The sequence below is a fragment of the Thermostichus sp. OS-CIW-26 genome (assembly GCF_054058395.1).
On the sequence record NZ_JBSSAG010000016.1, the window covers coordinates 1 to 56482 of the forward strand.

The window sequence follows — 56482 nt, forward strand, 5'->3', positions numbered from 1 at the left end:
ACTTGGCTCATAAGTTCATTGTACTTCATCAAAGCGCATTCCTTCCGGCAGTGACCCTACGGGTACAGTGCGGGGCTCCTGCGATTTCTAGCTGAACATGTCTAAGACATCCCCCGCCGCCTTGCCCTGCTAGCCTCTCTCCCACTTTGTTTGGGAAGCTGCAAGCTTTTTTGCTCGAATTCTACCGAGTTTGTACCCCAGACTACAGCGCTGCTCAATCCAATTGTGACCTCAAGGTTTGCACTCCCCGCCGCGACCAGCTTACCGCTCCAGACCGATCGGCTACGTAGAGGGGTCGTTGTTTCTGCCGGAACCAGGTGACCACCGTCTCGCCGACAGAGCCAGAGCTAATGCCCGCCTGCACCTGAAAGCGCTCCAACAGATCCAAAATCAGGGATCCCCCGTCCCACCACAGCCAGTCGATCTGGGCCGGCATCAGCGGGGATCCGGTTAGCTCGGCTTGCACATGGGTGCCGGCAGAGCCCAGCAGCAGCCAATGGGATCTCTCTGTTTCTAAAGTCAACACCAGGGGGTTGGTGTGGATGGCCTGTAGGCTCAACCGCTGCGACACCGGGATCCGGTCGGCAGGCTGCAACACTCGATAGGGGATCCCGGCAGCTTGCACAGCACTGAGGGAGCGCAGGTAACTTTCGGAAGCCGCATTAGCCCCTCCCCCATCCCAGAATTGCCCAATCGCGTTGGCGGGACGTACTCCTTTGGAGAAAGCCGACAGCAGGATCTCCCAGCCGCCATTGGCAGAGCCGGCGGAGGTCATGGCCACCGCCCCGTCCAGACGGCGCAAGCCCTGCTGCCGCAAAAAGGGCAACACCGTGCGTTCTGCCAAACGGGGATCCCCGCTGTTGAGCAAGAGGTGGCGCCCTTCCGCTTGAATGGCCAGGATGGGAATTCGTCCACTGGCCAAGGCGGTAATTTGGACCGGCGGCCCCGGCCACATCCTTGGACCCAGGAGGATGGCGGCCATGATCAGGGCTGTGCCCTGCCAGCGGAAGGCCTGTCGCCACCGCGGCCAAAAGGTTAGGGCCACCAGCGCCCCGTAGAGGAGCAGGCACTGGAGCAGGGAGACCCGGCCGGTGTAGTAGGAACTCAGAGGCCAGCTGGCTATCCAGCTCACCCAGTTGATTAAAGGCGTGATCAAAAACGTCAAGGGCCGGGCCAGCAGGGATCCCAGCCCTGGCCAGAGCAAAGCCCCAAACGCCACCCCGAACCCCGCCACCAGCAGCGGCAGCAACAGGATCATCAGCAGGGGATTGGCCAGCAGTGAATAGGTGGGGATGCGGCCAAAGATGGCCACCTGCAGCGGCAAAGTCCAGATCTGGGCTGCCAGCGGAACGGCCAAGGCGGTGGCCACTGCCGGGGGCAAAAAGTCCAAGCGGGAAACGATGGGAGCTGTCCCCACCAGCAGGCCCAGGGTGGCGGCGAAGCTGAGCTGAAACTCCAGGTCTGTAATCCACAGCGGCTCGTAGATTAAGAGCAAAACTGCCGCCACCAGTAGCGTCCCCAGGGGATTGAGCTTCACCTTTCCTTCCAGGCGCGGCTCCGTCAGCACCACCATGGCTGCTGCCCCCATCAGTGCTGCCCGCAACACCGAAGGGCTGAACCCCGTCAGGGCAATGTAAAGCCCCAGCACTGCCAGAATGATCCCCTGCTGCAGGCGCACCGCCAGCCGGCGCGTCAGGACAAACACCACCCCCACCAACAGCGACACATGGAACCCAGAGGCGGCCAGCGCATGGGCCATGCCGATTTCCCGGAAGGCATCCTGCAAGTCGAAATCCAATTGGGCGGCCCGGGATCCCAGCACCAAGGAAGCCAACAGATTCCCCTGCCGCTCCCCCAATCCAGCAACGAACGCCTCTCGCACCCGCCGCCGCAACACCCAGCCCCCCCAACCTCTTCCCCCCGGCTGCAGGATCACCTCACGGGCGCTGAAGCCGGCAAAAGCCCCCTGGCGCTGCAGGTAGGCTTGAAAATCAAAGCTGCCCGGGTTCAAGGCCGGACTGGGAAGGTACAGGGATCCCGTCAGGCGCACCCGTTGGTTGGGGTGGAGATCCTTGTCCTGGAGGACCTCAGGGCCGGTGGTGACGTAGAGCTTGCCGCTGACCTGGCGGGCCGTGGAGTCGGCGTTGAGCACCTGCTCTGCTCTCAGCCAAAATTGCCGCCGTTCGCTGCGGGTGGGACGAGGTTCCGAGAGGACGGTGCCCACCAAGTTCATCTGCTGCTGGGGGGCCAACAGGCTGATATCCGTCGGCCCGGGAAAAGGCTGCCGCCAACCCAGGTAACCCCAAGCCAGACACCCCACCAGCCCCATCGCCAGCCAAGTGCGGGCCAAACGCAGTCGCCGCCGACACAGCAGGGATCCCGCCAGCCCCAATCCCAGCAGGATCCCCCAGCCCCACCCGGCAGCCTGGGGCCAAGCCCGCACCAGCAGGCCCAAGATCCAGCCCAACCCCAGCAGATAGGTTCTTTCCATGTGCCGCAGACCCGTCTGCCCCCCACTGTACCGATGTGGTCAAGCGGGATCCATTGCGTTGTCTTAACCTTGCTCGCCTGCCGAAAGAATTGTACCGAAAGAATTGTATTAAAGGATACTCTTTCTCGACCTTGGCAAAGGGAGTGTAGATTAGGGCTGGTCGCGCCAGCGGGATGTAGTCCTTGGCAGTTTCCTGCGCCGGCATCCTGAAAACGACCCTAAAACGACCCTAAGTTATCTGTCCCCTTCCCCGCTGTTTCCCCTAGACCCTATGCGCATCCGATCCATCCGCGTTCTCAGTGGCCCCAACTACTGGAGCATCCGTCGTCATAAGCTGATTCAAATGCGGCTTGATCTGGAAGACTTGCAGGAGCGACCCACCAACACCATCCCGGGTTTCAAAGAAAGGTTGGAGGCCCTGTTGCCGGGACTGTGGGAACACCAGTGCTCCCGCGGCTGCTATGGGGGATTCTTGCAACGGGTGGAAGAGGGCACCCTCATGGGCCATGTGGTGGAGCATGTGGCCTTGGAACTGCAGACCCTGGCCGGCATGAAAGTGGATTTTGGCCGCACCCGCGAAACCTCCACCCCCGGCACCTACAACGTCGTGTTCGAGTATCAAGAGGCAGAGGCCGGGCGCTTTGCGGCCAAAGCTGCAGTCTACCTCTGTCAGGCTTTGGTGGATGGAGAAGACTACCGCCGCGACCTAGAACTGGACATTCAAGAGTTGCGAGAGATCCGAGAGAACGTCCGCTTCGGCCCCAGCACCCAAGCTTTGCTGGACGAGGCCGCCCTGCGCGGGATCCCCTATCTGCGCCTCAACAAGGGATCCCTGGTGCAACTGGGGTACGGCGTCTACCAAAAGCGCATCGAAGCCACCACCACTGAAAAAACCAGCATCATTGCCGCCGACCTGGCCGCCGACAAGCAGGCCACCAAAGAACTGCTGCAGGACATGGGGATCCCGGTGCCCAAGGGCTATACGGTGCGTCGCCGCAGCGAGTTGGCAGCCACCATCGAGGATGTCGGGGGCTTTCCGGTGGTGATCAAGCCCCTTAACGCCAACCACGGCAAGGGCATCACCGTCAACATCACCAGCCTGGAAGCCGCTGAGATCGCCTACGATGCCGCCAGCCAATACTCCGATGTGGTGTTGGTGGAAAAGCACCTGGTGGGGGATGACTACCGACTGCTGGTGATCAACAACAAGCTGGTGGCTGTGGCCAAACGGATCCCGGCCTATGTGGTGGGAGATGGCCGTTCCACCATTCAAGAGCTGATCGACGAAGTCAACAGGGATCCGCGACGGGGGTTTGGCCATGAAAACGTGCTGACCCAAATTAGCGTTGATGACATGACCCTGCGTGTCCTCGAAAGCAAAGGCTACACCCTGGATACGGTGCTGCCCAAAGGAGAACATTGCACCCTCAAATCCACCGCCAACCTGAGCACCGGAGGCATCGCCGTCGATTGCACCGATATCATCCATCCCTACAACGCCTTCATTGCCGAACGGGCAGCTCAGATCATCGGCCTGGATGTGGCGGGCATCGACCTCATCTGCCCGGACATTGCCCAGCCCGTCAACGAAACCGGTGGCGGCATTGTCGAGGTGAACGCTTCTCCGGGTTTGCGCATGCACCTGGCCCCCAGCGAAGGGATCCCGCGCAATGTGGCTGAGCCCATCATCGACATGCTCTTCCCCCCCGGCAGCCACACCCGCATCCCCATCCTGGCCGTCACCGGCACCAACGGCAAAACCACCACCACCCGCCTGATCGCCCACATCCTCAAAGGCATCGGCAAGCGGGTCGGCTTCACCACCACCGACGGCGTTTACATCCAAAACCATCAAATTGCCAAGGGAGACATGACCGGCCCCCACAGCGCCCGCCTGGTGCTCAGGGATCCCACCGTAGAAGTGGCGGTGCTGGAAACGGCGCGGGGCGGCATTTTGCGAGAGGGTCTGGGGTTCCCGGAATGCGATATCGGCGTGGTGCTCAACGTAACCTCAGATCACTTGGGGTTAGGGGATATCGAAACCCTGGAAGACATGGCCCGCGTCAAATCCGTCTTGGTGGAAGCGGTACACGAGCGGGGCTACGCTGTCTTGAATGCCGATGATGGTCTGGTGGCCGCCATGGCCGCCAATGTCAAGGCGACAGTGGCCTATTTCAGCATGAACCCGGAAAATCCCCTCATTCAAAAGCACATTGCTTCCGGGGGCATAGCAGCTGTCTATGAAGAGGGCCACATCTCAATTTTGAAACGGGGCTGGAAACTGCGCATAGAAGATGTAACCAAAATTCCCCTCACCCTCTCTGGCAAGGCCAGCTTCATGATCCAAAATGTGCTGGCCGCTACTTTGGCAGCCTTCCTGCACGGGGTTTCCATCGACGACATCCGCATGGCGCTGGGCACCTTCACCAGTTCTGTAGCCCAGACCCCCGGTCGCCTCAACTTGTTTGATGTAGGGGGCTACCAGGTGTTGGTGGACTATGCCCACAACCCAGCAGGTTACGAAGCCATTCAAAGTACCCTGGAGCGCTGGGATTGCCAACGAAAAATTGGGGTTATCGGCGGGCCTGGGGATCGGCGCAACAGCGACCTACGAGAGCTGGGAGTCTTGGCAGCGCGCATGTTCGACCGAGCCATTGTCAAAGAAGATGATGACCGGCGAGGACGGGAACCAGGCGAGGTGGCCGCCCTAATCCGGCAGGGTTGGGAACAGGAAAAGGCAGGGGATCGTCTGCAGGAAATCTTGGATGAGGCAACTGCTATCGAAACCGCTCTGGAGAAAGCCGAACCCGGAGACCTGGTGGTGATCTTTCCGGCGGATGTACAGCGCACCATCCAGATCATCACCCGCTTTCAAGACAAGCTCAACCCCAAACCCAGTTACCGCGGCTCTTCCTACAGCATTGGCCCAGACTTGATCTCCCCCAGCCCCGACGGCAAGCCATCTTAGGACGGCTGTCGACAACTCCCCAGTACTCCATCAGTTGCTTCCGTTCTTCGGACAGGTATTGCGATATTGAGTGGGTGGAGATGACCCATGAGTTCTCGGCAGCGATATCCTAGGTTTAGGCTTGGCGGGGGCAGGGCAGTTTGTCTCTTCTCTTAGAAAGAAGCAGGTGTTCGGCTTGAGGGATCCCCGGCTTTTCAGAAGCCTTAACCGTTCTAAAAAAGTCTGAGGGATGGCAGATAGAACTTTGGGGATCCCAAAAGGTCTAAAGACTCCGTCCCGCCGACGCGATGGGAATGTCGTTAGGGTAGTTGTGAATTTGGCAAGGAAAACAGCTCATGGACAGCGCTCTGCTTCAAGCGGCTCGCCAGATTTATCAATTTCATCTGCAGCATCGACCGGAAGTGCTGGAGCAACCTCCGCGGGGGGTAGTTATTCACCGCCGTACCCTGCGAGGGGATCTGATCTTTTCCGAGTTCCCCATCCTGCTGCCCCAGGAAACTTTTATTCCGCTGCAGCAATTGGAGCCGCTGCGGTGAGGCACAAGGAGCTACGCTGACAGAGCAGATCCTTCCTTTTTCTGCCTTTAGGGACTCCGTCCTGCCGACGCGATGGGAATGGCTGCCATGCTCGAGATTCTCCCCTACTGCACAACGCTCACATGATGTGGCTGAGCATGATGTGGCTGAGCAGCGCCGACGCCAACAGAATCTGGGAGCTGCGCCTGTTGGCCTGGGTGCTGGTACTGGTGCTGGGGGCCTGTGTGGGCAGCTTCTTGAACGTGGTGGTCTATCGCCTGCCGCAGGGTCTTTCTCTGCTCCATCCCGGATCCCATTGTCCAAGCTGCAAGACGCCGCTGGGCCCCACGGAGAACATTCCCATCCTAGGCTGGTTGTTGCTGCGCGGTCGCTGCCGCCATTGTGGAGCGCAGATTAGCTGGCGCTACCCTGCCGTTGAGGCGTTGACAATGGGCCTGTTTGCCCTCAGCATCGGCGCTTTGGGGTTTTCTGCCCAAGGGATCCTCACCTGCGTTTTGTTGAGCTGGCTGTTGGCCCTGGCACTCATCGATCTGGATACCTTTTTGCTGCCGGAGGAGCTGACCCGTTCAGGGCTGGTGGCAGGGTTTTTGGCCCGCCTGGCCTTGCCGTGGCTACAGGGATCCGGATCCCTGGCCGCTACAGGCCTGTCACTGGTGGAAGGGATTGCAGGAGCTGTGCTGGGCCTCTGGCTGCTGGAGGGCATTGGCCTCTTGGCCCGTTGGGTCTTGGGGCGGGAGGCTATGGGCGGGGGAGATGGCAAGCTGTTGGCCCTGATCGGCATGTGGTTGGGCTGGCAGGGGGTGGTGGTGGCCCTTCTTTTGGGTTCCGGGTTTGGCCTGCTGGCTAGCTTGCTGGCCATGACCAAGGGGCGGGCCCGCCTGGGAAAGCCCATCCCCTTCGGCCCCTACTTGGCTATGGGCGGAGGGGTAGCCGCTCTAGCCGGATCCCAACTGGTGGAGGGCTACCTACGCTGGGCCGGATTGGTGGGGTAGAGGGAACGTCCATTCAACATTGGATACTTCATGTTTCGGGATCTATGACTTCAAACTGATCGGGAAAAAGAATGAGATTAAAATATCGAAAACCTCCTACCAAGCTCAAATCCGGAACCGCTAAATCAACCGCATAGCCTTCAGTGGGATCTGAGTAACATTCCACAATGGATCCCTGAGTTCCAGCAGGAATAGTGGTCTCGCTGAAATACTCCTTGACATCTGCCACAGTTTTGACTCTACTGTATGGCTTGATTCTAGAAGTGGTTTTACTCATCATTGTGTACCTCTAGCCAATTGGTGACCAAACGAGGGATTAAACTTTCCTTATCAACCTGCCACACGGTCACTAAAGTGCCTTTTTTCTGATTGAGGCCCAAAATTTCAATCTTGACTCGATAGCGGCTTCCATAGGGTGTTGGAAACGGATCCCCGGCTAAGGCGCAAGGCAGAGCAGCAGTAACCTGTTGCAGAATGTGAGCAAATCTCACCCTTCTTCCCTCTGGTGTACTGACATCATAGCCAAGCTCTGCAAAGGCAATCCACTTGCCTTGATTTCCAGGATTAGCTGGATTCATAGAGTAATCAACGAACTTGGCAGGATCCACTGCTGCTTCAGAAGCCCTGGGCAAGGATCCGGCCATGGTTGCAGCTTTTGCCGACTTCACGTAAGGTCTAAGGACTCCGTCCCGCTGGCGCGAACAGTAGCCCAGACGTCTCACGCTAACCTGAAACAACCATATTAATTACTCCACCCCTTCGATTCTGTCCTCGATCTCCTGATACAGCTCCTGCAGACGCTCGATATTGGCCTGGGAAGTCTGCCAATAGCCGCGCCCATGCACCTCCAGCAGGGATCCGACAATGCGCCGGAAGGAGTGGGGGTTGAGGTTCATCAAGCGCTGCCGCATGGCCTCATCCTTGATGAAGGTCTCGTTGGTTTCTTCGTAGATCCAGTTGTCCACCGCGCCTGCCGTAGCTGACCAGCCGGAGGTGTTGACCAGCCGCTTGGCGATCTCCCGTACCCCTTCGTAGCCGTGTTTGAGCATCCCCTCATACCACTTGGGGTTGAGGAGCTTGGTGCGGGCGTCCAGACGGATGGTTTCGCTCAGGGTGCGGATCTGGGCGTTGGGCGTGGTGGTATCTGCCATGTAGGCTGAGGGGGCCTTGCCGTCGGGGCGCAGGCTCTGCACCAGCTTGGTGGGATCCGCGTCAAAGTAGTGGCTGACATCCGTCAAGCTGATCTCCGAGGAGTCCAGGTTCTGGAAGGTCACATCCACCGTCTTCAAGCTGGCTTCAAAAAGCTGCCGCATCTGCTGGTTAGGCAGATTCGAGCCAAAGGCAAAGGACTTGCGGGATAGGTACATCTCCCGCAGCTCCCTCTCGTCCTCCCAGGAGCTGTTTTCCACCGCCAGGTTGATGTTGGCGGAGTAGGAGCCAGACGCATTGGAAAAGACCCGCGTTGCCGCCTGCTCCAACGTCAGCCCCAGTTCTTCTGCCTGCTGCAAGGCGTGCTTGCGCACAAAGTTCAGCTCCGGTGGCTCCACCGCTGCGGCCGCCAGCTTCACCGCCCGGTCGATCAGGTCCATCTGGTTGACAAACAGATCCCGGAATACCCCAGAGCAGTTCACCACCACATCAATGCGGGGCCGGCCCAGTTCCTCTAAGGGGATTAACTCCACCTTGTTCACCCGCCCCAGGGCATCGGGTTTGGGTCGCACCCCCAGCAAACACAGCACCTGCGCCAGCGACTCCCCGTAGGTCTTGATGTTGTCGGTGCCCCAGAGCACCACCGAGATGGTTTCCGGGTACCGGCCACCGTTACTGCTCATCTCGCGAGCCAGCAGCCGTTCCACCACCATCTCCGCCGACTGGATGGCGGCTGCCGTGGGGATGGACTGGGGATCCAAAGCGTGGATGTTGCGCCCTGTCGGCAACACATTGGGGTTGCGGATGGGATCCCCTCCTGGCCCCGGCAAAATGTACTCCCCTTCCAAGGCCCGCAGCAGGGATCCCAGCTCATAATCTGCCGTAATTTGCTTGAGGCACTCCTCCAGAAATTCAAACAAGGGCTTCAAAAGATCCGGATCCACCTGGGGGTAGCCCGCTTCTTTTAGGACTGCCAACCAGGGGGCTTGCCGGCCCATGTTGAAAAAGTTGAGCTTGGCCACCCGCGCGACCCGGCCCTGGGCGTCGGTCTGCTCCTGCACCAGCGCCGCCACCGCCTTCTGGCAGGCCTTGTTGATGCGATCCAGCAGCTCCGTATCCGCCAGGTGCCCCCGATCTCGGTTGCGGTAGATCTCGTCGATGTCCCGGCCCAGGCTTTGGGCGAGAATGCGGGGCAGGCCGAGGATCCCTTCTTCGGGGCGGTCAATGCTGGCAATGCTCACCAGGGTGGCAATCGCCTCCTCTGCCGTGGGGGACGCTCCAATGACGTGCAGACCACAGGGCAACAGCCGCGACTCAATCTCCATCAGCTGGGCGTAGAGCTTGCCCACCACCCTGTCCCGCTCTTCCAAGCTCAACTGGGCGGCGTCCCCCTGGGGCAACTCCACATCCTTGTCCAGGTTCACCAGCCGCGCCTTGTCGCAGATGGCGTTGACGATAGCGATGCCCCGCGCCCCCTCCCGCAGGGTTTGGTAGGAGCCGATCATCTCCCGCAACTCCTGCAGCCCCTTGTAGAGGCCGGCGTTTTCTGCCGGCGGCGTCAGGTAGCTGATGGTGCAGGCGTAGCCCCGCCGCTTGGCAATAGTGGCCTCACTGGGGTTGTTGGCGGCGTAGTAGTACAGGTTGGGCAGGGATCCAATTAGATTATCCGGATAGCACTCGCCCGACATGCCGATCTGCTTGCCCGGCATAAACTCCAGGGATCCATGGGTGCCAAAGTGCAACACCGCATCCGCCCCCCAAACTTTCTCCAGGTAGGTGTAGTAGGCAGCAAAGCCGTGGTGGGGGCTGGCTGACCTGGAAAAAAGCAGCCGCATGGGATCCCCTTCATAGCCGAAGGTGGGCTGCACCCCGATGAACACATTGCCAAAGTGCTTGCCGTAGATCAACAGATTTTGCCCGTCGGTGTTCAGGTGCCCCGGCGCTGGCCCCCAGTATTGCTCGATGGCTTTCACGTAGGGTGTCAGCGCCTCGTATTCCCGCACCGACAGTTTGGCGGCCACATTCAGCTCCGGGCTGGCGTACTGGGCCTGGGGATCGTGCAGGATGGACTCCATCAGCTCCTGCGGGGTTTTGGGCAGCTCGGGGCCGAGGTCATAGCCGTTGTGGGCCAGGGCCTGCATCACTCGGTGAATAGAGGCAAATACATCCAAGTAGGCTGCTGTCCCCACATTGCCTTTGTCCGGTGGGAAGCTGAAGACGGTGATGGCGATCTTCTTCTCCAGCTTGGGCTTGCGCCGCAAATTGGCCCATTTAATGGCCCGCGCCGCGATCAGCTCGATCCGATCCTGCATTGCGTGAGCTTTGCCGGTGGCCGCGTCCCGCCCTGAGAGGATGATGGGATCAATGGCCCCGTCCAGCTCGGGAATGGCAATCTGCAGAGCCACCTGCACCGGGTGCAGCCCCAGGTCGCTGGCAGCCCATTCCTCCGTCGATTGAAACACCAAGGGCAGCGCCACCATGTAGGGGCGATTCAGCCGTTGCAGCGCTTCCACCGCCTTGGGGTGATCCTGCCGCGCCGGCCCTCCCACCAGGGCAAACCCGGTTAGCGACACGACCACATCCACAATGGGCGCTGTCTTCTGCGCGTTCCAGAAAAACTCGTTCACTGGCTTGGAGAAATCTAGACCCCCGGCAAACACCGGCACCACTCGCGCCCCGCGCGACTCCAGCTCTTGCACCATGGCCACGTAGTGGGCATCATCCCCCGTCACCAGGTGGGTGCGCTGCAACACCAACCCCACGCAGGGAGCCAAGGGATCCTTCACGTCCTGCGGCAGATCCTCGCGGGCGTTGTACCAATCCAAATACTCCGCCAGACTGGCAAACATCTGCGGCGCCAAGGGGTGCCAGATGCCCATCTCCAAGTAGGTGACCGGCTCGGCAAAGGAGAGCTGCCCCCGCATCCCCGGCAGGTAGCGATCCGCCAGCATCAGCAAAAAGTTCTCCAGGTTCTCGCGGGATCCCCCCAGCCAATACTGAAAGCTGAGCATGAAGTTGCGGGCATCCTGCGCCTTGTCGAAGGGCAGATACTTCAGCACCTTGGGCAGGGTCTGCAGCAGCTTCAACATCCCCTCCTGGAAGTTGGATCCCTGCTGGCGCTTGCGCATAAACTGGGCGATGGCGCTCTTGGACTGGCCTAGCTGCGCCATGGAAAAGGATCCCATCTTGTTCAGGCGCATCACCTCCGGCATGGAGGGAAACACCACCACCGCATCCAGCCGTTCCCGCAGGGGTTCTACCGCCTGCACCACCTTCTGGGCAATGTCCTCGATGAAGATCAAGGATCCAATAAAGACATTGGCCGTCTCCAGATCCCGCTGGAAAGCCTCATACCCCGAGGGATCCCGCAGCTCCTCCACCAAGTACCCCGACAGCTCCACCGCCAGCTTAGGGTTGTGGGCATTGATGCGCTGCACCGCCGCCGTCAGGGCGCTCTGATACTGCGGCTCCAACACCACGTACACCACCTTCATCAAGCGGCGATCCCCCACCTCAGCAGGGGCAACGTGGCGGGTGATGGGCTTAACCAGAGTAAACATGCGGTCGCTCTCCGTCCGGTGATGCAAACAGCCTACGGGTAAGCATTATCCCTTATGACCTGTTTCCCGTTCTACCCGAGAAACGGATCCCTGCTGGGGGCACGGAGGCAAGGCTGTAACAATTCGAAATAACCTTTGAGCCTCTGTAAGGGCAGAGGGATCTGATCACTCTGTGGGAGCCTTTCACGTTACCCTTAGCAAGGGAGCAGTGCAGTACGTTGTCTACGTTAAGGCTGCAGAGGATTGTTGAAGCAGAAGAGAATCGGCCAGGGTGAGTGAAGCGGAGTTAGCAGAACTTGTTTTGACTAAGCTTAAAGAAGCTGGGTTCGTAGTAACAGATGAAGGTAAGCTATGCCCTTCTGTCCTTGGTAAGGAGAGCTTGCGGCGGGTACACAGGCCTGCTCTTCAGTTAGAAATCGCTAACCGGCAAGATTGGCTTCGCCAATATCTTCCTAAATACCTCACCTTCTTCGCAGACGGTAACGAGATTATACCTGAGCGCATTGATCCGGTTTTAGTTGAGGTTACCAAACAGCAGCACCATGACCTCTTCCGCATAGCTCGGCTACTCTGGTCTATCCCGTTCTCCAAGGGATATGGGCGCCGCTCCCGGTTTCTAATCATAGACAAAGCTAATGACAAGCTGATCGGTCTGTTAGCTCTGCAGTCCCCGCCTCTTAGTTTTCCAGCTCGCGATCGTCTGTTTTGCTACCCCCCTGGCAAAAAAACGGAGATGGTTAACCAGACAATGGATATTCAAACTTTGGGCGCTGTGCCACCATATAACCGTCTCCTAGGTGGAAAACTGGTAGCGTTGGCAGCAGCGTCAAATGAGGTTCGACAAGCCTACTGGCACAAATACCTGGGTCGTGTGACTGAAATCGAACAGCGCATCCTAAAACCTCACCTAGTTGCACTTACAACCACAAGTGCTTTTGGAAGAAGTAGCCTGTATAACCGCCTGAGTTACAAAGGAATTCTTGTAGCTAAGTCTATTGGCTATACCGAAGGATACGGAGCTTTTCACCTAGCGGAACTTTACCCACTATTCCGAGAGTTTTTAGAAAACCAAGGCATTTCGACTCGCGGTGGCTTTGGTAGTGGGCCAAGGCGGAAATGGCAAATAATAGTGAAAGCCCTCAGACGGCTAGGTCTTTCAGATCAGCTCCTCTACCATGGCGTAAAGCGGGAAGTGTTTCTGTTTCGCCTGGTGGACAATCTGGAAGCATACATGGAAGGCCGTGACACTGAACCAATCTATCGCAATTTGCCATTCTCGGAACTGGTCGCCTGGTGGCGGGAGCGCTGGCTGCTGCCGCGAGCAGGGCGAGTGGATGGATGGCGGGCTTGGCGCAAAGAGGAAATCAAGAATATACTTCTGATGGAACAGAATAAGGCCACAGAGTAAAGATGGAGTAATTTGTAATGGAATCTGGAGAGCGTCCCTTTGGCGAACTTCCTGCTGCTTTAGTTGATGAGGTTCTCAAACGCACAGCGGATCTTGGTCAGAAACTGCTGGATAATTTTGAGCAAGTACGCACTCGTCGCGAGGAATGGCGAGAGGGCCTCAAGAGAGCAGGCTTGCTTCATCGCGATGCCGAGGTTCCCTATACGTCTGTTCCAACAACCTGCGGTGTAGATGGTTCCTATGCTGTTGAGCGATTGTTAGCCAGCGACCTGATTGCAGCAGCTGCTGTGGCTGTCGAAGGCTTGACGCCACCTTCAGAAACGCGCTACTGGCCCGAACCTCGCCACCGAATTTGGATAGAGACGGAGGCGCACGAAGCCGAAACGGGCACCATCCTGCGTGCTCTGATGATCGGTATGGAGTTAGAACTGGCAGCACAAGCGCCGCACGAGGTTGTCTTTATAGATGGCTCTCTCACGACCCCTCTCATTTACTTTAATCAGGCGCTGAACAAGAGTCAGGATGCTTTACATTTGCATACGACGGCCCGCTTTCTTGGGGGCGTGCTCTCGTTCCTGGAAGCTTACCGAACAGTATTGGCCTCAGCTCGAAGCGACCGTTGCTGGGTAGCGATACCCAAATATACGACAAGACGGGAAATTGGCCAGAAAATGGGCTGGCCTGATACCCACGACGATCGCGGACTTCTAAGTTTTGTGCTGGAGCCGGGTGAATACACAGGCCCTATGGTTCTCCAACAGCCTTCTCAACCCTGGCACTTGAATCTGGATCCACTCGCATCTAATCTCAAGCAAGAAGCAGAAGGCGTAACAAGGGAGATTGTTGCTCTACTGGGTGAAATCCGGGTCGTTTATTATCGTCCTTATCCCTGGCTTCCCGCTCTTCGAGTGGAGATGAACCCGAAGGTATCTGAAAATCGGGCGCGCCTGGCCACAGTGCTCCATGGCATTCGTCATCAATGCGGTACACCGGCGGTCATGGAGCCCTACCCCCTCTACATGGCGGATCGTATGGTCAAGCACTTGCCCAAGGCCATCCCTACGTTTCGGCAGGTTACCAGCCAGCATATCGCTGAGACGTATTTGGGGGACGTTAGTGAGGTTTTTCTAGGCCTGCATGGTTATCGCACCGAGTCAGGAGTCTGATCCTATGCCAACGAATAATCTTGATCAGCTTGTGGATGCAGCGGAACGGATTGGCGTGGTGGGGTCACCATCCTCTACCAGTGAATTGGCGCTGGACATCTTGGCCGGAGCCGTCAGCAAGAAGCTTGTGGGGGAACTGGCCCTGTTTCGCTATTACCAGGATGGGCTTTCTCATTATGCTTTGGGACAGATTACTGAGGTGAAACTGCGCAATGTCTGGCACGAAGACCCCACCATGCGCAGCCTGATTCGTCAGCGTGGGCGGGTGGATACAGTCAGCGAACGCCAGGATACCCATACAGGGGAGATGACGATCAGCGCCGTCTTCTCTGCTGAATCCAATGGCTACCGTCCCAGTATCCTGGGCACTGTCCCGGCTACAGGCACGCCCATTCATCTTGTCAATGATGCCGTTTTATCCGAATTGCTCTCGCCCTATCGTGACCAGCTTTTCTACCTGGGGCATGTCTATGGCTCAAAACCGCTTTTGCCCCTTTGGTTCAAACATTTCGACACTGGTCCCCAGGGTGCTGGCGAAGCCTACCATCTGGGCATTTTTGGCAAAACCGGTTCTGGAAAGTCGGTGCTGGCTAAGATGATCCTGCTGGCCTATGCCCGCTATCCCGGGATGGCACTCCTGGTCATTGATCCGCAGGGTGAATTTGCTAAAGAGGCGAGAGGTGAGGCAGTTCCAGGCGCATTCCAGTTGCGAATGAAAGAAGTCCTGGACAGGCTTGGAAAGCCGACCAATGTGCATAGCGTGAGGAATTTGGTGCTGGACCGGTGGAACTTGTTTGAACAGATCCTCTTGGAGTCAGGATTCTTTCAGCGGCTTGGCGTTAAAGCAGTCGAAAACCAGCGTCAGGCCGCAGAGGCCATAAGTGAGCAGTTGCAGAAAGACAGTGTACATCTTGCCGAGTTACACAAACGTGAGAGTTTCGATAAAGCGTGGGGATATTTGCAGGAAGAGCGTATTCAGGTGCGATTTTATGGTTCGAAGGAGGCTAGGGAACGAGTCCGTCAGCAGATGGCTGGTGCCAATCAGAATGACCTATATCAGACAATTTGGCTTCCTGTTACGCAACTGTTTCGTGAAGATCGATCAGGAGCACAGAAAGTAGAGCAGCTGTTGGCCAGCCTGTTTAACTCTGATCGAAATCAGCGGCCTCTCGTCGTGATAGACTTGTCTATAGAACAGGCAACTCAAACTGCTGCGAGTTGGAATACGCTCCCCCTTTTTGGTGGAGATCAATCCCAGCCGCAGAGTACTCCCTTGTTCTGGAATGAGACGATACAAGCGCTGGTGATCAAACGGCTATTGGAAGGTATTCGCACAGCGGCAGAATATGCCTATCGGCAAAGCCAAGGTCTCAACACACTGGTGCTGATAGATGAAGCTCACCGCCTTGCACCCCGTGAAGAACCTGAGAGTGAAGAGAAGAAAGCTGTACGGGGCATCTTGATTGATGCGGCACGCACCACTCGTAAGTACGGAGTAGGCTGGCTATTCATTAGCCAGACCCTATCCAGTCTGCACCGAGAGATTTTGGAGCAGCTGCGCATCCTTTTCTTTGGCTTCGGCTTAGGTATGGGAGCTGAATTCAAGACATTGAGTGAGCTAGTAGGTGGGCGTAGCAAAGCCCTTGATCTCTATCAGCTATTCCGTGACCCACACTCGTCCTTTGACACTGAAAGCCGAGAGTACTCATTTATGACCATTGGCCCAGTTTCTCCTCTCTCGTTTGCGGGTACACCGTTGTTCTTCAACGCTTTTAGCAATGCCGACGAGTTTTTAAGGGTCAACTTTAGTAGTGTAAAGAGCACGATGAAGTTAAGGGGATCCATCAACTACCTCCAAGTACACTAAGAAATCCAGCCCCCGGAAACGTGACTGCCTGATTCTAGAAGCAGTGACAGCGAGGCAGCCTGGCAAGCCACGGGGGCTATGCTAGGCCGGGAGGTTAGTCTTGAAGCTGAGATGCGCGCTCACTACCTGCAACATGTGCCGTTTGAGGGTCTTGGCTACATAGAGTCTTGGCTTGGAGCCAAGGGATACCCTGTAACAGGCACAAGGTTCTTTGAATCGACGAGATTGCCGAGCCTGGATGAATTTGACATGCTCATCGTCATGGGTGGCCCTATGAGTGCCAATGACGAAAGCACGTTTCCTTGGCTGGTCCAGGAGAAAGAGTTCATCCGCAATGCTATCGAGGCTGGCAAGTCTATTTTGGGCATCTGCCTGGGGGCGCAACTGATTGCCAGCGCAATGGGGGCTCGGGTGTTTCCAAATCCCGTTAAGGAAATAGGCTGGTGGCCGGTGCAAGGGATCCAACCGGCTAACGAGCTGGCCTTTCGCTTCCCGCCTTCGATTGAGGTTTTTCACTGGCACGGGGAAACCTTCGAGCTGCCCCCTGGTGCAATTCACCTTGCCAAGAGCGAAGGCTGTGAGAACCAGGCCTTTCAGCTTGGACGCTCAGTGATCGGCCTCCAGTTTCACTTGGAAACCACGCCAGAATTGGTGCAAGGGCTTGTCTCCCACTGCCGCAACGAACTGTTGCCATCTACCTATGTGCAGTCGGAAGCAGAGATCCTCTCAGCCTCCCCTGAGAAGTACCAAGCCATAAACCGTCTAATGGGCGAGGTTCTCTCCTTTCTCTGTCGCTCCGATCCCTAGGCCCCGCGCTGCGCTCTAGAGAGCGGCCAAAGCCGTAAGATGCAGATCTGCAAGCCAAAGTTCCAAGAGGATAGACGTGGGCCATCAGGTTTTGGGACTGGGGATCGCGGGTTGGTCGGCTGCACGGCTGCTGCGGGCCCAGGGAAAAGAGGTGTGGGTCTGGGACGAGCAGGATTCGGAGCTCTTGCGGCAACGGCAGGCGGAGCTGGAACGGGAAGGGATCCCTGTCCTCTGCAAGGTGTGCCTCGGCTCAACTGTGCCTGCGACCTGCAAAGCGTTATGAATCTTTGTTTGAGTCGTAATTGAGAGGAAATAGGTGAGCTATAATTCCTAATGGACTTTTCTTTTCATTGCAGGTTGGGTAATGCAAAAACAGGAAGTCCTTACATTACTGGCAAATCACCAGAACACTCTGAAGGACTTTGGCGTAAAGTCTCTAATGCTCTTTGGTTCAGTAGCAAGGGATGAAGCGCAAACAGACAGTGATATCGATCTGCTAGTAGAGTTTGACCGTCCAGTTGGATTGTTCACTTTTGCACGCTTGAAACGATATCTAGAGGAAATTTTAGAGAGTCCGGTTGATCTAGGTACGCCTGACTCCCTCAAGCCCTATCTGCAAGAATCCGTTCTCCGGGAGGTGGTTCGTGCCTTCTAGAGATTGGCAGAACAGAGTAAGATCGGAAATAGAGGCAATTAAGTTAGATGAGGATCCCTCTGGGCCAGGATATATGGTTGTTTCAGACTGCAGGAAAGCAACTTGGGGATCCCAGGTTCCCCTAGTCTGCTTTGGGAGACAGATAAGGGGTATGTTTGTGTTGGCCGGTTAGAGATCGAAGGCAGGGCAAATGTCCCAGACTTATTCGGAATGACTATCGCAAACGGAGCTATTGTACTGGCTACCGTCTCATCGCCATTTGAATTAACTTTAAATAAACACACAAGCTCTCAAGCACGGGGGGGCAACGGTGGGCATTGGATCCCGGGAACCAGGGATTCCAGCAAGCCGCTACAGGCATCCCAGAGCAGCTCGATCACGTAATGGAATCCAGCCTCACCCCCGTAGTAGGGATCCGGAACTTCTTCGTCAGAATGAGAGCGGCAATAGCTGCACATCAGGCGCACTTTCTCGGCATATTTTCCCTGGGGATCCAAGCTGAGAATGTCGCGGTAATTTTGTCGATCCATAGCCAGGATCAGGTCAAACTCGCGCAGGTCGGCAGGTCGAATCTGGCGGGCCTTGCCTTGTAGCTCTAGGCCATAGCATCGGGCTGCTTGTTGCATGCGCCTATCTGGGGGGCTGCCGATGTGATAGGCTGCCGTACCTGCTGAGTCGCAGATAATTGCTTCCTTATGGCCGCTGCTGCGCAAAAGGTGATTGGTGATGCCCTCAGCAGTGGGAGAGCGACAGATGTTACCCAGACAGACAAACAGAAGCTTTTGGCTCATGGCAACCTCCCCATCGGATCCCATGTGTGGGCCCACCACAGGATGTATCCGCCTGCAACAGCGGGACGGATTCCCTTTCTATTTTCCACCAAGAGCCGCTGCAATGTTTTGCCGGCGGCTATCGTAACATTGCAGATTTAATTGAACCGACAAGGGATCCCCAGGCACTGCTGCAATAGCTTCAGGTACTCTTGTCCATCCATGAGAAAAGCACCAAAACGGGCCAGGTGCGGGTTCATCAACTGAGCGTCGAAGAGGCGAAAGCCCCGCTCCCGTAAGTGCTCCACCAACTTCACCAAGGCCACCTTCGAGCCGTTGGGGATGCGGTAGAACATCGACTCGCCGATAAACGCCGCTCCAAGGGCAATACCCAGGATCCCGCCTGCCAAGGTCTCTCCCTGCCAGGTTTCAAAGCTGTGGGCAAAGCCAGACCGGTGCAGAGCTGCGTAAATCTGCTTCAGCTCGGGGCTAATCCAGGTTTGGGGACGAGCGGCACAGCCCTCTACCACCTGCTCAAAAGCGCAGTTCAGCCGCACCTGAAAGCGACCGCTGCGCACCAAGGGCCGCAACGAACGGGGGCAGTGAAATCGCTCATCGAGGGGGATCACCGCGTGCCGGTCGGTGCCGTACCAGGCCAGGGATCCCGTCTCTTCGTCGGCCATCAGAAAGTAGCCTTGGGCATAGCCTGACAAAATGGTGGCCAGATCCACCTGCATTGCCTCAGTTGCGCTCCTCAAGATTGCCATTCTGCAGAGAGGCTGGCAAAATCCCCCCCATTGGCCCTGGGGTGACAATCCACACAGCCGCTCACCCGCACAGGAGTGGGAAACTCCACTTGCAGATGCAGGGCACGGAAATAGCGAGAATCTGCCAAGCGATAGGGCACCTGTTCCCCCTGTCGCAGGGGCCGGGAGTTGGGCCGCAAATAGCCCCAGGCCAGTTGTAAAGCCACGCCGCTCAGGGGCTGGATCTGCTGGCCATAGTGGTTGGGATCCTGCAGCAGCCGTCGCCAGGTTTCAGTGGGCAACACTTGGGCGGGCAACGCCACATGGCAACTGCCACAACTGCGCACATATTGAGCTTGCTCCAGTTGGGCTTGAGTCAGGCCCTGCTGCGCTTGTGCTCCCAGGTTCTGCGCTGATCCCGCCAGCAGGGATCCCATAAACCCGGCCAGGATGACTACCATGCTGCAAATCCAAAACCGCCGGCGTCGTCCTTGCAAAGGAGCCATGCTCTCACACCCACTGCCCATGCTTTCCCACTCTAGATCAGGTGGCCGCTCGCCACAGTGGGACGGAGTCCATAAGATCCGGCCTCAATTGTTGGGATCGGCTGGGTCTACGCTCAATGGCGCGGGTGCGCTCGTCAAAGCGGTCTAGGGCTTCTCGAAAATACTGGCCCAGCATTGCTTGACCTTCTCGAATTTCGGCAATCAACACCTCGTGATTCTGAACAACTCGGTTCAAAGCTTCCAAACCTTGGGACAGGCTGGCTGCGGTTTGAATCGACAAGCTTTCCTGCTCAGGGGTCATCTTGCTCTTGCTCCTGGGGATCGCCCTTGCGGTGGGATAGTTCATAATAGCGGGGCTGCAGACTTTCCCACCAAACGCTCATGAACTCGCCCAGCTTACTCTGGCCGGATCCCGACGGGATCCCAGCGCCCTCTCAACCGGGGATCCTTGGCATTTTGGCTTCCGGCAATGGCAGCAATTTCGAAGCTATTGCCCAAGCCATTGAGGCTGGGGAACTGCAGGCCCAGATTGCTGTGGTCATCACCAACAATCCCAAAGCTTATGTGCGGCAGCGGGCCCAAAAGCGAGGGATCCCTTGCGTCTTGCTCGACCACCGAGACTACCCCCGTCGCGAAGACCTGGATGCAGCTATCCTCCAAGTGCTCTGGCAGCATCACGTGGAATGGGTGATCATGGCCGGGTGGATGCGCCTGGTTACCCAGGTGTTGTTGTCTGCCTACCCGGATCGCGTCCTGAACCTGCATCCCAGCCTGCTGCCCAGTTTCAAGGGCCTGCGTGCCGTTGAACAAGCCCTGAAGTGCGGCGTGAAAATTGCCGGCTGCACCGTTCATCGGGTCACCCTGGAAATGGACAGTGGCCCCATCGTGGCCCAAGCAGCCGTGCCGGTTCTGCCCGAAGATACCGTGGAATCCCTTTACCGGCGCATCCAGGCCCAGGAGCACCGCCTCTACCCGCTGGCCATCCGCCTCTGCCTGGCAGAGGGATCCCTGCTACCCAAGTCTTCGGGGAAGCTGCACAATTGAGGTTAAGTCCAGCGCTGGCATGTTCTATGGCCGAGATCCCGCCTCTCCTCGTCTTCGATAGCCCGGTGATCCTGGCCGGTCGTCTGGCTCTATGGCAGGAGTGGGCACGGTTTGGGGTGTGTGTGCTGCCACAGGCAGTGATGGCCGAGCTAGAACGCCTGAGCCGGCAGGCTATTGATCCCCAAGAAGAATCGACAGCCCGCGAGTTTTTGCGCCACTGGCCCAGCCTGGGGTTTGCCGTCTCAGAAGCCCGTGCCTTGGTGGGTGGCGCCGGTGCCGGCGATCAGTCCATGAGGGTACGTTTGGAAGAAGCGATTGCCGAATGCGCCTATGCCCTGGCCCAGCAGCAGCCGGGAACGCTGGTGGTTTTGGTCAGCAACGACCGGCCTTTGGTGGGGCGAATTCAGGGTCTGGGTCTCAACAACCTCTGTGCCATCTCTCTGGCAGAGCTGAACCGGTGGATGCGTCAGCAGCAGCGCCCTCAGGCTGTGGTTATGGCTTTGAATCGGTTACCAGGGCCACCCATTCCTGCCGCCCAGTTGACGTCCTCTACCCTCGCTCCACCTGCCCGTCCCTTGAGTTCCTCTCCAGCTTCCGGGAACCCCCCCGCCCAGGCGCGGCAGCGGTCTGGAGCTGCTCAGGTGGGGCCGAGCACAGCCCGCCTCTGGCCCTTTTTGAAAAGCCTACAGAATGCCCTTGCGTTGTTGCTGGCCCTGGTTTTCCTCTCGGCAACCGGGTTGCTGGCCTGGCGCCTGCTCGATCCAGAAGGAAGTGAAGGGATCTGGCAGCGGCTACCTCTCTCTTGGATCCCTTGGATTCGGGATCTATAGCCAGTTATTCCGAACCAACTTAAGACCCTTTCCGGTCTTCAGCCGGCCGCAGTCATTTTATAGTCGTTTCAGTTATTTCAGGTTAGGGTGAGACTCCTGGGCTGCTGATCGCGCCAGCGGGACGGAGTCCTTGAAAAGCCCTCTGGCCCTGTGCATTTAACGTTTGTTTTAGTGTTGTTTTAGGTGTGAGTGCAGTGTCCTAGTTGGAATGAAACGACCGTAATGAGGAATGAAACTGTTCCGTCGCATTGCCTAGGGGTGGTCGCGGAAGCGGCGTGGAAGGCTTGGGCGGCACCGCTGAGCAGTTGGGAAGCGTCTTAACCTAACTTGAAATGACTACAATGGGATCGACTCCAGCTCTTCTCCCAAGATGGGATCCCTGAAATACAAAGTTTGCTGCCAACCAGGATGAATTGGGTTTTGGCGCAGGTCAGCAGTGACGGGATGGCCAAAGTTACTGCTCAGCAATTGTAACGTTAAAGCCCTTATTTTTCAGGGTTTCCGCATGATAGCGGGCATACTCCAGTTGCTTAAATGCTGCCAACTGCACAAACTTCTGGCCATTCACATCTTTGACAAAGGCCCCATCAGAAACTTCTCGAGCACGTGCCAAGCTCTCATCTCCCGAGTAGGTAGTGAGCACCAAGAAGGTTCCCTCGCCGCGGTTCGGCCCCAGAGAGTCTACGCTGTTGTCGCTTAGGGGCACCACGTTCTGGGATCCCGCAGAAGTAGGCGATGAAGGTTGGGACGGGCGCTCCAGGCTGGCTGCCAACTGCTCCACCGTTTGCAAGCTGGGGGGAGAGGGTTCCTTGGAAGCCAAGGCCAAGTCGGTCTGCAGGCTGTCCAGCAGGTTAGGAACGCCTTGAAGAGGATCCACCTGTACGTCCTTCAAGTCCGGGGTGGCCGTCAAGCCCAGCGCCAGCCGATCCGGATCCAAGCCACCGGAATAGAACTCCTCTCCCACCTGCCCTTCCACCGGTTCCAGTGGGATCAGGGGCAACTGGGCCAAATCCAGCTGGGCAGGGATCCCTTCTTCCGCCCTGCTGGCAGCACTTTGGGGCAGGGACAGTTCTTCCGGCCAGATCAGCCAGCGCACCCCAAAGCCGATCCCCGCGCAGGAAAGCACCCACAGCAGCAAGACCCAGAGGGGCGAAAAGGCCCCGGAGGGCCGCGGCATCTCTTCCTCTTCCAAGTCTTCCACCACCTCTTGAATGAGCACAGGTGAAGGGCGCTGTACAGAGCTGGTATTCCCAAGCTGACCTGCTCGTGGGGGCGGGACAGAGTCCATGCGCTGCAAACGCTGCCAGAGGCGGAATCGCTCCAGTTCTTTCAGCACATCCAAATGCAGATGGCTCAGCGCCTCCTGAAGAGCAAGTTGAGGAACTGGATGTGAATGGGACTGCTGTGCCGGAGACAGGGGTTGGGTAGGGTCTGGGGGAAGCGGAGAAGGACTCATAGACAGCCCACACTCAACTTGATGTAAAGTCGGAGAGCAAACAATGCCGATCCACTGTTACAGCCGGAAACAGCCTAACAGGAGAACCCACCTTGGGAACAAGGATTGCCAGCGCCCCATACCTTGCCATAAACCACCATGCCACAGGGCTATGGCAGTCTTCTAGGGCTTTGCCTCCAGATAGAGGGCACGCACATCTGTCGGTAGGTTCTGAAGCAAGATCTGGCGGGCAGAGGCAACGATGGCATCCACGTCTTCTGGGGCGAGGTAATATCCGTCAGCCTTGAGTTGGTCGGCAATGCGAACCGGTGGCCAGCCAAAGCGATCCCGCAGCAGCAGAATGAAGCGCAGATCCCCCGGCAAGGTATCCAAACCAGCAGTCAAATAACAGGCCAGTGCCGGTGAAAGAGAGGACTTTGCCCCGCCTCTGGTGGAGTCGAGACTGCAAGAAGCTTGAGGGCGGGTGGGGATCCCGTCAAGGGATTGAATCAGCTCACGGGTTTGCTCCGCCAGCCAGGGTCGCAGCACAGGATCCCCTTCGCCAGCCGCTTCTTCCACAAGGCTGTGGACATCTAGGCGCTGTAGGCGCAGGTAAAGCCGCAACCAAACCTGCTCTCGATAGGCAGCCCATTGCTCTGGCGGCAGATGCTCGGCAAGGATCCCGTCCACCCACTGGCAGTAGCGGCAAAACAGGCTGATGAAGTAGCGGGCCACCTCCGGCTGCCGTTGAAAGGCCCGCAGCAACTCCAGATCGCTGTAATGGGCCACCCCCCGCACGATAGGGGCGTTGCATTCCGGCCAAAAGGCGGTAGCTTCGGGCATGAGAATTTCTCCCGCAGAAAAATCCCTAGCTATTCTCCAGGATCTCCCGGCAGGCCGATAACAACTGCTCCTGCTCCGCCAAGGTGCGCAGGCCAATGCGCAGGTAGCGATCTCCCAGCTCGGGAAAACTCAGGCAATCCCGCACCAGAATCCGGTGCCGCTGCAGCAGCGCCCGCTGAATTTGCGTGGCAGAGCCAGGGCAGCGCACCAACACAAAATTGGCTTGACCAGGCCAGGGATCCCAGCCGGGCAGCGCTTGCAAACCCCTGAGCAAATGCTCTCGGGCCACGGGTAGCCAGGCCAAGGTGCGCCGGCGAAAGTCTTCATCGGCCAAAGCTGCCGCCACTGCCACTCCCGCCAATCCGTTGACGCTCCAGGGATCCCGCCACTGTCGCCAGCGCTGCCAGTGATCCGGGTGCCCCACCGCAAAGCCAATGCGCAAGCCGGGCAGGGTGAAAAACTTGGTGAGGGAACGGATGACGATGGTGTTGGGGTGAGCCGCCAGGTGGGGGATCAAGGTTTGGCTGCGGGGCATTGCCGACGGGCTGGAGTTTAAGCTCAGGGTGGGCTCCCCCGGCAAAAAGTCCATAAAAGCCTCGTCCACCACCACCCGGTCGAACTGGGGCAGGAGAGGCAGGATATCTTGCTGCGGGATCAGCCAGCCCGTCGGGTTATGAGGGTTGTTCAGCCAGAGCACCCGGTTTCCCTTGCCTGCCACCGGAAGGGGTTCCTGCAGAAGGGTAAAACCGGCGGATCCCTGGCCGGGGAAAAAAGGCAGCGGCTTGATGGTTACCCCTGCTGCCCGCAGAGCCCGCGCATACTCCCCAAAAGCAGGCTGGGGCAGCCATACCTCCCGCCCTTGCGCATCCCGGGCTGCCCAGGTGAGCAACTCCGCTGCCCCATTGCCCACAAAGATCCACTCAGGATCGACGGCCCAATGGTTGGCCAAACAGATGCGCAAGTCCCGATAGTCGGGATCCGGGTAGCGGCTGATTACAACCGGGTCTGCTGCAGACAGCGCCTGAGTCAGAGCTTGCAAGACCGATTCCGGTGGGCCCAGCGGATTCAAGCTGGCCGAAAAATCCAGAATCTCCTGGGGAGAGCAGCCAGCGATTGCTGCTCCCCAAGCCCAATTGCCACCATGTCGAGGCTGCTCCACGCCCTACCCAGCAGCCGAGTCCCAACCCGGCGAAATTAAGATTTCCCCCCTGCTACTGCTTCGCGGAATGACTTGCCCACCCTAAAAGTGGGGACGATGCTCTCTGGGATCACCATTTTTTGGTTGGTTTTCGGGTTGCGACCTTCTCGCTCTTTGCGCTTGCGAGCCTCAAAGGAGCCGAAGCCCACCAGGGTCACCTTCCCCTTGGGTTCACCGTTTTCATCGCGGGATGCGACCTCTTCGACAATGATCTCCAGTGCGGCGGAAATGACAGCCTCCGCTTCTTTTTTGGTTACATTGGCGCGATGAGCGACGGCATCAACAAGTTCTGCCTTGTTCATCCTGATCTCCTTTTGAGTTAGGCAATAAAGTTAGAGCGTTCCCTGGATCGCGGATTTGCTCAGGCGTTGCAGAGCGGCCACGGCCCAGAGTGTTCTCAGTGTGTGGGAGCGGGGCTTGCCCTGCAATGCGCCAAGGCACCACTGGCGCGAATGGCAGGATTGTGGCAGTTGAGCTCCAAATCACTGACATATTCTACAGCTAAGTTAGGGCAGAAGCCTGCTGGGCAAGGGGTTTTAGGGGATCTTAACGCAATTTTCTGGGAGACAAGAGACTGCATATACCCAGTTGGCTCGGATCCGACAGAAAGCTAGGGCTCACGACTCGGGTCGGAAGTAGGCCCGCATCACCTCTCGAAAGATGGGAGCGGCCCGTGATCCACCCCCACCGCCGCTGTTTTCCAGAAAGACCACGACCACCAATTCGGGCCGGTCGTAGGGAGCATAGCCAACATACCAAGCGTGGGATCGCCGCGGCGGATCCTCTGCAGTGCCGGTTTTACCAGCCGTTGGGGGAAATCCTGGCCCCAGGTTGGCGTTGCCGCCAGTGCCGTAAACCACGACATCTCGCAGCCCCTGCTGCAGGATCTCCAGGGTGGCAGGGGAAAGACCTACCTTTTGGCGCAGCGGCACAGGGCTTTCCGGGATCACCTGGTGCGAGAGCAAGGGGCGCACCCGCCAGCCCCCATTGGCCACTGCCGCCGTTACCACCGCCATTTGCAGCGGCGTAGCGGTAATAAATCCCTGGCCGATGGACATGTTGACCGTGTCGCCCACATACCAGGGCTCGCGCCAGTGGCGCTGCTTCCACTCAGCATCTGGCACCAGACCCGCGGCTTCCCCTTTGAGGCCAATCCCGGTCAGTTGTCCCAACCCAAAGCGGCGCGACCATTCTTGCAAAGGGGCAGCCTTGGTGCCGAGGGCGATTTGGTAGAAAAAGGTGTCGCTGCTGTAGGCCATCGCCTGCCGGTAGTTCAGCCGCCCGAAGCCGGCCCGGTTCCAGTCCCAAAAGCGCCACCCTCCCACCTGGATGTAGGGGCCGGTCTGCAGCACCGTATTCGGGGGAAAGGCACCCGACTCGATCCCGGCAGCGGTGGTGATGATTTTGTAGGTGCTGGCGGGGGGATAGGGCCGCAGGCCGCGGTTGAGGAAGGGAAAATCCTGCTGCTGCAGGCTCTCCCACTGGGCTTGGGTGATGCGGCTGGAAAAGAGGTTGGGATCAAAGGTGGGATAGCTGGCCATGGCCAGGATCGAGCCATCGCTGGGATCCATGGCGATCACCGCTCCTTTTTGCTGGCCGAGGGCTCGCTCTGCCGCCTGCTGCAGCCGCACATCCAAAGTGAGCTGCAGGGTGTTGCCCGGTTGGGGCGCTTGTTCCCCCAGCACCCGCAGCACCTCTCCCATGGCGTCCACCTCCACCTGTCGCCCGCCCCATTGGCCGCGCAGATGGTTCTCGAACAATTCCTCCACTCCCATCAGGCCGACAATATCCCCCAGGCGATAGCTGGGATCCGCCCGCAGTTGTTCCTGCGAGATCTCGCCGGTATAGCCCAGCAGATGAGCGGCCAAGTCGCCGTGGGGATAAAACCGCACCGTCTCCGCCTCCACCATCACTCCCGGCAGCTCGCGGCTCATCTCCTCCAGTTGAATGACCACCTGGGGGCTGGCGTTGCGCAGGATGCGCAGGGGAAAAGGGGAACGATATCCAGCCTGTTCTAGCTTTTGGGCGATCTCCTCAGGGGCGATGTTCAAGTAGTCTGCCAACTTGGGGATCATCTCCTGCCAGCGCTGCCGCGACTGCACCAGAGGCCAGAGGAAGACCGAGTGGGACAATCGGCTGCCCGCCAGCAATACACCGTTGCGATCCACAATGCGCCCGCGTTCTGGCGGCTGGGGCAGCAGGCGAATGCGGTTGGTATCGGCCAACTGGCGGTAATACTGGGTGCGCGCCAACTGCAGGTAGGCCAGACGGGATCCTAGCCCTCCGAACAGCAGCAGGCTGGCCAGCAAGAGCAAGACAACGGCCCGATAGCCCTGCCCCACCGTTTTGGTCGGCAGGGATCCCAGCCAACGAGGACTACCGCCGTCCGGCGGGGGTGGGGGAAGCACCCGGCGGGGGGCAGGCGGTCTGGAATGGGGGGAGAACAGGGCTTGCGGATCCCGTCCGGTCAAGGTGTGGGGGCTTCGCGCGGCGTTGCTGACGGGGTAGAGTTTGGCCATGAAATTGCCAGAAGAATTGCAACCGATACACCCAAAATCGAGAGGAGATGCCCGCTCTCGGGCAGGCAGTCTCAGCATCCATCCAGTATCCCTGGCTCTGGCAAGCCTCGTCCAGGAGTGGCAGCGTGGATAGAGCAGAACAACAGCGGCTACGCCAGGCTGCCTGGCTGATGGTGGGCAATGGCCTGCGCCTGGGGTTGTCCGGGGCCTATTTCATCCTGTTGGCCCGTCTGTTGGGGCCGGAAGCCTTCGGGGTTTTCTCCGCCATCTTGGCCTGCAGCAACCTGGCCGCCCCGTTTGGCTATTTGGGCCAATCGGAACTGCTGATCCAGCGCCTCAGCCGGCAGGGATCCCTGACTTGCACCCAGGGGATTGGCCCCAGCTTATGGCTGGCGGGATTGGGCTGTGGGGGGATGGCGCTGGTGTTGTGGCCCCTCTTGAGCGTTTGGCTGGCCGGGACGCCGGCAGCGGTGGTGGGGGTATTGCTTTTGAGCGATCTGCTGTTCGTCGCGGTGCCAGAGGTGTACAGGGGGATCCTGATCGGGAGAGAGCAGGCTGCTGGGGTAGCCCTCATCGACACGGGCATGGCGCTGGGGCGATTGGGGGCAGTATTGCTGGCGGTGGCCTTAGGCTGGGGATCCCTGGCACAATGGGCCATTCTGTACAGCCTGATGGTGTTGGTCGTGCTGCTGCTGATCGCGAGGGGGATGGGGCGGTGGAGCGAGCCTTCTCCCCCCTTGGCCCTGAGCTGGAGAGATCTGCGGGAACGGCTGACAGCGGGCTGGGACTTTGCGGTGGGGCTGGCCGCGGTGAAAACCTTCACCGATTTGGACAAGCTGCTCTTGCCCCGTTTGGCCTCAGCAGCGGCGGGGGGTCTTTACAGCGCTGCCTATCGGGTGATCAACTTCTCGCAAACGCCGATGATTGCTCTGCTCACCAGCCATTTTGCCGAGCTGTGCCGCCAAGGGCAGAAGGGCCTTCCGCAAGGCTGGCGCTACGCCTGGCAGCTTTTCCCTTGGGTGGTGGGCTACGGCAGTTTGGCCGCTCTGGGGCTGGCCCTGGGATCCTACGGGATCCCCTGGGTGCTGGGATCGGCTTACCGGGAAACGGCCCTCATCCTGCGCTGGCTCAGCCCGGTCATTTTGCTAGAGGGGATCCACCTTTTGCTATCTCACCTGCTCACTGGAGCAGGGTTGCAAAGGCCCCGCAGCCGTCTGCAACTGCTGGCTCTGGGGCTGAATGGGCTTTTGAATGCGGTTTGGATCCCAAGGTGGGGTTGGCAGGGGGCGGCGCTGGCAACCTTGCTGTCAGAGGTGGCCTTGGTGCTGGCCTTGCTGCTGTTGATTGGGGGGCGATTGCACGCTCTGCAGAGATCTGGGCCTAGGGAGCCTTAACAATTTTGTAGGTGGCTTTGGCATCGGGGCCAAAGGTGATCACATCCCCCGACTTGAGCTGGTGGGTGGTCAATTTCTGGCCGTTGATCAACAAGCCATTGGTGCTGGGGCGACCTTCCAGATCCCCATCCAAAATGCGGTAGCAATATTCTCCCTCTCGCTCGGCGGGAATCCGCAGCAGCATGGCGTGGTAGCGGGAGGCATACTGAGAGTTGAGACAGATGTCGTTCGCCAAGTCCCGACCGATGAAGTATTTGGCGGATCCCAGCACCTGGGTACGGCGGCCATCTCGGTCTTCCACGATCAAGATGTGCTGGTGGGTACCGGAAGGAGAAGGCACAGATTCAACCATACTTCCGCTGTCAATACCAGTGTTTAACCGTACCTCAAACTATACCGAAGTTTAGCCTTCTTCCTGCTATCGCTGGGTCTGCAGAATCGCTCATCCAGCGCCCCAGAACTCTCGACCGATCCAGTGGGCTAGCGAGGAACATTCTGGAGCAATGAGCCGACCCATCCGGGGAAGAGGGTGTAAGCTCCTACCGCCCATTGGGCCATGCCCACCACCACCTCTGACTTGGACTGGCGAGCGGCGTCCCAAATGGCTTCGGCAACTTCTTCCGGCTGGCTGGCCCAGAAACTCTCCAGCGCCTGCTGCATTTGCTCGCGGGCTTTGCCACCTGAGGTTTGGGAGTGGCCATCGGGAGAGGACTCTGGCCCCACCTCATCCAGAAAAATGGCTCGCTTGAGGAAATTGCTGCTGACGATGCCCGGATGGACGCCGATCACCTGAATCCCTTGGGGTTGCAGTTCCAGACGCAGCGCCTCCGTCAGCCCACTGACCGCGTACTTGCTGGCACAATAGGCGCTCATCTGGGGCAGGGGCATTTTGCCGCCAATGGATCCCACGTTGATGATCTGGCCTTTTTTGCGCTTCAACATGTCGGGGAGCACGGCTCGGATGGTGTGGAGGTAGCCCCAAAAGTTGACCGCCATCAAAGCCTGCCAGTGCTCCGGGGTGGTTTGCAAAAAAGGGCCACTCATGCAGATGCCGGCGTTGTTGATCAGGCAGTCGATGCGGCCATAGCGTTCCAGAGTTCTCTCCACCAGGTTTTGCACCTGTTCTGGCTGCGTGACATCGGTGGGAACGGCCAAGACCTCGGCGTTGAGGCTTTGCTCCAGGTCGATGGCCGTTTGCTTCAGGGTTTCGGCAGTGCGGGCAGCCAGCGCCAATCGGTAACCCCCACGGGCAAAGGTAAAGGCAGTAGCTCTGCCGATGCCTTCAGAGGCGCCTGTAATTAAAACAACATCGGCCATCCTGCTTCTCCGTAAATCTGGACTGGGATCCCTCTACCTGTTGTAGCTTCTCCGAGAGTTAGGGATCCCTGCTTGGCTGAGGGCTTAAGATACTGAACGATAGCGAAGATAAGGTTTATGGCCTCTACCTACTCATTTGATATCGTCAGCGATTTCGATCGGCAGGAACTGGTGAACGCTGTGGATCAAGCCCGACGGGAGATCAAACAGCGCTACGACCTCAAGGATACTCAGACGGAAATTGAGCTGGAGGAGGGATCCCTGACCATCACCACCGCCAACGACATGGCCCTCAACTCCATTCGGGATCTGCTTCTTACCAAAGCGGCCAAGCGGGGTCTATCCCTGAAGATCTTCGACTTCCAACCCCCGGAGAGCGCCGGCGGCAACCGAGTGCGCCAGGTGGTTCACCTGAAAAAGGGCATTGATGCCACGCTGGCCAAACAGATCGCCAAGCAAATCCGCGACAACTTTAAGAAGGTGCAGCCCGCCATTCAAGGGGATCTGGTGCGCGTTTCCGGCAAGGATAAAGACGAGCTACAGGCGGTCATTCAAATGCTTAGGCAGCAGGACTACCCGGTGGCGCTGCAATTTGTCAACTATCGATAGGGATCCTCTGGGCTTCCGTATCTTTCCCCTCAACCCCTCTTGCAAGATTAGAGATCTCAGGATCTGTGAAATGTTGGGTTTAATGGCTGCTGGAAATGGTGATGGCCTACGCTCCTCAAAGCTTGAGTTTTCGGCCAATTGGGATAGGGGGCTCTGGTGAGAAATCTTGTGAAAGTAACCGTCGGAATCAAGCCAGCAAGTCTCTGAGAATCTCATTGGAAAATAGCCAGCCATCGGGCGGAATCAGCCGTAGCCGGCCTGCCTCACAACTGGCCCATCCCTTCTCAAAATAGGGATCCAGCCTCTCCAAAGCTTGCTCGACCTTTGCCCGGCCAAAACGCTCTTGCAAATGGCACAAATCCAGACCTTCCTGTAAACGCAGCCCCAACATCAAAGTATCCATCCAAACTTCCTCTGGGGATGCTTCAGGAGGGAGGGGGTAGACTCCAGCTTTCACCTGCTCAAAGTAGTGGTAAAGGGTTTTGGGTTGCTGAATGCGCCGTCCACCCTCGTAGCCGACGGATCCCATGCCAAAGCCAAAGTAAGGGCGATTTTCCCAGTACACTCGGTTGTGGCGACAGGCGTAGCCGGGGCGGGCAAAATTGGAGATTTCGTAGTGGATGTAGCCCGCTTCGGTGAGCAGCTCCCGCGCCATTAGGTACATGGCAACTGTGGTTTCCTCGGTGGGCAAAGGCGCATCTCCCGGTCGGTACATCCGACCAAAGCGGGTTCCCGGTTCAATCGTCAGATCATAGACGGAGACATGGGTGGGGTTAATCTCAAGAACAGCTCGTAGAGACTGCTGCCAGTGTTCCAAAGTCTGGTAGGGCAGCCCAAAGATCAAATCCAGGTTGAAATTCTCAAAGCCCGCCGCCTGCAAGTCGGCCACGGCTTCGTAAACTTCCTCCACTCCATGCAGGCGACCACAAGCGGCCAGCAGCTCTGGCTGAAATGCCTGTACCCCTAGGCTGATGCGGTTGACCCCCAGCTCCCGGTAGCCCGCCAACTGCTCCCGCGTCAGGGTGCCGGGGTTGGCCTCCAGAGAAATCTCGCAGTCGGGATGAAACGGGATCCTCTCCCTCAATTGAGTCAAGATCCGCCCTAGTTGCTCCACCGTCAGCAGAGAAGGGGTGCCACCCCCGAAAAAAATGCTGGTCAACGGTCTGGGATCCCCGGCCAGATGGCGGTAGCGGTAGGAGCTGCCGATCTCTCGGCAGAGCATTTGCACGTAAGTTTCTATCAACTCTCGGGTGCCCAAGCCGGTGGCAAAATCACAGTAGTGGCAGCGCTGCCGACAAAAAGGGATGTGCAGGTAAGCTGCTTCAGGCCAATCAACCTGGTCGCGGCAGCATTGCAGAGCAGTATCGGTCGGAGTGGGATTGTGCAAAGCCGTTGCCACAGCCATGAGTCAGCTCAAACGGGTTAGAACCACTATACTGATAGACTCCTAAACTCCTCACGAGAAGGGATCCCATGGGAGCTGTGCGCCTGGCGGTAATCGACTATGATGCCGGAAACTTGCATTCGGCTTGCAAAGGCTTGGAGCGTGCCGGGGCAGAGGTGCAGCTAGTAACAGAGCCAACTGGACTAGCGGCTTTTGACGGCATTGTCCTGCCCGGCGATGGGGCCTTTGACCCAGCCATGCAGCAGCTGCGGGCGCGGGGCTTTGGGAAAGCGATTCGGGAAGCTGTGGAGCGGCAACAGCCTTTTTTAGGCATTTGCCTTGGGCTGCAAGTTTTGTTCGAAAGCAGCGAAGAGGGAACAGAGCCAGGGCTGAGCATTGTGCCTGGACGAGTGCAGCGCTTTCGACCGGAGCCGGGCTTGCGTATCCCCCACATGGGCTGGAACCAGTTGCACCTTACCCAACCCCAATCGCCTCTTTGGGCAGGGATCCCGGATCAAAGCTGGGTTTACTTTGTCCACTCCTACCACGCAGTGCCCAATGACCCAAGCTGGGTGGCTGCTACCACCCAACACGGCAGCCAAACCTGTGTAGCCGCTATTGCCCGCGGCGCTTTGTTTGCTACCCAGTTTCACCCAGAAAAGTCCGGCCCCTACGGCTTGAAGATGCTGCGCAACTTTGTCGAGTTTGTTGCCCGTTGTTCCCCCTTATCTGCTCCCAGAGCCTAGTGCCCCATGAACTATTGGCTGATGAAATCTGAGCCCAGCGTTTACAGCATCTGGGATCTGCAGCGGGAAGGCCAAACCCTCTGGGATGGCGTGCGCAACTACCAAGCCCGCAACTATCTAAAAGCCATGCAGGTGGGGGATCGCGCCTTTTTCTACCATTCCAATGCCGAGCCACCCGGAATTGCCGGTTTGATGGAGATCCTGGAAACCCACGTGGTGGATCCCAGCCAATTCGACCCTGCCAGCCCCTACTATGATCCCAAATCTACCCGCGAGGATCCCCGCTGGCATACGGTGCGAGTGCGGTTTGTCTCAGCCTTTGGGCGATTGATCCCTTTGGCTGAATTGCGAGACACCTTCACCCCAGAGGAGCTGGAAGTAGTACGACGGGGCACGCGACTGTCGGTCATGCCGGTTGCCGAAGGGGTGGCGAAACGATTGCTGGCGCTGACGGGAGCATGACTCTAGTCAATAATAAGCTCAACTATACTGAAAATAATGTATAATATGTTCAGTACGGATTACTACCAGTTGATCTTTCTGTTTACTTTCGAGTCTGCCAACATGGTAGCCAAAGCAAAGCAGAAAATTGGTAGTAAGACGACACGGAAACTGCGCTTTGGGTATTCTACTCAAAGCTTTGCGGGATACCGCCATTCTGGTTGGAAACAAACAGAATGCTATCGCTGCATAGTTGAACAGTGATGTTCAGCAGTGTTCAGCGTAAATGTATCAGTTTCTACGCAGTCTCCTCTATGATGGGCGAGGCCAACCTGAGTGGGGCCAATTTGCGTGGCGCCGACCTAAGTGGGGCGGATCTAACGGGGGCGGATTTGCGAGGGGCCAATCTGTCGATGGACAACCTAAAGAGCGCTTTTCTGGAAGGGGCAATCTACAGTGCCAACACCCGCTTTCCCGCCGAGTTCGACCCAAAATTTGGAGGGGATGACATTGTTCGGCGCTGACCCCAGCTCACCGGCTTAAAATTCATGAGCCAAAAGCTGAGAGGCCCCAGCGCTGTAGGCTATCGAAGGCCGCGTAGGCCGTTAGATCCGGCTGCAGGGGCGTAATCGACACATAGCCCTCAGCAACCGCCCGCACGTCCGAGCAGGGATCCACCCCCTCTTCCACCACCTCTCCTGCCAGCCAGTAGTAGGCCTTGCCGCGGGGATCCACCCGTTTCTCGTAGAGATCTGTGTACTTGCGCCAGGCCAGGCGGGCCAAGACCATGCCGCGTATTTCAGCCAGCGCTAGGGGGGGCACGTTGATGTTCAACAGCATCGGCTCCCCCAGGGGTTTCAGGCTCAGTTTCTCCAGTAGCTTCAGCACCACCTGGGCCGCTGGTTGAAAATCCTGATGGGTAAAACTGGCCAAGCTTACTGCCAGGCTAGGGATCCCTTCCAATAGCCCTTCCATTGCCGCCGAGACGGTGCCGGAGTAGAGCACGTCGGTGCCCAGATTGGCTCCCTGATTGATGCCGGAAATCACCCAATCGGGAGGACGATCCAATAGCCCGTCCAGACCTAACTTGACACAGTCGGAAGGGGTGCCCGAACAGGCCCAGGCCTGCACTTCTGGAGGAAATCCCTCCCGCACCGGATCCACCCGCAGCGGCTTGTGCAACGTCAGGGCGTGGCCGGTGGCCGAGCGCTCCCGATCCGGACAGACCACCGTTACCTGGTGCCCCCCCAGCTGGGCCAGCGCTGCCGCCAAACACCGCACCCCTGCCGCCTGGATGCCATCGTCGTTGCTGATGAGAATATTCATCCCAACCACCCCACACCCGCCCTTAGACATACACCAGTCTGACCCAATGATCTGCGCTGATCCCCCAGGTAGCCGAGTTCAGCGGCAGAATCTGAAAATTTACGGCTTCTTGGGGTTATTATTGGACGTAGCCTTTTGAACAATATCAGTAGGAACACAATGTCACCCTATGAGGTCAAGTGCCATTATGAAGCTAAGGTAAAGTAAACCCTGCGGTTTCCTTCCTCTTTGTATTTGCCTTCTTGTGTGTATCTTGCTGTTTCTCCGTCCCCATCTTCCTAAGACTCCGTCCCGTTGACGTGTAGGTGCTCCGCACCGCCGGCGCGAACGCGGAAGCGTTGCATAGCCTACAGCCGGGTAAAGCTGGAAAGTCTGTAAAACCCATCAGGTCGCTCGAGCGACAGGAAGTTGATCTCATGTCACTTGTTTCCATCACATCGGCAACAGAGGCTCAGGAATGGCGTGAGCTTTGCCAGTGGGCCGAGGAGCACTACCGCTGTCGCACCTTTCCCAAAGACGTGCGCATTCCCACTCGTCCGGGATTGGTGTACATCACCCAAGAGGGAGTGGTGCGCCTGGTCAGCCAAACTCCAGAGCGGCGGGAGGTCTTTGTTGGGTTCATCACGGCTGGATTTCCTTTTGAGCTGAGCAACCCAGAGCGCTTTGAGTTGAAAGCCTGCACCCACGCCGATCGCACCACGGTGATGTGGTTTTACTGGCAGGATCTGGAGCAGTGGCCCTATCTGCACCAGAAGATTCAGGAAAACTTCCGCCAGCAACTGCAACGGAAGCTGCTGTGGTTGGGAAATCTGGGCCAACGGCGCGCCATCGATCGCCTCAGGGGCTTCTTGAGCCTGTTGATCGAAGAGTATGGACAGCCCTGTGAACAAGGGATGTATCTCCCCTGGCCCCTTACCCATGCCCAGATTGGGGATGCCATTGGGGCCACCCGCGTGACGGTGACTCGTCTTCTGGGATCCCTGCGTTCGAAAGGGTTTGTGCAGGTGCTGGATCAAAACTTAATTTGCATTCCCAACGGGGTAAAGCTCCAGCCCACTCCGAAGAAGGCGGCCAGCGCCTAACCCTGCTGTCTAGATGCTATCCAGAGTGTTATGCCTACAGCAGTCGGGAACTGCACTGCTGACGCGATGGGCCTGCAGCTCCACTACCGTACTTGGGGAAAAGGGATCCCCTCCCTCCCAATCTTGATGCTCCACGGCCATCCGGGCAATGCCGACTGCATGGCGGTATTTGCAGAGGCAGTGGCGGGGATCCACCCCTGTGTGGCGCCAGATCTGCGTGGCTACGGGCATTCCCAGGTGACGGATCCCTTTGAGATGCAGGATCACCTAGAGGACTTGGAGCGGCTGCTGGATCGCCTGGGCTGGCAGGCGTGTCTGGTGCTGGGCTGGTCTTTGGGCGGGATCCTGGCCCTGGAGTTGGCTTTGCGGCTGCCGCAGCGGGTAAAGGGTTTGGTCTTGGTGGCCAGTGCCGCCTGCCCCCGCAGCAACCATCCCCCCACCGATTTTTGGGATCAGGTCAACACCGGCGTTGCCTCGCTGCTCAACTGGCTTTGGCCCGGCTGGGAATGGAACATCGAGACCTTTGGCCGTCGCTCCCTTTACCGCTACCTGATGCAGCAACAGACCCCAACGGCCTATCGGTATTTGGCGCACATGGCCTTGCCCGCCTATCTGCACACCTCCCCCCAGGCTCGCCAAGCTCTGCGCGCCGCTTTGCAACGGGGCTACAACCGCGAGGGAGATCTGCACCGAATTCGCATCCCGGTACTGCTTATGGCCGGCGAGCGGGATCGCCACATCACCGCCAACAGCAGCCTGGCCACAGCCCGCGCCCTGCCCCACTGCACCTGCATTGTCTATCCCAACGTGGCTCATCTCTTTCCCTGGGAGATCCCCGACCGGGTGGGACAGGATCTGCGCCGCTGGCTCAGCGCTCAAGACTGGGCAAGTGGGATCCCGGTGGTTGGCTCTTCCGCTCCCTCTGCAGACAAGGCGGCAGAAGCCTGACCCTGGGCCAACTTCAGCAGCCGGGCAAAGGCCTCTTCCTCTAGATGGATCTGCTGCTGCTGTTGTTCTTCTGGGGTGCGCAGGCGCTTTCCCAACGGCTGTTGCAGCGTGCCCAAGAGCAACGGCTCGGAAACTCCCGGCTCGGGATGGATGACGGTGCGGGCCCGCAAGGTGAACACCGGCGAACCGGTGGAGAAGCGGCCCGGGGATCCCAAATCGCTGGCCGCCTGCTTCAGGGTGAGGATCAGTTGCTCTGGGGTGATATCCGGGCTGACAGCAATAACCGCTCGATCCGCCCCTTGGTCATAGACGGTGGTGTAGGGGGCAGCACCGGGAATGCGGGAGCGAAAGATCGGCCCCAAGCTGAGGGCAAAACATCCCGCCGTTAAAACCAGCGCAAACGCCGTGTAGCCCACCAGCGCAAACTTCAAGGGCCAATTGCGGATCCAGGCCAGCAGGGTGAGCACAGCCAGCAAGCCTGCTAGACCTAGCCCAATTTGGGTGGCAGAGGCAAAGAAAGATTCCAAAGTTGCATCCATGATTCCCCAGTTTAGCGGCTAGAGCTTCATCTCTAGGATGCAGGATGAGCCCGATTCTGGCTGCCCTATCTAAGGACTCCGTCCCGCTGGCACCCTGCTCCAGAAGGGCTTGGCTGGTTCTATCACCAAACCCCTGTGAGAAGAGGCAAGACGGATCAACCTACCAAACACAGAAAGCGGCGAGCCCTACAGATTTGAGGAGCATGGGCAAGGTCGGATTCGAACCGACACGGTTTCCCGCCGCATTTTGAGTGCGGTGCGTCTACCAGTTTCGCCACTCGCCCGACTTGGAACCATTATCCTACTGAACTGGCGAAACCTCGTCAACCAATCCCCCGAACTCTATCGGCGGCGGTCTTTCTCCAGTTGCTGGGCCTTTTGCCGAAGCTGGCGGGTTTGCTCCATCACCTCCTCCAGATCCTCGTGGGATAGCCGCTCGACGTAGTTAATTTTGATCTCTTCCAGCAAGTCTTGCAGGAGAGAGCGAATTTCTTCCGAAGCATGCTCCTGGCTGAGTTCCCGTGCCAAGACCTCACCAAACCGCTGCATCAGTTGCGCTGCCAGCTTGGAGCCGACGGGATCCTCGAAACTGCCCGTCAGGGTTTTGTAGGTGGTGGTGGTCAGCTCGTTGGCCAGGCGCTCCGTCAGTTGGCCAGGCAGGGATCCCAGGCCGGGAAGCTGTTCTAGAGTTTGCATGGCAGGCAACTGCTTGAGCAGGCCATCCAGGTTGTAGCGGAGCAGTTGTTGCAATTCCGGTTGCACCTGGGGCAAAACGCGGTAGAGAACAATGCGAAAAACCAGGTTGGCAATCGCCTCCAGCTCGTTGGTGTTGTTGATATCAATGTAGTCGCGCTGGGTACGCGCTGCCGGCAGCAGGGGCAGGGATCCCCGCTGAATGGATACCTGGATTTGGTTGATCACCCGCACGACAATGACTTCCGTCAGATCCTCGGCGAAGTTGGTAACAAAGCCCTGGCTCACCTGGGCGCGTACCCGCTCCAGATCCAGCAACTGTGCTTGTCCCAGCCGGATGGTGACGGGGATCACCCGCAGCCAGCGCCAAAAGGGCAGCAGCAACAGCACATCGTACCAACGCCAGAGCATGGCATCCAGCCAATTGACGCCGGTGTAGCGGCGGCTGATGGCCACCGTGCGCAGCAAAAATTCCAGCCCAAACAGAAGCACGAAGGGAAAATCCAGCACCGGGAAAAAGTCAACGGGGTTACCGCTCTCACCAATGGGGCGGAAATAGTTGGTCTCAAAGAGGGGGCGCAGCCGGGTCTGGAAAAATTCAATTCCATCTGCGGGATCGGCGCCGGCCAAGTACTCAGCAGTCCAAAAGCGGGCAAAGGCGGCTCTGGCAGAGTCGGCTTCTGGGATGTGCTCCCGCATCAAATTGAGGATACGCACAAACTGGCCAGTTTTGTTGGCGCCGTAAACTACCCGGCTCCGACCGCTAAGCGGTACGGAGCGGGCTTTCAGTAGCCCTGACCTGTTCTGCTCTACCAGAGAACAAAACAAGCCCGAACCTCTAGGCTGGTTTACGACAGCCCCCAAAAGCGCAATCACATTCGCACCATTAAAGTCCGCATCCCCTTCCCATCCACAGTGCCCACACTTGAACGACTTGCCACTGCGATAGGATTGCGCAGGGTCGGGATGAATGTGCAAACACCGGTGGCAGGTCTGCGACGTGTAGGCAGGCGGCACCAGAATCAAAGCAACCCCTGCACGCAGAGCCTTGTACTCCAAAAATTGACGGAGTTGATAAAACGCCCAACTGTTGGCCCTGCGCCGCTCGGCTTTGCTGCGGGGTTGTTGATTGACTCTTTTCCGGATCCCTGTCAAGTCTTCCAGAGCAATAGCGCTGTTGGTAGCTTTTGCCCTAGAGACAATAGCTTTGGAGATGCGATGATTGACCCACACTTGAAAGCGTCTCTCCTTGCCAGACAGCCGTTGCAGCAGTTGACGGCATCTGCGCCGCGAACTGCGTGTGCCCTTACTGGCTTTGCGTTGGAGTACCGCCCTCAACCGGGAGTAGTGGTCGCGGACTCTGTTCAACTGCTGTCCATTCCAGTTGTCCCCCTCTGACGTATGGGCAATATCTGTCCTTCCCAAGTCCACCCCGATCACCTTGTCGGTATCTTGTTGCTTGGGTGGCTTTTTCTCTACGCAAATCTGGATGGAGTAGGAGCCATCCTTCCGCTGGACTAGGGTGGCCGATTTGGGGTTAGAGCCAGCCAGCATTCCCCTCTGGTAGTTACCAATGGCTAGCTCAAAGCGTTCTCTCCCTTCCACCGTGGTCAGCGACACCGTCCAGTCTTTTTGACGGAACGAGAAGATGCGTGCGTCGTAGGTAACGAACCCACGCTTGAACTCTTTAACTGGACGGTTGCGCTGTCTCGCCACTTTGCGAGCGCCGGCCACCCGTCTGCAGACCTGTTGGGCCAAGTTACTGGACAAGCCGAACCGGGCTCGAATCTCGTAGTAGCAAAGGGATTGCAGTTTGACCGCATTGACGATCTTCTCCGGCGTGTTCTGGTTGACCCAATTCAAGGCTTGGCCAAAAGCCTCCAAAGTCGCGTCCAATTTGGCGGCTTGCGACTGGGACGCCTTGAGCTTGCAGGATACGGTCAGGACTTGGGTCATGGTTCTATCATAACTTCCGCATTCCTCCCGACACTGACCCTACGGGTACAGTGCGGGGCTCCTGCGATTTCTAGCTGAGAATCCGTTGAGCAGCGTTCAAAGGACTCCGTCTCGGCCTTGGGTCAACCAGTTGGTTTGAGTCAGCCTTAGTCTACCACCCCTGGGGTGAGCCACCCTTGGCTTGAGCAAGCTGTAGTGCAACCTGGCCAAAATGCCGCCAAATGGCCTCTGCCTGTGGCCCCACCTGGCGCAGAATCCAACCCTTACAGATGGGATCCGGAGACTTGACCAGCCAGTGTAGGGGCTCTGTCCCGCTGATGTGAACGGTCAGCCAAGTGGGTTCCGGCCAATCCCCCAGCAAGTACAGGGATCCCCAACAGAGATGGGATCCCAGCACTGACGCGGCGGAGACCTGCCGATGGGGAAAGTGCAGATCCATGTGTTCCTGCAGCCAGAGTTTTCTCCCCTCGGGGGAGGATGGGATCCCAGCAGTGACCCAAACTTGCAAGCAGTTGGCAAGATGTTCAAACTGCCAGCGTTCGTCCATGGCCAGCCGTCCGGCAGTCCAGATCTCGGCATAGGCCAGGCGGGCTGTGGGATCCAGTTCGATCTGCACCTGCTGGCGAAAGTCTGCCCCTGCCCCCGGAATGGTCGGGTAAGGGATCCAGATCAACTGGCTGGTGGGGGCCAGCTTGACCTTGACCTGTTGCCGAATCAAGCCGGGATGTAGCCGCATTGCCCCTTGGGTGCGAATTTCCAGCGCCGAGCCTGGCCCCAGCCCGATCTCGATCCGGTGGCGATCCCCACCCAGCAGGCCGCCGTTGGGGTTGCGCAGGTAGTACACAGGTGGCTCCCCAGGGGATCCCAGCCATTGCAAGGGAGCCTGAGAATACTCCCAAATGTGGGTATGGTCGCCTCGGCGGGTTGCCTTCAAGATGGCCTTACCGAAGTTCACAGGCGGCTCACCGAGGGGGGTCGGCCTTGATGGGGCGAAACAGCACCTCCCGCTCCAGCCAACTGAGAACCTGCTCCAGCCCCTCGCCCGTGCGCAGGTTGGTAAAGACAAAGGGCCTATCTCCCCGCATGCGACGGGCATCCCGTTCCATCACCCCCAAGTCTGCTCCCACATAGGGAGCCAGATCGATCTTGTTGATCACCAGCAGGTCGGAGCGGGTGATCCCCGGCCCGCCTTTGCGCGGGATCTTGTCCCCTTCGGCCACGTCGATGACGTAAATGCAGGCGTCCACCAGCTCCGGGCTGAAGGTAGCTGCCAAGTTGTCCCCCCCCCGATTCCACCAAGATGAGATCCAGGGGGCAAAAGCGGCGCTCCAGCTCCTGAATGGCGTCTAGGTTGAGGGAGGCATCTTCCCGAATGGCGGTGTGGGGGCAGCCGCCGGTCTCTACGCCAATGATCCGCTCTGCCTCCAGGGCCTTGGCCCGCACCAAAAACTCGGCATCCTCGCGGGTATAGATATCGTTGGTCACCACCGCCAAAGACAGGTGGTCCCGCAGCGCCAAGCAGAGCTTTTCCACCAAAGCGGTTTTTCCAGATCCCACCGGGCCGCCAATGCCAACCCGTACCGGCTGGGAAGTTTGCGCAACTTTGCCCGACATCGGATACCTGCTCCTCTTTTTGGGCATTCTAGAACCAGATGCTTGCAAGGGATCCGAGTATGGTTCGGCTTTTGGTGGCAACTGCTGTGGTGCTGGTGGGATTTTTGCTGGTTAACCGCCTCTATCGCAACCCGCTGAGTTCGGAGCCGAGACCAGAGCAAGCCAGCCCAGAAGCTGCCCAGCAAGGGATCCCTCAAGGTGGGCCGCTGCAGATTTACCAATCGCGGGATCAACTGCAGCAAACCCTCAACCAAGGGGCTACCGCCACCCAGCAGCGGGTGGAAGCCGTTGAGCAATCCTTGGGCAATCCTTGACAGGTTGCAAGCCCTGCAGGAGTGTCTGGAACGAAACCAAAAGACCAAGGCCCCCTTCTCAACGGGGGCCCCCTTCTCAACGGGAGAAGGGATCACTCACCAAGGCTGTGAATCCCCCTCAGGCTTGGGCGGATCCCCCAGACGCGCTAAAGTCGAGAATGCTGCAATTTTACAGACTGTCCATGCGGATCCCTCCTGTTACCCCAGAGAAAGCCGATAAGCAACTGCAAAAGGTTTACGAAAGCCTGGAAAAAACCTACGGCACCGCCCTGAACCCCTTGCAGGTGATGGCCCACAAGCCCCAACTGATGCGAGCCGTGATGAACCTGTACGGGGCGCTGCACACCCAAAACCCCAACTTGCCTGAAGAGCTGAAGGAGCTGGTCAGCATCCGCATTGCCCAAATCAACGGCTGCCGCCACTACTGCCTTCCCTACCACACCCTGCAGGCGCAAAAGTACGGAGCTACCCCGGCCAAAATTGCGGCGGTGGCCCAGGCCCGCACCAGCACCCTCTACACCGAAGCGGAGAAGCTGGCCATCGAGTACGCCGAGCGGATGACCGTGCCCAGCATGGTGGTCACCGATAGCTTCTTTGCCCAGCTAAAAGCCATTTGGTCAGATGAAGATCTGGTGGAGCTATCGGCTTGGATTGGCTTTATGAACTTCTGGACTAAGGTGATTGCCGCCCTAGATGTGCCTTTGGATCCCGTCTTTGCCGAGCAACTTCACGTCTCTTAGGTAGCGGCGGGCTCTCCTCTCCCAGAGGGAGAGGGGATGGGGGTGAGGGATCCCGCCCCCCAGCCTGCCTCTAGGCCCAGTCGTCTCGCGTGCTAAAGCTGCGGTCGTACACCTGGCCGCGGGCATGGATCTGGCGAGTCCGGGCGAACAGCTCTTCTTCGCTCAGGCCCCACTGTTCCAGGATTTGATCCAAATCCCGCTGCAGATCCCAGGCGCCGGGGAAACCGTGGTAACGGATGCGCAAACGGGCAACTTCCGCCAGTACCCAATCCGAGAGGGGCCTCTCCTGAGCCTGCACCATCAGCTCATCGAGCACAGCCCGGTCGGTGGCATACTGCGGATGTTGCTGCTCTCTCCGGGATGGGCCATTCGCGGGTGAACGGGATATAGCCATCGGTCTCCCTCCTTTTTCTCTCACTCTAGTTGAGTTCCCCTGGAGATTTTCAATATCGAGGATTGGGATCCTTGATGGCATGGGATCCCGAGAAGGCAGAAGAAAACCGCTATACTGCAAATGTTGCAGACCATGAACATTCTTCAGTTGCGGAGGCGGCGGCTATGCCCATGCCCATGATCGAGACCCGTACCGACCGGATGTTGCTCAACTTTGGGCCGCACCATCCCTCTATGCATGGGGTTTTGCGTTTGCTGGTCACCCTAGATGGTGAAAACATCGTCGATTGCGAACCGGTGATCGGCTACTTGCACCGCGGCATGGAGAAAATCGCCGAAAACCGCACGGTGGTGCAATACCTGCCCTACGTCTCCCGTTGGGACTACGGGGCCGGCATGTTTAACGAGGCCATTACCGTCAATGCCGTTGAGAAACTGGCCGGGATCAGCGTGCCCAGACGGGCCAGCTACCTGCGGGTGATCATGCTGGAGCTGACCCGCATCACCAACCACCTGCTTTGGTTTGGTCCCTTCTTGGCGGATTTGGGCGCCCAAACCCCCTTCCTCTACGCCATGCGGGAGCGGGAGTGGATCCTAGACTTGTTTGAAGCCGTCACCGGCATGCGCTTGATCAACAACAACTATTTCCGGGTGGGCGGCGTGGCGGTGGACTTGCCCTACGGCTGGACGGAAAAATGCCTAGACTTTTGCGAGTATTTCTTGCCCAAAGTGGATGAATACGAGCGGCTGGTTACCGACAACCCGATTTTCCGCCGGCGGCTGGAAGGGGTGGGAGCCATCTCCAAGCAAGACGCCATCAACTGGGGTCTGTCGGGTCCCATGCTGCGGGCCTGTGGCGTCAACTGGGATCTGCGCAAAGTGGATCACTACGAATGCTACGACGACTTCGACTGGGAGGTGGCCGTTTATCCCGAAGGGGATTGCCTAGCCCGCTATCGGGTGCGCATGAAAGAGATGCGCGAGTCCTGCAAGATCGTGCAGCAAGCGGTGAAGGCTCTGCCGGGCGGCCCCTTTGAAAACCTAGAAGCCAAGCGCATGCTGGAGGGGCCGAAGTCGGAGTGGAACAAAGGCGACTACCAGTTCATCAGCAAAAAGCCTTCGGCCAACTTCAAGATCCCCAAAGGGGAAGCCTACGTGCGGGTGGAGAGCGCCAAAGGAGAGCTGGGCATTTACATCGTGGGAGACGACAACGTTTGCCCCTGGCGCTGGAAGATCCGCCCCCCCGGCTTTGTCAATTTGCAGGTACTGCCTCAGCTCATTCGCGGCATGAAGGTAGCCGACATGATCGCCATCCTCGGCAGCATTGACATCATCATGGGCGAGGTGGATCGCTAGGAATCGCTAAGATACTTACGGAAAGCGAGGACAAAGGCGATGGCCTGGGCGATCTTGGTTCTGCCGCTGTTGATTGTGTCTGTCATTGCTGCGGTTATCGGCCCCAAGCAATGGGCTAAGTACCAAGAGGAAAGGCGCCGCCGCGCGGAAGAGCTATCTGATGCTCGCCTTCAGGCCATCATCCAGCAGGAGCTACGCCGCCGCAACCGTCCCCCTCAATCGGATCCCAACGGGAAAACTTAGCTACAGGGATCCCAAACCCTACCCAACCCGCCATCTCTAGGGAGCTACTCACCCCCATGACAAACGCTGGTATCGACCTACAACTTGGCTTCGAGACTGCCCTACAGAACCTAGGCTTGGGAGCAGGTGCAGCCCATGCCCTCTGGATGCCCCTGCCGATGTTGCTGCTGATCATCGCCGCCACCTTGGGGGTGATGGTCATGACCTGGCTGGAGCGCAAGATCTCGGCAGCAGCCCAACAGCGGATTGGCCCCAACATGGCCGGCCCTCAGGGGGTGCTGATCCCGATTGCCGATGGCATCAAGCTGCTGACCAAAGAAGATGTTCTGCCCATCTTGGCCGACCCAGTCTTGTTTACGCTGGGGCCGATATTGGTTTTCCTGCCCGTCTTTTTGTGCTACCTGGTGGTTCCCTTTGGCCAGAACCTATTGATCTCCAACATTGCCATTGGCGTGTTCTTCCTGATCGCCACCTCCAGCGTGCAACCCATCGGTTTGTTGATGTCGGGCTACGGCTCCAACAATAAGTACTCTTTGCTAGGGGGGCTACGCGCAGCGGCCCAGTCGATTAGCTACGAGCTGCCGTTGGCCCTGTCGGTGTTGGCCGTGGTGTTGATGAGCAACGGTCTGGACACGGTGGGGATCGTCGAACAGCAGAGTGGCCTGGGCATCTTGAGCTGGAATGTGTGGCGGCAGCCCATTGGCTTTGTGATTTTCTTGATCTCGGCTCTGGCGGAAACGGAGCGGATCCCGTTCGATTTGCCGGAAGCAGAAGAAGAGCTGGTGGCCGGTTACCAAACGGAGTACTCCGGCATGAAGTTTGCCCTGTTTTATCTGGGATCCTACGCCAACCTGCTGCTGGCTTCCCTCATTGCAGCGGTGCTGTACTTGGGGGGCTGGTCGTTCGTGGTGCCGGTGGAAACGATTGCTGCACTTGCCGGGATTCCTTTGGATAACCCTTTCTTGCAGATCGGCGCGGCGGCCTTGGGCATTGTCATGACGATGGTCAAAGCTTTTATCTTCATCTTCTTGGCCATCCTGCTGCGCTGGACCTTGCCACGGGTGCGCATTGACCAACTGCTGGACTTGGGGTGGAAGTTTTTGCTGCCTGTATCCTTTGTCAACTTGCTGCTGACGGCAGCCCTAAAACTCGCCTTCCCCTCCTTTTTTGGGGGTTGAATGAGAAGTAAACAGGCAAGAGAGGGAGAACAGAGGCCATGACGTTTCTCAAGCGTGTCAAAGAATATGTGGGTGATGCCTTTCGAGCCGCCAAGTACATCGGCCAAGGCATGGGAGTGGTTTTCGACCACATGGGCCGGCGCCCGGTAACCGTGCAATACCCCTTCGAAAAGCTGATCCCCTCTGAGCGCTTTCGGGGACGCATCCACTTCGAGTTCGATAAGTGTATTGCCTGCGAGATCTGCGTTCGGGTTTGCCCCATTGATCTGCCGGTGGTGGATTGGGCCTACAACCCAGAGCTGAAGAAAAAGGAGCTCTACAGCTACAGCATCGATTTTGGAGTGTGCATTTTCTGTGCCAATTGTGTGGAGTTTTGCCCCACCAATTGTCTCTCGGTAACCGAGGATTATGAGTTGGCTACTTACGACCGCCATGACCTCAACTACCACCAAGTGGCGATGGGCCGTCTGCCCTCTAAAGTTACCGAAGACCCGATGGTGACCCCCTTGCGAGAATTTGCCTATCTGCCCAAAGGGGTAATCGATCCCCACGACTTACCTGCCGGATCCCAGCGTGCCGGTAAACGACCCGAAGAGATTTTGGCGGAAATGCGCGCTGCCAAGGCAGCCAAAGAGAAGGAAGCCAAAGCTGCAGTGGAGTAGTCGGAACAGCCAACGGCCTAGATTGCTGGTGGAGAGACCTATCCCTAGGGGCAAAGAGAGTGTGAACTTACCCGCAGATTCCCCTGAGGCGGCTAACCCGCTAAAGGCTTGGGCGACAATTCCGCTCCTGCGAACTGTTTGCGAAGTGTTATGGTAAAGCGAATGGAAGCAGTTGACTGGGAGCAACGTTCAAACAGTTTCATCATAGGGTTCGGAAGAAAAAGAACAGGCAGCCGCCCCCTCTTACTAGGAAGGAGGCTAGAAGCACGGAGGCTAGCGAAGAACGCTGGCTGCAACTAGGGTTGTAGGTAGCCATCGCAAATCTCTAACAAGAAAACGAAATTAAGAGCCAAAGCTGCTTGCAAGGTTTGCCAACCCCCCTTCAGGGAAACCGAAAGGCAGGGTCACCCATATGGTAGGTACCCAAAGGGACATCAAAACCCGGCGGCAGGGCAACTGCTAAGTCTCCAGGGGAAGAAACGGCACAGAAATACCCACAGCATCCTCACATTTCAAAAGGGTAGCCTTCCACGCCTGAGAAACCTTGAGCCAAAGGAAAACCAATCGCCTAAACACAGACAAAAGCTAGTTTACGGGAATGCTAGGTCCAAGGTTGAAATAAGTCGTGCTGCCAGGGTTAGTTGTGTTGTCGAAGGTGCTAAGGGTGATGGTTCCCACTGTGATGGGCGCTGGGGAAGGGACAGCAGGGGTGATACGAACCTGACCGCCAAAGGGAAGGATAAACGGAGCCGGGAAGGTGACGACATCCCCAGACACCGATGTGGAAGTGGCAATAACTGTGCCGTCTGCCTGAGTAATAGTTACCGTTGCAGCTGCAGGTAAGCCAGGGATTGTGATCCTTGGGCCAGAAGGTATGGGCGTGGGTGTAGGCGTCGGGGTGGAAGGAGGCGTCGGCCTAAGTGTGGGCACGGGTGTAGGTGTCGGGGTGGGAGAAGGCGTCGGCCTAAGTGTGGGCACGGGTGTAGGCGTCGGGGTGGGAGAAGGCGTCGGCCTAAGTGTGGGCACGGGTGTAGGCGTCGGGGTGGGAGAAGGCGTTGGCTCAGGTGTGGGTGTGAAGAGTCCCACAGCAACTCTCTCAGCAAAGTTCCCCTGGAAGGCATTGCCGGCTAGGTAGGCTGCAATCACCACATCTGGGGTGCCGGGGGCCGCTTGAATTGCTATCCCTCTGCCCTCGCCCCGAGCCAGAAATGTATTTCCAGAAAGGGTACGGGCTTGTGTTCCTTGCAAGATGCGAATGCCGACGCTCCCGGCTATCCCACCCACGCCGATCCTGTTGGATTGAATGGATGGAATTGAGCCTGCCCCATCCAGTTGAATCCCGGTAGTGCCGCTCCTACCTGCTTGCCGAGCCTGCAGCACTAAGCCAGCCCCAGCGGTAGGTGGATCCCCTTCGATTTGGTTGTTGCGGAAGATCCCGCCGGAGTTGTCGCTGTAGCGAACAGCCAAAGTCCCTAAAGCTTGTAAGAGAATCGTGTTGTTCTCGAGGGTTGGGTTACTTCCTGGTGTTGTGCCTATGCCCACCCCGCCTGTTTTGCTAACGATTGACGAAATGCCGCTGACTCGACTGTTTCCGGAGATCTGCACACAGGGATCCAAAAATTGCTGGCACAAGATCTGGGCTAACTGACCCAAGGCCCCCTCCAGAACTGCAGCATTGCCGTTGACCAAGATGTTGGAGCGGGGGTCGTTGAGGGTGACCTTGCTCGGCTGAAAGGTGCCACCGTTGACCTGAATCTTTCCACCTTCCAACACGACCTCTACCCCTTGCAGGCTAGTTTGGCCGGCTACAATCACGTCAAAGAGCCCGGTCAGGATCTCATAGGCGGTGGAGCTGGTGATGCGAATGCGACCGCCGTTGGTGCCATCGCCGCCATCCAGGGCCAGGTTGCTTTGCAAAGTTTCCCTGCCCGTCCCCAAAATCTCGATCAGCACCTCCAGGCCGGCTGTGGCAGTCTGAAGTCGCTGCGCCTCTGCAACTGCGTCTGCCAGTTTGGTAAAGGGGCCACTGGCCGGATCCACTCTCAGGATGATGGGCCCGCCACCTGGCGGAGGAAGAGGTGGAGAACTGCCGCCGCCACCCCCACAGCCGAGGGCAACCCCCGCCAACAGAGGCAGCAAGGCTGAACAGATCCCCCAACCAGACTTGGATACTTGGCCAAGCATAGGTGGAAAGCTCCTTACAAGCGCTTAGCGGTTAAGGTTGTTACAGCAACAAACAAGAGCAACAAACAACTGCCACGAGGTCAAAGTGCAGATGGCCAAGTTGCGATCCAATGCCCTCAGCAAAAGCATCCTCTGATGGATCCTCTGTTTAGTCAAGGCTTCGCCAGGGATCCGCAATCAATCGGCAACAAAAATCTCAAAAATCTAGCGCTCTTCAGGTACTTCGAGGGTTCCGGCGAGGATGTCTTGCTTCACCGCTTCCACAGCAGCCACCAAATCCGCTGAGAGCAAGGCTTGGTTGTATTCATCCAGGGCATAGCCCACACCCTCGTTCTCCAGGCCAAAGGTTTGAATGCCGCCGACAAAGTTGCCTTAAAGTTGCCTTCCACCACGCTGCGAATCACTTCATAGGTGGCCATATCCACCCGCTTCAGCATCGAGGTGAGACCGTGGTTGAGGGTGGCAGGGTTGTTATCGGTATCCCCCAGGTAGTTTTGGTTAGCATCCACACCGATAAAGAACAGCGGACGGGTATCTCCGCTGCAGATGCTGGCATAATCGGCGGGTTTGGGCACTTCCGCAAAGGGATCTCGAATGAAACTCACCCCGGCGGGCAGCCCTGTAGGATGCTGTTGGGCCAGAGCAGCCCAAAGAGCAGCGAGGTAACATCATCTCCCGCCGTATCCGTGTCGATCAAAAAGCGTTGCACAGCCATACCCAGGCTAAGCCCAAATCAGGGTGACATCTTAACCTTTGCGGGCAGTCTCAGGGCAGCTGCTGAGCCGGTGTATCTTGAAAAGGGATCCCTGTAGACCAGAGTTGGCGATGTCCTTCTCCATTCGCTCCATTACACCACAACAGATGGCCCAATACCTACAGGATCCCGAGGCCGGCCCTCTGCAATTGATCGATGTGCGGGAACCGGCAGAGCTGGAGCTGGTGAATTTAAATGCCCTGGGCTTTCGCAACTACCCCTTGAGCCAGTACGAGGAATGGAGGGAACGGATCCTCACAGAGCTGGATCCAGATCAGCCAACTTTTGTGCTCTGTCATCATGGCCTCCGCTCTGCTCAGATGAGCCGGTGGTTACAGGCCAACGGGTTCACTCAGGTTCATAACATCAGCGGCGGCATTCACGCTTGGGCTTGTGAGGTGGATCCCTCCCTGCCCACCTATTGAGGTCACGGGCAAACCAGCACCATGTTCCCCATTCTTCATCTGCAGGGGGATCCCCAACAACGAGGCCAACAGTATGGATCCCAGGCGGCCCAACTCATTCGCCACAGCATTGCTAGTTACGCCCGCCAATTTGCCTACCGCTGTGGTCTCACCTGGCAGCAGGCCCAGACCCAAGCAGAGGGATCCCTGCCCTGGCTAGAGCGCCACGTGCCCCACCTGCTGGAAGAAATCCAAGGCATTGCCGCGGGGAGTGGCTTCCGTTTTGCCGAGATTCTGGCCCTCAATTTGCGCACCGAAATTTTATCCAGATCGGTTGTCGGTGGATCCCATCCCGACTGCGCCGCTGCTCTGGAACACAATCTCCAAAACGGAGTACCCCAGCACCCACCGGATCCTGCTCATGAATGCAAGGCAATGGAGAAACTCATCGATCCAAACCCAGCCAAGTCAGATGGGGGAGAATGTACTACCCTAGCGGCCTTGCCCCAGGCTACCTCCACCCACCACACCTACTTGGCCCAAACCTGGGATTGGCTTGGGGAGCAGCGCAGGGCCTGTGTGCTGTTGTGCGTTCACTCCGATACCCACCCTGCCTACCTCACCCTGACCGAAGCTGGGATCCTGGCCAAAATTGGCCTCAATCAAGCAGGGTTGGCCGTAGCCCTCAACCTCTTGCGCTCTACCCTAGATGGGCAAACCGAGGGAATGCCGGTGCATTTGCTATTGCGCTTGTTGTTGGAGTGTGAGGAGTGGCAGCAAGCTGTGGAGAGGGTGGGATCCTACCCCTACACCGCCTCCTCTTGTGTCAGCGTTGCGGGTACCGCAGGACAGGCGGTAGGCCTACAGCCCGCTAAGGCGACCAGCTTTGAAATCAGTCCACGAGGAATTGGCCTGCATCTCCCTCAAGGAGGGATCCTCGCCCACACCAATCATTTCCTGGATCCGGCCTTGCGAGAAGATGAGCTGCCCCCCCATATAGGATCCTCCACAAGGCTAGAACGGGCCTATCATTTGCTTCGCCAGAGTGCTCAAACGGGAACCCTAGACGCGATCGCTCTTCAAAAAATCCTACAGGACCGGACGAATGCCCCCCACTGCATCTGCCGCTATCCGGATCCCCATCTGCCCGCCTGGGATCGCACCGAAAGCGTAGCGGCTGTGGTGATGGATTTGAACCGGCAAATCTTACACCTGGCCCCCAACATTCCCGATCACGTGGAGTTTGTACCGATTTCCGGGATTTTCTAGGTTTGGGAGATGCAGTAGGATCGAGCTGAAGAGAGAGGAGGGGCAGGCGATCGCGTCCTTGCTGTCGCCACCAGACAGCGGGATGAGGAAAGTCCGGGCTTTCAGAAGAACACACCGCTGGGGAAAGCCCAGTGCGGGTAACCGCGAGGATAGTGCCACAGAAACATACCGCCGATGGCTGGGATCCCAGCACAGGTAAGGGTGCAAAGGTGGGGTAAGAGCCCACCAGCAACGTCGTGAGGCGTTGGCTCGGTAAACCCCGGTGGAAAGCAAGGCCGCAGCCGCAGGACTATGGCTGTTCTTCGCCCCTGTCGGTTGCATCGAGGTCACGGTACCCAAAGTGGGGAAGGGTGCTCTCGATGGTGGTGAGCCGCTAGAGGGTGATGGTAACATCACTCCCAGATAGATGATCGCCAGTGCAACTCTGCACTACAGAACCCGGCTTACAACCTCCTCTCTTTTCTACTTGCACATCTACCTGTTTGCACATCTATTTGCACACAGAGAGAGTTTGTTCCGAGCTCACGGGAGTTCTGCAGGTTGCCGGGATCCCTGTGGTCTGGGGCTATTTATTGGCCGTAGTCAGTGTGTCGTTGGGAGAAGCTGTATCGCATGCCCACCTAGGGCACTTGGAGAGCCTTGTCCAATTGTGGGTGGCTGCGCTACGGCGTAGGTTCTGTCATTCTGGTCACGCCTGCCATCCACAGCTCCACGCAGGCTTGCAGAAGGGGGGGGATCCTGGCGGTTTCGGCGCCTTTCTCTGATTTTTTAGATTTTTCATCCGATAGCTGCCCCTCAACAGAGGGCTCGGTTCCGTCGGCGCCAACGGAAGGCAACTCGGCAGTTACCGCCAGCATTGCTGCTCCCAAAATCATTACATGCAAAACCCCAACGGCTGCATAAAGGCGATCCGGCTCGACAGATTGCAACTCAGAGTTGGGAAATCGCCGCAAATACTCTGTCAGCTGTTCTTGGGCCTGAGAAAAACCCATCCGCAAGGCGCGACGATGCTCCTCAGAATAAAGACCGGCCTCCCCGACCAGGGAGCGCACCAGCTCAGGATTGTCGGCCAAAGCCCGAAAACAGGTGTGGACGTAGCGCAGGAGAATGGCTTGTAACCCAGAGCCTTGAGAGGGGGCGGGATCCGCCTTCAGGGGCAGATCGGCTATGCCGGAAAAGACCCCCAGCTCCCCAAATACGGCCAGGAGTAACCCTTGCTTGGTGCCGAAGTGCCGAAACAGGGTGACCTCATTCACTCCGGCCAAATCCGCAATTTGACGGGTGGTGGTCTGGGTGATGCCCTGACGAACGAACAGCTCCCGAGCCGCATTCAGCAGCCTTTGCCGAGAAGAAGGACGTGCCATAGTGAGGAGAAAACCTGAAGAATTGCGGCGGGCTGCAAGTGACGCTTGCATTTACGGTGGAATACCGCTAGGCTTAATGTCAAGCGAGAGGATGTCGGCAGCGTTGCCTCTGCTCCTCTTCTTCCTGTGTAGCCAAGTTCATCACAGCGGAGCACATAGCAAGTCACCGCTGGCTATGGCGGTGTCTTCAGGGGCTTGACTCCGTTTTCACGTTGGGCCGCTGTTATCCGGCGGCCTTAACTTGGGCTTTGTGTTTTGGCTCTTTCCTAGTCAGTCTAGTCTACTTCTTCTTCTGAGGTTTTGTGGGTTCATGACCACTTCTTTTTCTCGCCAATCGCTGAATCATCCCGCTCCGCTCAATCGGCCCGAGCCCCAAGAGTCCTTTCGGTTTGCTTGGGAACATGTGCTCTTCTTTGCCATTTTTCACGTGGTGGCCCTGGTGGGAGGCATTTTCTTCTTCTCCTGGCCTGCTCTGGGGGTAGCCCTGTTTCTCCACTGGTGTTTCGGTAGCTTGGGCATCTGCTTGGGGTACCACCGCCTGCTCAGCCATCGTAGTTTCCAGGTGCCCAAGTGGCTGGAATATGTCTTCACAACTCTCGGTGCCCTGGCCGTTCAAGGGGGGCCGATCTTTTGGGTGGGTGGCCACCGTCAGCATCACGCCTTCACCGAAGATGAGGAGAGGGATCCCTATTCTGCTCGTAAGGGCTTTTGGTGGAGCCATGTGCTCTGGCTGATCTACCACCGCGAAGAATTTTTTAACCCTGAGAAGTATTTTGCCTTTGCGCCCGACTTGGCTCGGGATCCCTTCTACCGCTGGCTGGATAGGTATGCTCTGCTTTTGCAACTGCCGTTGGCTGCAATACTCTACCTGCTGGGGGGCTGGTCATTCGTCGTGTACGGTATCTTTGTGCGGACAGTGCTGCTGCTGCATTGCACCTGGTTAATCAACTCGGCCAGCCACTTCTGGGGTTACCGGACTTTCGAGAGCAACGACAATGCCCGTAACCTTTGGTGGGCGGCCATTCTAACCTATGGTGAAGGCTGGCACAACAACCATCATGCCGACCCGAAGTGCGTTAAGGCCGGTTTGCGTTGGTGGGAGATCGACATGACCTACTGGGCCATTTGGCTGTTGGCGAGATTGGGCCTGGCTCGTAAGCTGCACCTGCCTGCCCAAGGCCAAGCTGCTCGCTGAACTGGTTTTTCCCAGACCTTGCAGAGGAATCATCCGGGGATCCCTATCCCTGGGGATCCCTTTTGGGTTGCAGAGAGAGCTAGTCTTCTAAGGGGCTATACTGCCACGCTCCATAGTGGTCAAGAATACGCTTAATTTGTTCTATGTCGGCATCGGGTTCTTGATGAATATGCAATGCCTCTATTTGGCTGTCTTGGTAGCGAAAGGTGGAGTTTTTTTTCCACTCTAGCTCCGTTTCTACCCCTGAAACACAAGCCAAATGGGCAGCCAATTCCCGATAAACCATCAGGGGCATAGAATCGTAGCGAACAGCGTAGCGTTTCAGCTTGGGGACGCTCACGTATGACAACCCAATCAACGTAGCTCAAAACAACTCAAGTATAGTCACTTCAAGTTAGATTAAGACGCTTCCTAACTACTCCGCGGTGTCGCCCAAATGCTCCGCATCACTTCCGCGAGCCCCCCAATCCCTCTCCCTAAGAGAGAGAAGAGCTAGGAAGCACTGCAACGGAACAGTTTCATTCCTCATTGAAATGACTATAACTTCTGGGCAATACAGTCACCAAAACCCCCCCGCTCAACACTCTTTAGCTGGACACTTGACCGGCAAAATGGGATGGGACTAAGCAATTTTGTCATCGACCAAAGTGCAGCAGTTTACCTGATCCAGGCAAATCTTTCCCCATTGCAAGGCCCAGCGTACTAAGGCCACCCGATTTGCCGTTCGGGTCTTGCTCAAAATGTTGCTAATGTGATTGTCAACGGTGCGCTTGCTGATCTCTAGGCGTTCCGCGATGTCCTGATTGGTCAGTCCTGCTGCAATCAACTCAATGACCTGCAGCTCCCGTTCGGACAACAAGTCTGCGGAATGATAGTCAGTACCCATTCCGAATGCCTGCTTAAGATGAACTGTAAAGATTACCTACCCCAATTCTAGGGGATCACCCCTGAGATGGATAGCCCTGCAGCAGGGAAATCTTGAGCGATTCTCGGCCAGACTCCGGCTGCAGGCCACTGATGCGAGCGTTTTCGGATAGGCTTCACAAGGGATCCAAGTGCTTCCGGGGCAGTTCCACCTGAACCCACAGCCCACCGGTTTGTGGGTGATTGCGCAGTTGGATGGTGCCCCCGTGAACTTCGACAATTTGTCGCACAATTGCCAGCCCTAGGCCGGTTCCGCCTTTGCTGCGGGCCCGCGCAGTGTCGGTGCGGTAAAAGGGCTGAAAGACCAACTCAAATTGATCTTCTGGCAGGCCGGGGCCGTGGTCGTACACCTCTAACTGCACCTGGGATCCCTGCTCCGAAAGCACCACATGGATAGGAGAGTCGGGCTTGCCATACTTGACGGCGTTGTCCAAGAGATTGAGGATGAGGCGGTATAGGCGTTGCTCATCTCCCCAGAGGTAAATCTGGGACAATCCGCTCAGGTGCAGTTCCTGGTGTCGAGGCTTGGCCAACGGCTCTACACTTTGCCAGGCTTCCTGCACCAGACTTGCCAGATCCACCCAGCGCCACTGAGAGCGGGATGCGGCTCCCAAATTGAGGGCGCTGAGTTCGAGCAAGTCTTGAACCAAATGGCTCAGGCGCAGAGTTTCATTTAGCAATCGTTCCACCCAGACTGCTTGAGCGGCATCGACCCGGCTTTGTAAAGTTTCGGCCAGCAAGCGAATGGAGGTGAGGGGGGTTTTCAGCTCGTGAGCCACATCCGAAGCCCAGCGATCCCGCTGTTGGGCCAGCATTTTTGCTTCCAGCCGGTCTTCTAAAAAAATGGCCACGTGCGCTTGCGGCAGGAGCAACCCCCAAGCCCGCAGCGGAATCGGTTTGCCATCCCCACCGGAAGGGTAGAAAATCCATTCGCGACTTTGGACAGGAGCAGCGGTCTCCTGTCGGCGGGTAGCCTCGATGAGCTGATCCAACTCATAGGAGCGCACCCATTCCAGCAAGAGCTTGATGCCCGGCTGCCATTGGCTGATGCGCAGCAGGCGCTGGGCGGTAGGATTGCACTCCAGCACCACGTTGTTTTCGTCTACCCGCAGATATCCCCAAGGGAGCCGCTGACTCAGGTATTGCCAGTTTTGCAGTTGCTGTTTTTGGTTGGCCCAATCCAGATCTTGTTGGCGAAGATAACGGCTGAGCAAGCTGAGCATCTGTTCCAGGGAGTGGAGGGGCATGGCCAGATGCACCAGGGATCCCAACCGCTGCAATTCGCGTCTGAAACGGCGCCGAGTCTGCCACAGCAGGAGCAACGTGCAAAGCAAACCGATTCCCAACCCGATCAGGATCCCGGCTTCCAGTCCCATGTTCCCACCACCTTTGCTGCCATTGTCGCTCAGGGAAGCAAGAGTGGAGGCGAAAGCCCGGTTGCCGGCCTCTTATCGACGATGTACGAGGGTGGTACTGGCTTGGTCGGTGGGCACAAGCAAGATCTCGCTGATGTTCACGTGGGGGGGACGGGTTGCCGCAAACACCACCACCTCGGCCACATCCATCGCCGTCAAGGGGGTGAGGCCCTGATACACTGCTGCCGCACGGGCGCGATCCCCACGGAAGCGCACTTGGCTGAACTCGGTTTCCACCAGGCCCGGCTGAATCTCGGTGACGCGAATGGGGGTGCCCAGTAAATCCAGCTTCAGCCCCTCGGAGATGGCCCGCACGGCGGCCTTAGAAGCGCAATACACAGCGCCACCTGGGTAGGTCTGCCGACCGGCAATGGAGCCGATGTTCACCACATGGCCTCGACCTCGCTCCACCATGCCGGGCAAAACGGCGCGGGTAACATAGAGCAACCCCTTGAGGTTGGTATCGATCATCTCTTCCCAGTCTTGCAAGGCCCCCATGTGGAGCTTGTCCAAGCCACGACTTAAACCTGCATTGTTGACCAAGATGT

The 56482-nt window shown here is 57.8% G+C and carries 54 protein-coding genes, 1 tRNA gene, 1 other RNA gene and 3 pseudogenes (1 of these 59 cut by a window edge); 29 read left to right on the top strand and 30 right to left on the bottom strand.

Annotation, left to right across the window (positions count from 1 at the left end; genetic code table 11):
- Positions 1–214: 214 nt before the first annotated feature.
- Entirely contained in the window at positions 215–2491 is a 2277-nt protein-coding gene (locus ACVW0C_RS08085; RefSeq protein WP_457384870.1) for a ComEC/Rec2 family competence protein, read from the bottom strand.
- Between the two features lie 271 nt (positions 2492–2762).
- On the opposite strand from ACVW0C_RS08085, the gene cphA reads away from it, so the two are divergent.
- From cphA to ACVW0C_RS08100, 3 genes are all read left to right on the top strand, one after another.
- On the top strand, positions 2763–5459 hold the full coding sequence (cphA, locus tag ACVW0C_RS08090) for a cyanophycin synthetase (protein WP_457384871.1): 2697 nt from the start codon (positions 2763–2765) through the stop codon (positions 5457–5459).
- Between the two features lie 335 nt (positions 5460–5794).
- Positions 5795–5995 (top strand): hypothetical protein, encoded by a 201-nt coding sequence (locus ACVW0C_RS08095; RefSeq protein ID WP_414330572.1) that lies wholly within the window; start codon positions 5795–5797, stop codon positions 5993–5995.
- Between the two features lie 122 nt (positions 5996–6117).
- On the top strand, positions 6118–6987 hold the full coding sequence (locus ACVW0C_RS08100) for a prepilin peptidase (protein WP_457384872.1): 870 nt from the start codon (positions 6118–6120) through the stop codon (positions 6985–6987).
- 269 nt (positions 6988–7256) lie between these two features.
- On the opposite strand, the gene ACVW0C_RS08105 is transcribed toward ACVW0C_RS08100, so the two are convergent.
- Both ACVW0C_RS08105 and ACVW0C_RS08110 read right to left on the bottom strand, forming a co-directional pair.
- Positions 7257–7631 (bottom strand): DUF6883 domain-containing protein, encoded by a 375-nt coding sequence (locus tag ACVW0C_RS08105; protein WP_457384873.1) that lies wholly within the window; start codon positions 7629–7631, stop codon positions 7257–7259.
- 102 nt (positions 7632–7733) lie between these two features.
- The gene (locus ACVW0C_RS08110; RefSeq protein WP_457384874.1) at positions 7734–11696 is read right to left on the bottom strand and encodes a magnesium chelatase subunit H; all 3963 of its coding nucleotides are present in this window, start codon (positions 11694–11696) and stop codon (positions 7734–7736) included.
- 271 nt (positions 11697–11967) lie between these two features.
- Between ACVW0C_RS08110 and ACVW0C_RS08115 the strand changes: the two genes are divergently transcribed.
- From ACVW0C_RS08115 to ACVW0C_RS08140, 6 genes are all read left to right on the top strand, one after another.
- Positions 11968–13104, top strand: coding sequence for a Druantia anti-phage system protein DruA (locus tag ACVW0C_RS08115; protein WP_414348242.1), 1137 nt, complete (start codon positions 11968–11970; stop codon positions 13102–13104).
- A gap of 17 nt (positions 13105–13121) precedes the next feature.
- Positions 13122–14270 (top strand): DNA double-strand break repair nuclease NurA, encoded by a 1149-nt coding sequence (locus ACVW0C_RS08120; RefSeq protein WP_414348239.1) that lies wholly within the window; start codon positions 13122–13124, stop codon positions 14268–14270.
- 4 nt (positions 14271–14274) lie between these two features.
- Complete coding sequence (locus ACVW0C_RS08125) at positions 14275–16137, top strand: ATP-binding protein (protein WP_414521760.1); 1863 nt, start codon at positions 14275–14277, stop codon at positions 16135–16137.
- Positions 16138–16248: 111 nt separating this feature from the next.
- Positions 16249–16944 carry a type 1 glutamine amidotransferase gene (locus ACVW0C_RS08130; RefSeq protein WP_414521761.1) on the top strand — a complete coding sequence of 232 codons (696 nt, stop codon included), beginning with the start codon at positions 16249–16251 and terminating at the stop codon, positions 16942–16944.
- A gap of 76 nt (positions 16945–17020) precedes the next feature.
- A complete protein-coding gene (locus tag ACVW0C_RS08135; RefSeq protein WP_414381071.1) occupies positions 17021–17227 on the top strand; it encodes a hypothetical protein in 207 nt (68 codons plus the stop codon).
- 81 nt (positions 17228–17308) lie between these two features.
- Entirely contained in the window at positions 17309–17599 is a 291-nt protein-coding gene (locus tag ACVW0C_RS08140; RefSeq protein WP_011432542.1) for a nucleotidyltransferase family protein, read from the top strand.
- Between the two features lie 290 nt (positions 17600–17889).
- On the opposite strand, the gene ACVW0C_RS08145 is transcribed toward ACVW0C_RS08140, so the two are convergent.
- The 4 genes from ACVW0C_RS08145 to ACVW0C_RS08160 form a co-directional block, all read right to left on the bottom strand.
- Complete coding sequence (locus ACVW0C_RS08145; protein WP_011432541.1) at positions 17890–18390, bottom strand: low molecular weight protein-tyrosine-phosphatase; 501 nt, start codon at positions 18388–18390, stop codon at positions 17890–17892.
- Between the two features lie 137 nt (positions 18391–18527).
- On the bottom strand, positions 18528–19106 hold the full coding sequence (gene aat / locus ACVW0C_RS08150) for a leucyl/phenylalanyl-tRNA--protein transferase (RefSeq protein ID WP_457384896.1): 579 nt from the start codon (positions 19104–19106) through the stop codon (positions 18528–18530).
- Positions 19107–19123: 17 nt separating this feature from the next.
- Positions 19124–19576 carry a hypothetical protein gene (locus tag ACVW0C_RS08155; RefSeq protein WP_457384875.1) on the bottom strand — a complete coding sequence of 151 codons (453 nt, stop codon included), beginning with the start codon at positions 19574–19576 and terminating at the stop codon, positions 19124–19126.
- A gap of 82 nt (positions 19577–19658) precedes the next feature.
- Complete coding sequence (locus tag ACVW0C_RS08160; RefSeq protein WP_414343434.1) at positions 19659–19922, bottom strand: hypothetical protein; 264 nt, start codon at positions 19920–19922, stop codon at positions 19659–19661.
- A gap of 80 nt (positions 19923–20002) precedes the next feature.
- On the opposite strand from ACVW0C_RS08160, the gene purN reads away from it, so the two are divergent.
- Both purN and ACVW0C_RS08170 read left to right on the top strand, forming a co-directional pair.
- Positions 20003–20665, top strand: a complete 663-nt coding sequence (gene purN / locus ACVW0C_RS08165) for a phosphoribosylglycinamide formyltransferase (RefSeq protein ID WP_457384876.1) — start codon at positions 20003–20005, stop codon at positions 20663–20665.
- 26 nt (positions 20666–20691) lie between these two features.
- Positions 20692–21495, top strand: a complete 804-nt coding sequence (locus tag ACVW0C_RS08170) for a PIN domain-containing protein (protein WP_457384877.1) — start codon at positions 20692–20694, stop codon at positions 21493–21495.
- 454 nt (positions 21496–21949) lie between these two features.
- Here the strand turns inward: ACVW0C_RS08170 and ACVW0C_RS08175 are convergent, their stop codons facing one another.
- The 5 genes from ACVW0C_RS08175 to mrdA all read right to left on the bottom strand — a co-directional run bounded on the left by ACVW0C_RS08175 (position 21950) and on the right by mrdA (position 27568).
- Entirely contained in the window at positions 21950–22831 is an 882-nt protein-coding gene (locus ACVW0C_RS08175; protein WP_414424117.1) for a hypothetical protein, read from the bottom strand.
- 282 nt (positions 22832–23113) lie between these two features.
- Entirely contained in the window at positions 23114–23773 is a 660-nt protein-coding gene (locus ACVW0C_RS08180) for a hypothetical protein (RefSeq protein WP_011432533.1), read from the bottom strand.
- A gap of 25 nt (positions 23774–23798) precedes the next feature.
- Complete coding sequence (gene cobD, locus ACVW0C_RS08185; RefSeq protein ID WP_457384878.1) at positions 23799–24932, bottom strand: threonine-phosphate decarboxylase CobD; 1134 nt, start codon at positions 24930–24932, stop codon at positions 23799–23801.
- A 35-nt stretch (positions 24933–24967) separates the two neighbouring features.
- Positions 24968–25273, bottom strand: coding sequence for an HU family DNA-binding protein (locus tag ACVW0C_RS08190; protein WP_414352206.1), 306 nt, complete (start codon positions 25271–25273; stop codon positions 24968–24970).
- A gap of 315 nt (positions 25274–25588) precedes the next feature.
- A complete protein-coding gene (gene mrdA / locus ACVW0C_RS08195) occupies positions 25589–27568 on the bottom strand; it encodes a penicillin-binding protein 2 (RefSeq protein ID WP_457384879.1) in 1980 nt (659 codons plus the stop codon).
- 47 nt (positions 27569–27615) lie between these two features.
- Here mrdA and ACVW0C_RS08200 point away from each other — a divergent pair, with 47 nt between their 5' ends.
- Positions 27616–28884, top strand: coding sequence for a lipopolysaccharide biosynthesis protein (locus ACVW0C_RS08200; protein WP_457384880.1), 1269 nt, complete (start codon positions 27616–27618; stop codon positions 28882–28884).
- On the opposite strand, the gene ACVW0C_RS08205 is transcribed toward ACVW0C_RS08200, so the two are convergent.
- Positions 28871–29236: an FHA domain-containing protein gene (locus tag ACVW0C_RS08205; protein ID WP_011432528.1), complete on the bottom strand. Its 366-nt coding sequence runs from the start codon at positions 29234–29236 to the stop codon at positions 28871–28873. The genes ACVW0C_RS08200 and ACVW0C_RS08205 overlap by 14 nt on opposite strands.
- 128 nt (positions 29237–29364) lie before the next feature.
- Positions 29365–30201 carry an SDR family oxidoreductase gene (locus ACVW0C_RS08210; protein ID WP_457384881.1) on the bottom strand — a complete coding sequence of 279 codons (837 nt, stop codon included), beginning with the start codon at positions 30199–30201 and terminating at the stop codon, positions 29365–29367.
- Positions 30202–30318: 117 nt separating this feature from the next.
- Here ACVW0C_RS08210 and ACVW0C_RS08215 point away from each other — a divergent pair, with 117 nt between their 5' ends.
- Positions 30319–30810: a YajQ family cyclic di-GMP-binding protein gene (locus ACVW0C_RS08215; protein WP_011432526.1), complete on the top strand. Its 492-nt coding sequence runs from the start codon at positions 30319–30321 to the stop codon at positions 30808–30810.
- Between the two features lie 187 nt (positions 30811–30997).
- Here ACVW0C_RS08215 and hemW read toward each other — a convergent pair whose 3' ends face one another.
- On the bottom strand, positions 30998–32215 hold the full coding sequence (hemW, locus tag ACVW0C_RS08220; protein WP_457384882.1) for a radical SAM family heme chaperone HemW: 1218 nt from the start codon (positions 32213–32215) through the stop codon (positions 30998–31000).
- 68 nt (positions 32216–32283) lie between these two features.
- Between hemW and hisH the strand changes: the two genes are divergently transcribed.
- From hisH to ACVW0C_RS08240, 4 genes and pseudogenes are all read left to right on the top strand, one after another.
- Positions 32284–32940 carry an imidazole glycerol phosphate synthase subunit HisH gene (hisH, locus tag ACVW0C_RS08225; protein WP_457384883.1) on the top strand — a complete coding sequence of 219 codons (657 nt, stop codon included), beginning with the start codon at positions 32284–32286 and terminating at the stop codon, positions 32938–32940.
- A 6-nt stretch (positions 32941–32946) separates the two neighbouring features.
- Positions 32947–33402, top strand: coding sequence for an EVE domain-containing protein (locus ACVW0C_RS08230; protein ID WP_457384884.1), 456 nt, complete (start codon positions 32947–32949; stop codon positions 33400–33402).
- A gap of 48 nt (positions 33403–33450) precedes the next feature.
- Positions 33451–33634: pseudogene (locus tag ACVW0C_RS08235) on the top strand (hypothetical protein); the annotation flags it as partial.
- 10 nt (positions 33635–33644) lie between these two features.
- Entirely contained in the window at positions 33645–33905 is a 261-nt protein-coding gene (locus tag ACVW0C_RS08240) for a pentapeptide repeat-containing protein (protein ID WP_457384885.1), read from the top strand.
- A 22-nt stretch (positions 33906–33927) separates the two neighbouring features.
- Here the strand turns inward: ACVW0C_RS08240 and surE are convergent, their stop codons facing one another.
- Positions 33928–34707: a 5'/3'-nucleotidase SurE gene (gene surE / locus ACVW0C_RS08245; protein ID WP_457384886.1), complete on the bottom strand. Its 780-nt coding sequence runs from the start codon at positions 34705–34707 to the stop codon at positions 33928–33930.
- A 416-nt stretch (positions 34708–35123) separates the two neighbouring features.
- Between surE and ACVW0C_RS08250 the strand changes: the two genes are divergently transcribed.
- Positions 35124–35789 (top strand): Crp/Fnr family transcriptional regulator, encoded by a 666-nt coding sequence (locus ACVW0C_RS08250; protein ID WP_457384887.1) that lies wholly within the window; start codon positions 35124–35126, stop codon positions 35787–35789.
- Between the two features lie 30 nt (positions 35790–35819).
- On the top strand, positions 35820–36737 hold the full coding sequence (locus ACVW0C_RS08255) for an alpha/beta fold hydrolase (protein WP_414424122.1): 918 nt from the start codon (positions 35820–35822) through the stop codon (positions 36735–36737).
- On the opposite strand, the gene ACVW0C_RS08260 is transcribed toward ACVW0C_RS08255, so the two are convergent.
- From ACVW0C_RS08260 to ureG, 6 genes and pseudogenes are all read right to left on the bottom strand, one after another.
- The gene (locus tag ACVW0C_RS08260; RefSeq protein ID WP_457384888.1) at positions 36665–37276 is read right to left on the bottom strand and encodes a Ycf51 family protein; all 612 of its coding nucleotides are present in this window, start codon (positions 37274–37276) and stop codon (positions 36665–36667) included. The two genes, ACVW0C_RS08255 and ACVW0C_RS08260, sit on opposite strands and share 73 nt — an antisense overlap.
- Positions 37277–37480: 204 nt before the next feature.
- A tRNA-Leu gene (locus ACVW0C_RS08265) sits at positions 37481–37560 on the bottom strand.
- A gap of 58 nt (positions 37561–37618) precedes the next feature.
- The gene (locus ACVW0C_RS08270; RefSeq protein WP_457384889.1) at positions 37619–38686 is read right to left on the bottom strand and encodes a hypothetical protein; all 1068 of its coding nucleotides are present in this window, start codon (positions 38684–38686) and stop codon (positions 37619–37621) included.
- Positions 38687–38732: 46 nt separating this feature from the next.
- Positions 38733–39925: pseudogene (locus ACVW0C_RS08275) on the bottom strand (RNA-guided endonuclease InsQ/TnpB family protein).
- 151 nt (positions 39926–40076) lie between these two features.
- Positions 40077–40880, bottom strand: coding sequence for an urease accessory protein UreD (locus ACVW0C_RS08280; protein WP_457384890.1), 804 nt, complete (start codon positions 40878–40880; stop codon positions 40077–40079).
- A 7-nt stretch (positions 40881–40887) separates the two neighbouring features.
- Positions 40888–41539, bottom strand: a pseudogene (ureG, locus tag ACVW0C_RS08285) (urease accessory protein UreG).
- A gap of 59 nt (positions 41540–41598) precedes the next feature.
- On the opposite strand from ureG, the gene ACVW0C_RS08290 reads away from it, so the two are divergent.
- Both ACVW0C_RS08290 and ACVW0C_RS08295 read left to right on the top strand, forming a co-directional pair.
- Entirely contained in the window at positions 41599–41853 is a 255-nt protein-coding gene (locus tag ACVW0C_RS08290; protein WP_457384891.1) for a hypothetical protein, read from the top strand.
- A gap of 182 nt (positions 41854–42035) precedes the next feature.
- Positions 42036–42593, top strand: a complete 558-nt coding sequence (locus ACVW0C_RS08295) for a carboxymuconolactone decarboxylase family protein (protein ID WP_414374758.1) — start codon at positions 42036–42038, stop codon at positions 42591–42593.
- 70 nt (positions 42594–42663) lie between these two features.
- Here the strand turns inward: ACVW0C_RS08295 and ACVW0C_RS08300 are convergent, their stop codons facing one another.
- On the bottom strand, positions 42664–42987 hold the full coding sequence (locus ACVW0C_RS08300) for a DUF3288 family protein (protein WP_414383787.1): 324 nt from the start codon (positions 42985–42987) through the stop codon (positions 42664–42666).
- A 170-nt stretch (positions 42988–43157) separates the two neighbouring features.
- On the opposite strand from ACVW0C_RS08300, the gene ACVW0C_RS08305 reads away from it, so the two are divergent.
- Genes ACVW0C_RS08305 through ndhI form a run of 4 tightly spaced genes read left to right on the top strand, consistent with a single transcriptional unit; the run spans position 43158 to position 46425 of the window.
- On the top strand, positions 43158–44342 hold the full coding sequence (locus ACVW0C_RS08305; protein WP_041437160.1) for an NAD(P)H-quinone oxidoreductase subunit H: 1185 nt from the start codon (positions 43158–43160) through the stop codon (positions 44340–44342).
- A 39-nt stretch (positions 44343–44381) separates the two neighbouring features.
- Positions 44382–44585 (top strand): hypothetical protein, encoded by a 204-nt coding sequence (locus ACVW0C_RS08310; RefSeq protein WP_011432507.1) that lies wholly within the window; start codon positions 44382–44384, stop codon positions 44583–44585.
- Between the two features lie 56 nt (positions 44586–44641).
- The gene (gene nuoH, locus ACVW0C_RS08315) at positions 44642–45763 is read left to right on the top strand and encodes an NADH-quinone oxidoreductase subunit NuoH (protein ID WP_457384892.1); all 1122 of its coding nucleotides are present in this window, start codon (positions 44642–44644) and stop codon (positions 45761–45763) included.
- 38 nt (positions 45764–45801) lie between these two features.
- A complete protein-coding gene (gene ndhI, locus ACVW0C_RS08320; RefSeq protein WP_414344323.1) occupies positions 45802–46425 on the top strand; it encodes an NAD(P)H-quinone oxidoreductase subunit I in 624 nt (207 codons plus the stop codon).
- A 585-nt stretch (positions 46426–47010) separates the two neighbouring features.
- On the opposite strand, the gene ACVW0C_RS08325 is transcribed toward ndhI, so the two are convergent.
- On the bottom strand, positions 47011–48564 hold the full coding sequence (locus ACVW0C_RS08325) for a right-handed parallel beta-helix repeat-containing protein (RefSeq protein WP_457384893.1): 1554 nt from the start codon (positions 48562–48564) through the stop codon (positions 47011–47013).
- Positions 48565–48860: 296 nt separating this feature from the next.
- The gene (locus tag ACVW0C_RS08330) at positions 48861–49214 is read right to left on the bottom strand and encodes a hypothetical protein (RefSeq protein WP_049749562.1); all 354 of its coding nucleotides are present in this window, start codon (positions 49212–49214) and stop codon (positions 48861–48863) included.
- Positions 49215–49434: 220 nt separating this feature from the next.
- On the opposite strand from ACVW0C_RS08330, the gene ACVW0C_RS08335 reads away from it, so the two are divergent.
- The 3 genes from ACVW0C_RS08335 (at position 49435) to rnpB (ending at position 51498) form a co-directional block, all read left to right on the top strand.
- Positions 49435–49788 (top strand): rhodanese-like domain-containing protein, encoded by a 354-nt coding sequence (locus ACVW0C_RS08335; protein WP_414522943.1) that lies wholly within the window; start codon positions 49435–49437, stop codon positions 49786–49788.
- 21 nt (positions 49789–49809) lie between these two features.
- Positions 49810–51036, top strand: a complete 1227-nt coding sequence (locus ACVW0C_RS08340; RefSeq protein WP_457384894.1) for a C45 family autoproteolytic acyltransferase/hydolase — start codon at positions 49810–49812, stop codon at positions 51034–51036.
- Positions 51037–51068: 32 nt separating this feature from the next.
- An RNA gene (gene rnpB / locus ACVW0C_RS08345) (RNase P RNA component class A) lies at positions 51069–51498 on the top strand.
- A 200-nt stretch (positions 51499–51698) separates the two neighbouring features.
- Here the strand turns inward: rnpB and ACVW0C_RS08350 are convergent.
- Positions 51699–52400, bottom strand: a complete 702-nt coding sequence (locus ACVW0C_RS08350; protein ID WP_414329131.1) for a TetR/AcrR family transcriptional regulator — start codon at positions 52398–52400, stop codon at positions 51699–51701.
- Positions 52401–52710: 310 nt separating this feature from the next.
- Between ACVW0C_RS08350 and ACVW0C_RS08355 the strand changes: the two genes are divergently transcribed.
- Complete coding sequence (locus tag ACVW0C_RS08355) at positions 52711–53595, top strand: acyl-CoA desaturase (RefSeq protein WP_414329132.1); 885 nt, start codon at positions 52711–52713, stop codon at positions 53593–53595.
- A gap of 79 nt (positions 53596–53674) precedes the next feature.
- Here the strand turns inward: ACVW0C_RS08355 and ACVW0C_RS08360 are convergent, their stop codons facing one another.
- From ACVW0C_RS08360 to ACVW0C_RS08375, 4 genes are all read right to left on the bottom strand, one after another.
- Complete coding sequence (locus ACVW0C_RS08360; RefSeq protein ID WP_238376896.1) at positions 53675–53935, bottom strand: hypothetical protein; 261 nt, start codon at positions 53933–53935, stop codon at positions 53675–53677.
- 282 nt (positions 53936–54217) lie between these two features.
- A complete protein-coding gene (pedR, locus tag ACVW0C_RS08365; RefSeq protein WP_011432496.1) occupies positions 54218–54481 on the bottom strand; it encodes a photosynthetic electron transport-dependent transcriptional regulator PedR in 264 nt (87 codons plus the stop codon).
- Between the two features lie 154 nt (positions 54482–54635).
- On the bottom strand, positions 54636–55895 hold the full coding sequence (locus ACVW0C_RS08370; protein WP_457384895.1) for a sensor histidine kinase: 1260 nt from the start codon (positions 55893–55895) through the stop codon (positions 54636–54638).
- A gap of 72 nt (positions 55896–55967) precedes the next feature.
- A protein-coding gene (locus tag ACVW0C_RS08375) for an SDR family oxidoreductase (RefSeq protein WP_011432494.1) crosses the window boundary here: on the bottom strand, positions 55968–56482 show its 3' portion. Its footprint extends 253 nt past the window's final position; the window shows 515 of its 768 coding nt (coding positions 254–768); its start codon lies beyond the right edge, outside the window; it ends in the stop codon at positions 55968–55970.

Bases quoted from the DNA above. Each gene is read 5' to 3' on its own strand.
- ACVW0C_RS08085 (WP_457384870.1), bottom strand. From the start codon at position 2,491: ATGGAAAGAACCTATCTGCTGGGGTTGGGCTGGATCTTGGGCCTGCTG.
- ACVW0C_RS08160 (WP_414343434.1), bottom strand. From the start codon at position 19,922: ATGACCCCTGAGCAGGAAAGCTTGTCGATTCAAACCGCAGCCAGCCTG.
- ACVW0C_RS08340 (WP_457384894.1), top strand. From the start codon at position 49,810: ATGTTCCCCATTCTTCATCTGCAGGGGGATCCCCAACAACGAGGCCAA.
- ACVW0C_RS08120 (WP_414348239.1), top strand. From the start codon at position 13,122: ATGGAATCTGGAGAGCGTCCCTTTGGCGAACTTCCTGCTGCTTTAGTT.
- ACVW0C_RS08100 (WP_457384872.1), top strand. From the start codon at position 6,118: ATGATGTGGCTGAGCATGATGTGGCTGAGCAGCGCCGACGCCAACAGA.
- ACVW0C_RS08215 (WP_011432526.1), top strand. From the start codon at position 30,319: ATGGCCTCTACCTACTCATTTGATATCGTCAGCGATTTCGATCGGCAG.
- ACVW0C_RS08105 (WP_457384873.1), bottom strand. From the start codon at position 7,631: ATGGCCGGATCCTTGCCCAGGGCTTCTGAAGCAGCAGTGGATCCTGCC.
- ACVW0C_RS08295 (WP_414374758.1), top strand. From the start codon at position 42,036: ATGCGGATCCCTCCTGTTACCCCAGAGAAAGCCGATAAGCAACTGCAA.
- ACVW0C_RS08370 (WP_457384895.1), bottom strand. From the start codon at position 55,895: ATGGGACTGGAAGCCGGGATCCTGATCGGGTTGGGAATCGGTTTGCTT.
- ACVW0C_RS08260 (WP_457384888.1), bottom strand. From the start codon at position 37,276: ATGGATGCAACTTTGGAATCTTTCTTTGCCTCTGCCACCCAAATTGGG.
- ACVW0C_RS08155 (WP_457384875.1), bottom strand. From the start codon at position 19,576: ATGGTAGTCATCCTGGCCGGGTTTATGGGATCCCTGCTGGCGGGATCA.
- ACVW0C_RS08255 (WP_414424122.1), top strand. From the start codon at position 35,820: ATGCCTACAGCAGTCGGGAACTGCACTGCTGACGCGATGGGCCTGCAG.
- ACVW0C_RS08130 (WP_414521761.1), top strand. From the start codon at position 16,249: ATGCGCGCTCACTACCTGCAACATGTGCCGTTTGAGGGTCTTGGCTAC.
- ACVW0C_RS08170 (WP_457384877.1), top strand. From the start codon at position 20,692: ATGGCCGAGATCCCGCCTCTCCTCGTCTTCGATAGCCCGGTGATCCTG.
- ACVW0C_RS08350 (WP_414329131.1), bottom strand. From the start codon at position 52,400: ATGGCACGTCCTTCTTCTCGGCAAAGGCTGCTGAATGCGGCTCGGGAG.
- ACVW0C_RS08110 (WP_457384874.1), bottom strand. From the start codon at position 11,696: ATGTTTACTCTGGTTAAGCCCATCACCCGCCACGTTGCCCCTGCTGAG.
- mrdA (WP_457384879.1), bottom strand. From the start codon at position 27,568: ATGCTGAGACTGCCTGCCCGAGAGCGGGCATCTCCTCTCGATTTTGGG.
- ACVW0C_RS08205 (WP_011432528.1), bottom strand. From the start codon at position 29,236: ATGGTTGAATCTGTGCCTTCTCCTTCCGGTACCCACCAGCACATCTTG.
- surE (WP_457384886.1), bottom strand. From the start codon at position 34,707: ATGAATATTCTCATCAGCAACGACGATGGCATCCAGGCGGCAGGGGTG.
- nuoH (WP_457384892.1), top strand. From the start codon at position 44,642: ATGACAAACGCTGGTATCGACCTACAACTTGGCTTCGAGACTGCCCTA.
- ACVW0C_RS08190 (WP_414352206.1), bottom strand. From the start codon at position 25,273: ATGAACAAGGCAGAACTTGTTGATGCCGTCGCTCATCGCGCCAATGTA.
- ACVW0C_RS08240 (WP_457384885.1), top strand. From the start codon at position 33,645: ATGTTCAGCAGTGTTCAGCGTAAATGTATCAGTTTCTACGCAGTCTCC.
- purN (WP_457384876.1), top strand. From the start codon at position 20,003: ATGAACTCGCCCAGCTTACTCTGGCCGGATCCCGACGGGATCCCAGCG.
- ACVW0C_RS08355 (WP_414329132.1), top strand. From the start codon at position 52,711: ATGACCACTTCTTTTTCTCGCCAATCGCTGAATCATCCCGCTCCGCTC.
- ACVW0C_RS08250 (WP_457384887.1), top strand. From the start codon at position 35,124: ATGTCACTTGTTTCCATCACATCGGCAACAGAGGCTCAGGAATGGCGT.
- ACVW0C_RS08300 (WP_414383787.1), bottom strand. From the start codon at position 42,987: ATGGCTATATCCCGTTCACCCGCGAATGGCCCATCCCGGAGAGAGCAG.
- ACVW0C_RS08335 (WP_414522943.1), top strand. From the start codon at position 49,435: ATGTCCTTCTCCATTCGCTCCATTACACCACAACAGATGGCCCAATAC.
- aat (WP_457384896.1), bottom strand. From the start codon at position 19,106: ATGCAGGTGGATCTGGCCACCATTTTGTCAGGCTATGCCCAAGGCTAC.
- pedR (WP_011432496.1), bottom strand. From the start codon at position 54,481: ATGGGTACTGACTATCATTCCGCAGACTTGTTGTCCGAACGGGAGCTG.
- ACVW0C_RS08310 (WP_011432507.1), top strand. From the start codon at position 44,382: ATGGCCTGGGCGATCTTGGTTCTGCCGCTGTTGATTGTGTCTGTCATT.
- cphA (WP_457384871.1), top strand. From the start codon at position 2,763: ATGCGCATCCGATCCATCCGCGTTCTCAGTGGCCCCAACTACTGGAGC.
- ACVW0C_RS08125 (WP_414521760.1), top strand. From the start codon at position 14,275: ATGCCAACGAATAATCTTGATCAGCTTGTGGATGCAGCGGAACGGATT.
- ACVW0C_RS08180 (WP_011432533.1), bottom strand. From the start codon at position 23,773: ATGCCCGAAGCTACCGCCTTTTGGCCGGAATGCAACGCCCCTATCGTG.
- ACVW0C_RS08095 (WP_414330572.1), top strand. From the start codon at position 5,795: ATGGACAGCGCTCTGCTTCAAGCGGCTCGCCAGATTTATCAATTTCAT.
- ACVW0C_RS08290 (WP_457384891.1), top strand. From the start codon at position 41,599: ATGGTTCGGCTTTTGGTGGCAACTGCTGTGGTGCTGGTGGGATTTTTG.
- ACVW0C_RS08230 (WP_457384884.1), top strand. From the start codon at position 32,947: ATGAACTATTGGCTGATGAAATCTGAGCCCAGCGTTTACAGCATCTGG.
- hemW (WP_457384882.1), bottom strand. From the start codon at position 32,215: ATGGCTGTGGCAACGGCTTTGCACAATCCCACTCCGACCGATACTGCT.
- ACVW0C_RS08210 (WP_457384881.1), bottom strand. From the start codon at position 30,201: ATGGCCGATGTTGTTTTAATTACAGGCGCCTCTGAAGGCATCGGCAGA.
- hisH (WP_457384883.1), top strand. From the start codon at position 32,284: ATGGGAGCTGTGCGCCTGGCGGTAATCGACTATGATGCCGGAAACTTG.
- ACVW0C_RS08145 (WP_011432541.1), bottom strand. From the start codon at position 18,390: ATGAGCCAAAAGCTTCTGTTTGTCTGTCTGGGTAACATCTGTCGCTCT.
- ACVW0C_RS08305 (WP_041437160.1), top strand. From the start codon at position 43,158: ATGCCCATGATCGAGACCCGTACCGACCGGATGTTGCTCAACTTTGGG.
- ndhI (WP_414344323.1), top strand. From the start codon at position 45,802: ATGACGTTTCTCAAGCGTGTCAAAGAATATGTGGGTGATGCCTTTCGA.
- ACVW0C_RS08140 (WP_011432542.1), top strand. From the start codon at position 17,309: ATGCAAAAACAGGAAGTCCTTACATTACTGGCAAATCACCAGAACACT.